General features: G+C 69.2%; 55 protein-coding genes and 4 tRNA genes (2 of these 59 only partly in view). 35 read left to right on the top strand and 24 right to left on the bottom strand.

Annotated elements, in window-relative coordinates:
- Positions 1 to 612: the 3' portion of an undecaprenyl-diphosphate phosphatase gene (locus tag HDC37_RS05025; protein ID WP_179559312.1), read on the top strand. 219 nt of this gene lie to the left of the window's left edge; only the last 612 of its 831 coding nucleotides appear in the window; its start codon lies off the left edge, out of view; the stop codon is at positions 610 to 612.
- A gap of 19 nt (positions 613 to 631) precedes the next feature.
- On the opposite strand, the gene HDC37_RS05020 is transcribed toward HDC37_RS05025, so the two are convergent.
- Positions 632 to 1,498: a PAC2 family protein gene (locus tag HDC37_RS05020; protein ID WP_179559311.1), complete on the bottom strand. Its 867-nt coding sequence runs from the start codon at positions 1,496 to 1,498 to the stop codon at positions 632 to 634.
- Between the two features lie 85 nt (positions 1,499 to 1,583).
- On the opposite strand from HDC37_RS05020, the gene HDC37_RS05015 reads away from it, so the two are divergent.
- The 9 genes from HDC37_RS05015 to lnt all read left to right on the top strand — a co-directional run bounded on the left by HDC37_RS05015 (position 1,584) and on the right by lnt (position 11,478).
- A complete protein-coding gene (locus HDC37_RS05015) occupies positions 1,584 to 2,270 on the top strand; it encodes an HAD family phosphatase (RefSeq protein ID WP_308472097.1) in 687 nt (228 codons plus the stop codon).
- Positions 2,267 to 3,256 carry a tRNA (adenine-N1)-methyltransferase gene (locus HDC37_RS05010; protein WP_179559310.1) on the top strand — a complete coding sequence of 330 codons (990 nt, stop codon included), beginning with the start codon at positions 2,267 to 2,269 and terminating at the stop codon, positions 3,254 to 3,256. The genes HDC37_RS05015 and HDC37_RS05010 overlap by 4 nt, the downstream gene beginning before the upstream one ends.
- A 9-nt stretch (positions 3,257 to 3,265) precedes the next feature.
- A complete protein-coding gene (locus tag HDC37_RS05005) occupies positions 3,266 to 4,222 on the top strand; it encodes an FKBP-type peptidyl-prolyl cis-trans isomerase (RefSeq protein WP_179559309.1) in 957 nt (318 codons plus the stop codon).
- A gap of 47 nt (positions 4,223 to 4,269) precedes the next feature.
- The gene (locus HDC37_RS05000; RefSeq protein WP_179559308.1) at positions 4,270 to 5,277 is read left to right on the top strand and encodes a YafY family protein; all 1,008 of its coding nucleotides are present in this window, start codon (positions 4,270 to 4,272) and stop codon (positions 5,275 to 5,277) included.
- Positions 5,274 to 6,272 (top strand): YafY family protein, encoded by a 999-nt coding sequence (locus tag HDC37_RS04995; protein ID WP_179559307.1) that lies wholly within the window; start codon positions 5,274 to 5,276, stop codon positions 6,270 to 6,272. Before HDC37_RS05000 ends, HDC37_RS04995 begins: the two co-directional genes overlap by 4 nt.
- Positions 6,273 to 6,313: 41 nt before the next feature.
- Positions 6,314 to 6,568 carry a twin-arginine translocase TatA/TatE family subunit gene (tatA, locus tag HDC37_RS04990; RefSeq protein ID WP_179559306.1) on the top strand — a complete coding sequence of 85 codons (255 nt, stop codon included), beginning with the start codon at positions 6,314 to 6,316 and terminating at the stop codon, positions 6,566 to 6,568.
- Between the two features lie 62 nt (positions 6,569 to 6,630).
- Positions 6,631 to 7,386: a twin-arginine translocase subunit TatC gene (gene tatC, locus HDC37_RS04985; protein ID WP_179559575.1), complete on the top strand. Its 756-nt coding sequence runs from the start codon at positions 6,631 to 6,633 to the stop codon at positions 7,384 to 7,386.
- Between the two features lie 22 nt (positions 7,387 to 7,408).
- Complete coding sequence (locus tag HDC37_RS04980; protein ID WP_179559305.1) at positions 7,409 to 9,883, top strand: RNA helicase; 2,475 nt, start codon at positions 7,409 to 7,411, stop codon at positions 9,881 to 9,883.
- Positions 9,880 to 11,478: an apolipoprotein N-acyltransferase gene (gene lnt, locus HDC37_RS04975; RefSeq protein ID WP_179559304.1), complete on the top strand. Its 1,599-nt coding sequence runs from the start codon at positions 9,880 to 9,882 to the stop codon at positions 11,476 to 11,478. The genes HDC37_RS04980 and lnt overlap by 4 nt, the downstream gene beginning before the upstream one ends.
- Here the strand turns inward: lnt and HDC37_RS04970 are convergent, their stop codons facing one another.
- From HDC37_RS04970 to HDC37_RS04955, 4 genes are all read right to left on the bottom strand, one after another.
- Positions 11,479 to 11,862 (bottom strand): RNA polymerase-binding protein RbpA, encoded by a 384-nt coding sequence (locus HDC37_RS04970; protein WP_124293134.1) that lies wholly within the window; start codon positions 11,860 to 11,862, stop codon positions 11,479 to 11,481.
- Between the two features lie 115 nt (positions 11,863 to 11,977).
- Entirely contained in the window at positions 11,978 to 12,781 is an 804-nt protein-coding gene (locus tag HDC37_RS04965) for a glycerophosphodiester phosphodiesterase family protein (protein WP_308472096.1), read from the bottom strand.
- On the bottom strand, positions 12,762 to 13,883 hold the full coding sequence (locus HDC37_RS04960; protein WP_179559303.1) for an SPFH domain-containing protein: 1,122 nt from the start codon (positions 13,881 to 13,883) through the stop codon (positions 12,762 to 12,764). Before HDC37_RS04960 ends, HDC37_RS04965 begins: the two co-directional genes overlap by 20 nt.
- A complete protein-coding gene (locus tag HDC37_RS04955) occupies positions 13,880 to 14,374 on the bottom strand; it encodes an NfeD family protein (RefSeq protein WP_179559302.1) in 495 nt (164 codons plus the stop codon). Before HDC37_RS04955 ends, HDC37_RS04960 begins: the two co-directional genes overlap by 4 nt.
- A 128-nt stretch (positions 14,375 to 14,502) precedes the next feature.
- Here HDC37_RS04955 and HDC37_RS04950 point away from each other — a divergent pair, with 128 nt between their 5' ends.
- Complete coding sequence (locus HDC37_RS04950; protein ID WP_179559301.1) at positions 14,503 to 15,267, top strand: SDR family oxidoreductase; 765 nt, start codon at positions 14,503 to 14,505, stop codon at positions 15,265 to 15,267.
- 3 nt (positions 15,268 to 15,270) lie between these two features.
- A complete protein-coding gene (locus HDC37_RS04945) occupies positions 15,271 to 17,355 on the top strand; it encodes a S9 family peptidase (RefSeq protein WP_179559300.1) in 2,085 nt (694 codons plus the stop codon).
- On the opposite strand, the gene HDC37_RS04940 is transcribed toward HDC37_RS04945, so the two are convergent.
- Both HDC37_RS04940 and HDC37_RS04935 read right to left on the bottom strand, forming a co-directional pair.
- On the bottom strand, positions 17,296 to 17,847 hold the full coding sequence (locus tag HDC37_RS04940; protein ID WP_179559299.1) for an HdeD family acid-resistance protein: 552 nt from the start codon (positions 17,845 to 17,847) through the stop codon (positions 17,296 to 17,298). The genes HDC37_RS04945 and HDC37_RS04940 overlap by 60 nt on opposite strands.
- Positions 17,848 to 17,956: 109 nt before the next feature.
- Complete coding sequence (locus tag HDC37_RS04935) at positions 17,957 to 18,982, bottom strand: sugar-transfer associated ATP-grasp domain-containing protein (protein ID WP_179559298.1); 1,026 nt, start codon at positions 18,980 to 18,982, stop codon at positions 17,957 to 17,959.
- 48 nt (positions 18,983 to 19,030) lie between these two features.
- On the opposite strand from HDC37_RS04935, the gene HDC37_RS04930 reads away from it, so the two are divergent.
- Both HDC37_RS04930 and HDC37_RS04925 read left to right on the top strand, forming a co-directional pair.
- Positions 19,031 to 19,732, top strand: a complete 702-nt coding sequence (locus tag HDC37_RS04930) for an alanine racemase C-terminal domain-containing protein (protein ID WP_179559297.1) — start codon at positions 19,031 to 19,033, stop codon at positions 19,730 to 19,732.
- Entirely contained in the window at positions 19,729 to 20,781 is a 1,053-nt protein-coding gene (locus tag HDC37_RS04925; RefSeq protein ID WP_179559296.1) for an alanine racemase, read from the top strand. Before HDC37_RS04930 ends, HDC37_RS04925 begins: the two co-directional genes overlap by 4 nt.
- A 3-nt stretch (positions 20,782 to 20,784) precedes the next feature.
- On the opposite strand, the gene HDC37_RS04920 is transcribed toward HDC37_RS04925, so the two are convergent.
- Complete coding sequence (locus HDC37_RS04920) at positions 20,785 to 21,003, bottom strand: hypothetical protein (RefSeq protein WP_179559295.1); 219 nt, start codon at positions 21,001 to 21,003, stop codon at positions 20,785 to 20,787.
- 168 nt (positions 21,004 to 21,171) lie between these two features.
- Here HDC37_RS04920 and HDC37_RS04915 point away from each other — a divergent pair, with 168 nt between their 5' ends.
- Positions 21,172 to 23,244: a type IIA DNA topoisomerase subunit B gene (locus HDC37_RS04915; protein WP_179559294.1), complete on the top strand. Its 2,073-nt coding sequence runs from the start codon at positions 21,172 to 21,174 to the stop codon at positions 23,242 to 23,244.
- A 10-nt stretch (positions 23,245 to 23,254) separates the two neighbouring features.
- Here the strand turns inward: HDC37_RS04915 and HDC37_RS04910 are convergent, their stop codons facing one another.
- Entirely contained in the window at positions 23,255 to 25,708 is a 2,454-nt protein-coding gene (locus HDC37_RS04910; protein WP_179559293.1) for a DNA topoisomerase (ATP-hydrolyzing) subunit A, read from the bottom strand.
- A gap of 61 nt (positions 25,709 to 25,769) precedes the next feature.
- Here HDC37_RS04910 and HDC37_RS04905 point away from each other — a divergent pair, with 61 nt between their 5' ends.
- A complete protein-coding gene (locus HDC37_RS04905) occupies positions 25,770 to 26,894 on the top strand; it encodes an alkaline phosphatase family protein (protein WP_308472095.1) in 1,125 nt (374 codons plus the stop codon).
- A gap of 8 nt (positions 26,895 to 26,902) precedes the next feature.
- Here the strand turns inward: HDC37_RS04905 and sepH are convergent, their stop codons facing one another.
- Positions 26,903 to 27,949, bottom strand: coding sequence for a septation protein SepH (gene sepH, locus HDC37_RS04900; protein WP_179559292.1), 1,047 nt, complete (start codon positions 27,947 to 27,949; stop codon positions 26,903 to 26,905).
- A gap of 276 nt (positions 27,950 to 28,225) precedes the next feature.
- Here sepH and HDC37_RS04895 point away from each other — a divergent pair, with 276 nt between their 5' ends.
- Positions 28,226 to 28,519 carry a DUF4193 domain-containing protein gene (locus HDC37_RS04895; protein ID WP_124293148.1) on the top strand — a complete coding sequence of 98 codons (294 nt, stop codon included), beginning with the start codon at positions 28,226 to 28,228 and terminating at the stop codon, positions 28,517 to 28,519.
- Here HDC37_RS04895 and HDC37_RS04890 read toward each other — a convergent pair.
- Positions 28,452 to 29,003 (bottom strand): DUF3093 domain-containing protein, encoded by a 552-nt coding sequence (locus HDC37_RS04890; RefSeq protein ID WP_306457545.1) that lies wholly within the window; start codon positions 29,001 to 29,003, stop codon positions 28,452 to 28,454. The genes HDC37_RS04895 and HDC37_RS04890 overlap by 68 nt on opposite strands.
- An 18-nt stretch (positions 29,004 to 29,021) precedes the next feature.
- Here HDC37_RS04890 and dut point away from each other — a divergent pair, with 18 nt between their 5' ends.
- The 5 genes from dut (at position 29,022) to dxs (ending at position 35,900) form a co-directional block, all read left to right on the top strand.
- Complete coding sequence (gene dut, locus HDC37_RS04885; RefSeq protein ID WP_179559290.1) at positions 29,022 to 29,474, top strand: dUTP diphosphatase; 453 nt, start codon at positions 29,022 to 29,024, stop codon at positions 29,472 to 29,474.
- Complete coding sequence (locus tag HDC37_RS04880) at positions 29,471 to 30,067, top strand: DUF3710 domain-containing protein (RefSeq protein WP_179559289.1); 597 nt, start codon at positions 29,471 to 29,473, stop codon at positions 30,065 to 30,067. Before dut ends, HDC37_RS04880 begins: the two co-directional genes overlap by 4 nt.
- Entirely contained in the window at positions 30,064 to 30,843 is a 780-nt protein-coding gene (locus tag HDC37_RS04875; protein WP_179559288.1) for a DUF3159 domain-containing protein, read from the top strand. The genes HDC37_RS04880 and HDC37_RS04875 overlap by 4 nt, the downstream gene beginning before the upstream one ends.
- 134 nt (positions 30,844 to 30,977) lie before the next feature.
- Positions 30,978 to 33,800 (top strand): aconitate hydratase, encoded by a 2,823-nt coding sequence (locus tag HDC37_RS04870; RefSeq protein ID WP_308472094.1) that lies wholly within the window; start codon positions 30,978 to 30,980, stop codon positions 33,798 to 33,800.
- 141 nt (positions 33,801 to 33,941) lie between these two features.
- Complete coding sequence (dxs, locus tag HDC37_RS04865) at positions 33,942 to 35,900, top strand: 1-deoxy-D-xylulose-5-phosphate synthase (RefSeq protein WP_179559286.1); 1,959 nt, start codon at positions 33,942 to 33,944, stop codon at positions 35,898 to 35,900.
- Positions 35,901 to 35,988: 88 nt separating this feature from the next.
- On the opposite strand, the gene HDC37_RS04860 is transcribed toward dxs, so the two are convergent.
- The 4 genes from HDC37_RS04860 to HDC37_RS04845 form a co-directional block, all read right to left on the bottom strand.
- Entirely contained in the window at positions 35,989 to 38,136 is a 2,148-nt protein-coding gene (locus HDC37_RS04860; RefSeq protein ID WP_179559285.1) for a 3-hydroxyacyl-CoA dehydrogenase NAD-binding domain-containing protein, read from the bottom strand.
- Between the two features lie 12 nt (positions 38,137 to 38,148).
- Positions 38,149 to 39,354 carry a thiolase family protein gene (locus HDC37_RS04855; RefSeq protein ID WP_179559284.1) on the bottom strand — a complete coding sequence of 402 codons (1,206 nt, stop codon included), beginning with the start codon at positions 39,352 to 39,354 and terminating at the stop codon, positions 38,149 to 38,151.
- Positions 39,355 to 39,430: 76 nt separating this feature from the next.
- The gene (locus tag HDC37_RS04850; RefSeq protein ID WP_308472093.1) at positions 39,431 to 40,630 is read right to left on the bottom strand and encodes an HRDC domain-containing protein; all 1,200 of its coding nucleotides are present in this window, start codon (positions 40,628 to 40,630) and stop codon (positions 39,431 to 39,433) included.
- On the bottom strand, positions 40,623 to 41,210 hold the full coding sequence (locus HDC37_RS04845; RefSeq protein WP_179559282.1) for a DUF3000 domain-containing protein: 588 nt from the start codon (positions 41,208 to 41,210) through the stop codon (positions 40,623 to 40,625). Before HDC37_RS04845 ends, HDC37_RS04850 begins: the two co-directional genes overlap by 8 nt.
- A gap of 25 nt (positions 41,211 to 41,235) precedes the next feature.
- Here HDC37_RS04845 and HDC37_RS04840 point away from each other — a divergent pair, with 25 nt between their 5' ends.
- On the top strand, positions 41,236 to 42,525 hold the full coding sequence (locus HDC37_RS04840) for a S9 family peptidase (RefSeq protein ID WP_179559281.1): 1,290 nt from the start codon (positions 41,236 to 41,238) through the stop codon (positions 42,523 to 42,525).
- Here HDC37_RS04840 and HDC37_RS04835 read toward each other — a convergent pair.
- Genes HDC37_RS04835 through HDC37_RS04825 form a run of 3 tightly spaced genes read right to left on the bottom strand, consistent with a single transcriptional unit; the run spans position 42,494 to position 44,679 of the window.
- Positions 42,494 to 43,273, bottom strand: coding sequence for a dihydrofolate reductase family protein (locus HDC37_RS04835; RefSeq protein WP_179559280.1), 780 nt, complete (start codon positions 43,271 to 43,273; stop codon positions 42,494 to 42,496). The two genes, HDC37_RS04840 and HDC37_RS04835, sit on opposite strands and share 32 nt — an antisense overlap.
- On the bottom strand, positions 43,270 to 43,731 hold the full coding sequence (locus HDC37_RS04830; RefSeq protein ID WP_179559279.1) for a SufE family protein: 462 nt from the start codon (positions 43,729 to 43,731) through the stop codon (positions 43,270 to 43,272). The genes HDC37_RS04835 and HDC37_RS04830 overlap by 4 nt, the downstream gene beginning before the upstream one ends.
- A 42-nt stretch (positions 43,732 to 43,773) precedes the next feature.
- Positions 43,774 to 44,679: a sulfurtransferase gene (locus HDC37_RS04825; RefSeq protein ID WP_179559278.1), complete on the bottom strand. Its 906-nt coding sequence runs from the start codon at positions 44,677 to 44,679 to the stop codon at positions 43,774 to 43,776.
- A 134-nt stretch (positions 44,680 to 44,813) separates the two neighbouring features.
- On the opposite strand from HDC37_RS04825, the gene zapE reads away from it, so the two are divergent.
- From zapE to HDC37_RS04810, 3 genes are all read left to right on the top strand, one after another.
- Positions 44,814 to 45,848 carry a cell division protein ZapE gene (zapE, locus tag HDC37_RS04820; RefSeq protein ID WP_179559277.1) on the top strand — a complete coding sequence of 345 codons (1,035 nt, stop codon included), beginning with the start codon at positions 44,814 to 44,816 and terminating at the stop codon, positions 45,846 to 45,848.
- A gap of 212 nt (positions 45,849 to 46,060) precedes the next feature.
- The gene (locus tag HDC37_RS04815) at positions 46,061 to 47,329 is read left to right on the top strand and encodes an ammonium transporter (RefSeq protein WP_179559276.1); all 1,269 of its coding nucleotides are present in this window, start codon (positions 46,061 to 46,063) and stop codon (positions 47,327 to 47,329) included.
- Between the two features lie 66 nt (positions 47,330 to 47,395).
- Positions 47,396 to 47,917 carry a type II toxin-antitoxin system PemK/MazF family toxin gene (locus HDC37_RS04810; protein ID WP_179559275.1) on the top strand — a complete coding sequence of 174 codons (522 nt, stop codon included), beginning with the start codon at positions 47,396 to 47,398 and terminating at the stop codon, positions 47,915 to 47,917.
- 10 nt (positions 47,918 to 47,927) lie between these two features.
- Here HDC37_RS04810 and HDC37_RS04805 read toward each other — a convergent pair.
- Positions 47,928 to 48,003, bottom strand: a tRNA-Val gene (locus HDC37_RS04805).
- 147 nt (positions 48,004 to 48,150) lie between these two features.
- Here HDC37_RS04805 and HDC37_RS04800 point away from each other — a divergent pair.
- The 3 genes from HDC37_RS04800 to HDC37_RS04790 all read left to right on the top strand — a co-directional run bounded on the left by HDC37_RS04800 (position 48,151) and on the right by HDC37_RS04790 (position 48,448).
- Positions 48,151 to 48,223: transfer RNA gene (locus HDC37_RS04800), tRNA-Gly, on the top strand.
- Between the two features lie 55 nt (positions 48,224 to 48,278).
- A tRNA-Cys gene (locus HDC37_RS04795) sits at positions 48,279 to 48,352 on the top strand.
- A gap of 24 nt (positions 48,353 to 48,376) precedes the next feature.
- A tRNA-Val gene (locus HDC37_RS04790) sits at positions 48,377 to 48,448 on the top strand.
- A 306-nt stretch (positions 48,449 to 48,754) separates the two neighbouring features.
- On the opposite strand, the gene HDC37_RS04785 is transcribed toward HDC37_RS04790, so the two are convergent.
- On the bottom strand, positions 48,755 to 49,276 hold the full coding sequence (locus HDC37_RS04785) for a GrpB family protein (protein WP_179559274.1): 522 nt from the start codon (positions 49,274 to 49,276) through the stop codon (positions 48,755 to 48,757).
- A 41-nt stretch (positions 49,277 to 49,317) separates the two neighbouring features.
- On the opposite strand from HDC37_RS04785, the gene HDC37_RS04780 reads away from it, so the two are divergent.
- The 3 genes from HDC37_RS04780 to HDC37_RS04770 all read left to right on the top strand — a co-directional run bounded on the left by HDC37_RS04780 (position 49,318) and on the right by HDC37_RS04770 (position 51,605).
- Positions 49,318 to 49,848: a hypothetical protein gene (locus HDC37_RS04780; RefSeq protein ID WP_179559273.1), complete on the top strand. Its 531-nt coding sequence runs from the start codon at positions 49,318 to 49,320 to the stop codon at positions 49,846 to 49,848.
- A 103-nt stretch (positions 49,849 to 49,951) separates the two neighbouring features.
- The gene (locus HDC37_RS04775; protein ID WP_179559272.1) at positions 49,952 to 50,293 is read left to right on the top strand and encodes a helix-turn-helix transcriptional regulator; all 342 of its coding nucleotides are present in this window, start codon (positions 49,952 to 49,954) and stop codon (positions 50,291 to 50,293) included.
- Positions 50,294 to 50,327: 34 nt separating this feature from the next.
- Positions 50,328 to 51,605 carry a HipA domain-containing protein gene (locus tag HDC37_RS04770; RefSeq protein WP_179559271.1) on the top strand — a complete coding sequence of 426 codons (1,278 nt, stop codon included), beginning with the start codon at positions 50,328 to 50,330 and terminating at the stop codon, positions 51,603 to 51,605.
- 271 nt (positions 51,606 to 51,876) lie between these two features.
- Here HDC37_RS04770 and HDC37_RS04765 read toward each other — a convergent pair whose 3' ends face one another.
- Positions 51,877 to 52,329, bottom strand: a complete 453-nt coding sequence (locus tag HDC37_RS04765) for a potassium channel family protein (protein ID WP_179559270.1) — start codon at positions 52,327 to 52,329, stop codon at positions 51,877 to 51,879.
- 3 nt (positions 52,330 to 52,332) lie between these two features.
- Here HDC37_RS04765 and HDC37_RS04760 point away from each other — a divergent pair, with 3 nt between their 5' ends.
- Both HDC37_RS04760 and HDC37_RS04755 read left to right on the top strand, forming a co-directional pair.
- Complete coding sequence (locus HDC37_RS04760; protein ID WP_179559269.1) at positions 52,333 to 53,040, top strand: hypothetical protein; 708 nt, start codon at positions 52,333 to 52,335, stop codon at positions 53,038 to 53,040.
- Positions 53,037 to 53,471 carry an ImmA/IrrE family metallo-endopeptidase gene (locus tag HDC37_RS04755; protein WP_179559268.1) on the top strand — a complete coding sequence of 145 codons (435 nt, stop codon included), beginning with the start codon at positions 53,037 to 53,039 and terminating at the stop codon, positions 53,469 to 53,471. The genes HDC37_RS04760 and HDC37_RS04755 overlap by 4 nt, the downstream gene beginning before the upstream one ends.
- A gap of 52 nt (positions 53,472 to 53,523) precedes the next feature.
- Here HDC37_RS04755 and HDC37_RS04750 read toward each other — a convergent pair whose 3' ends face one another.
- On the bottom strand, positions 53,524 to 53,676 hold the full coding sequence (locus HDC37_RS04750; RefSeq protein WP_179559267.1) for a hypothetical protein: 153 nt from the start codon (positions 53,674 to 53,676) through the stop codon (positions 53,524 to 53,526).
- A 78-nt stretch (positions 53,677 to 53,754) separates the two neighbouring features.
- Between HDC37_RS04750 and HDC37_RS04745 the strand changes: the two genes are divergently transcribed.
- Positions 53,755 to 54,225 (top strand): hypothetical protein, encoded by a 471-nt coding sequence (locus HDC37_RS04745; protein ID WP_179559266.1) that lies wholly within the window; start codon positions 53,755 to 53,757, stop codon positions 54,223 to 54,225.
- A 443-nt stretch (positions 54,226 to 54,668) separates the two neighbouring features.
- Here the strand turns inward: HDC37_RS04745 and HDC37_RS04740 are convergent, their stop codons facing one another.
- Both HDC37_RS04740 and HDC37_RS04735 read right to left on the bottom strand, forming a co-directional pair.
- Positions 54,669 to 55,406, bottom strand: a complete 738-nt coding sequence (locus tag HDC37_RS04740; RefSeq protein WP_179559265.1) for a hypothetical protein — start codon at positions 55,404 to 55,406, stop codon at positions 54,669 to 54,671.
- Positions 55,407 to 55,717: 311 nt separating this feature from the next.
- A protein-coding gene (locus HDC37_RS04735) for a hypothetical protein (protein WP_218869370.1) crosses the window boundary here: on the bottom strand, positions 55,718 to 55,973 show its 3' portion. Its footprint extends 11 nt past the window's final position; 256 of the gene's 267 nt are visible here — the last part of the coding sequence; the start codon falls outside the window, past its right edge — the gene reads right to left on this strand; its stop codon occupies positions 55,718 to 55,720.

Genomic DNA, 55,973 nt, shown 5'->3' with positions numbered 1-55,973 from the left:
TCACTGGCGGGGCGGGTGCCCAGGAACGATCCCGATGCCCGCATGGGATGGCTGATCATCATCGGCACCATCCCGATCGGCGTCCTCGGCTTCCTGCTGCAGGATGTCATCCGCGACACGTTCCGCAACCTCTGGCTCGTGGCGATCGTGCTCATCGTGTTCGGACTCCTCCTCGGCGCCGCAGACCGATGGGGCGCGCGCCGAAGGGAGCTGAGCGACCTGACCTATCCGCACGGCCTCGCCCTCGGCTTCGCGCAGGCGCTCGCCCTCGTCCCCGGTGTGTCGCGCTCGGGTGCGACCACCACCCTCGGCCTCGCCCTCGGGTACACCCGTCCCGCCGCTGCCGAGTACGCCTTCCTGCTCGCCGTGCCCGCGGTGTTCGGCAGCGGGTTCTACGAGCTGCTGCAGAGCTTCGAAGAGCCCGGCGGACCCTACAGCCAGCTGGACACCGCGGTGGCGACGGTGGTCGCCTTCGGTGTCGGCCTCGCGGTCATCGCGTTCCTGATGCGCTACCTCAAGCGCGGCAGCTTCCTGCCGTTCGTCATCTACCGACTGGCGCTGGGCACGCTGCTCATCGTGCTGCTGTCGGTGGGGGTGCTGCAGCCCTACTGATCGAGAACGGCGGTTCCGATCAGGACCGACGGGGGTCGTCCCGCCCGGGCTTGGTCGGACCGTCGCCGCGGCGACGCAGATAGCGCTCGAACTCCTGGGCGATGGCGTCGCCGGAGGCTTCCGGCGAGTCCCACGTGTCGCGGGTTCGCTCGAGCTGGCGGATGTACTCGGTCATCTCCTCGTCGTCCGCGGCGGCGGCGTCGATCGAGGCCTCCCAGGCCGCCGCCTCGGTGGACAGATCGCCGCGCGGAACCTGCGCGCCGGTGAGGTCCTCCAGGCGATCCAGGAGCGCGAGCGTCGCCTTCGGCGACGGGGTGTGGCCCGCGACGTAGTGGGGCACGCTCGCCCAGAGGCTCGCCGTGGGGATGCCGGCGGCCTCGGCCGCGTGGGCCAGCACGCTGAGGATGCCGACCGGCCCCTCGTAGGTGCTCTTCTCCAGATCGAGGGACTGACGCAGCTGCTCGTTGTCACTGCCTCCGAACACCGAGATCGGGCGGGTGTGCGGGACGTCCGACATCATCGATCCCAGGGCCACGAAGCCGGTGATGTCCTCGCTCAGGGCCGCGTCGATGATCTCGGAGGCGAACGCCTGCCAGGCGCGTGCCGGCTCGACGCCGGTGAGGAGCCAGAGCTGCGTCCCGCGGGTCTGCCGGGTCGGGCGGAGAAGACTCGTCTCGGGCCAGGACAGCTTCCGCCGCCCTTCGCCGTCGATCGAGACCTGGGGCCGGGTGTACTGGTAGTCGAAGTACAGCTCCGGGTCGACGGAGAAGACCGGTTCATAGCCGTCCGTCCCGCGGATCTGCGCCAGGGCCGACGACGCGGCTTCTCCCGCGTCGTTCCAGCCGTCGAACGCCGCGACGATCACCCTGCGTCCCAGACCCTCCACAGGACCTCCCTCGGCCCGCCGGCGCGGGCTGCTTCCCAGGATAGGCGTCGCACGGACCCGACGGGGGCCCCGGTAGCCTTGACCGGTGCATTCCCCCTCCCTCGCCGCCGTCCTCTGGGACATGGACGGCACACTGGTCGACACCGAGCCTTACTGGATGGCCGCGGAGACGCCGCTGGTCGAGCGTTTCGGCGGGACCTGGTCCCACGAGCAGGCGCTGAGCCTGGTGGGTCTGGGGCTGGAGGATTCGGCGCGCATCTTCCAGAACGCGGGGGTGCGGATGGGGATCCGGGAGATCATCGACCACCTCACCGACGACGTCATGCGACAGCTCGCCGTCACCGGCGTGCCGTTCCGTCCCGGCGCGAAAGAACTCCTCCGGGATCTGAAGGACCACGGCGTCAAGACGGCGCTCGTGACGATGTCCATGCGCCGGATGGCGACCACCGTCGTCGACCTGATCGACTTCGAGGCGTTCGACGTCGTCATCGCCGGTGACGACGCGACCCGCCCCAAGCCCTTCCCCGATCCGTACCTGCAGGCCTGCGAGCTCCTGAGCGTCGCGCCGGGGGACACCGTCGCGATCGAGGATTCTCCCAACGGACTTCGCTCCGCCGTCGCGTCGGGCGCCTCGGTGATCGGCGTGCCGCTGATGGTCTCCCTCGCCGGGGCGGGCGCGCACACGATCTGGCCGAGCCTGGAGGGGCGCACCACGGCAGACGTCCGAGCGTTCCACGCCGCCCGCATCGCCCGCGAGGGGGCCCACGCATGAGCGGCCGGTGGAGCGGACCCTTCCGCGCCGGCGAGCGGGTGCAGCTGACCGGGCCCAAGGGGCGCCTGCACACCGTCACCCTCCGCCAGGACGGAGAGCTGCACACCCACCACGGCGTCCTCGCCCACCGCGACATCATCGGCATCCCCGACGGATCCGTGGTCGTCGGCAGCGGCGGGCACGAATACCTCGCCCTGCGGCCGCTGCTGCGCGACTTCGTCATGTCCATGCCCCGGGGTGCGGCCATCGTCTACCCGAAGGACGCCGCGCAGATCGTCGCCGACGCCGACATCTTCCCCGGCGCGACCGTCGTCGAAGCCGGCGTCGGCTCGGGCGCGCTGGCGCTGTGGCTCCTGCGCGCGATCGGACCGGAGGGGCGGCTGGTCTCCTTCGAACGCCGGGAGGACTTCGCCGAGGTCGCGCGTGCGAACGTCGCAACCTTCCTCGGTGAGGAGCCGTCCGCGTGGCGCGTGATCGTCGGCGACCTCGTCGATGAGCTTCCGCAGAACCTGGCCGACGGCACCGTGGACCGCGTCGTCCTCGACATGCTCGCGCCCTGGGACTGCATCGACGCGGTGGCCGACGCGCTCGTCCCCGGCGGCGTCGTCATCTGCTACGTCGCCACCGCCACCCAGCTGAGCCGCGTCGCGGAGTACATCCGCGGCACGGGCCTGTTCACCGACCCCGAGGCCAACGAGACGATGGTGCGCGGCTGGCATGTCGAAGGGCTCGCCGTGCGCCCCGATCATCGGATGGTCGCCCACACCGGGTTCCTCCTCACCGCCCGCCGCCTCGCACCGGGCGCCGTCCTGCCCGAGCGCAAGCGTCGCGCGTCGAAGTCCAGCTACGGCGACGAAGACGTCGAGCTGTGGACGCCGGGCGCGGTCGGTGACCGGGAGATCACCGACAAGAATCTGCGCAAACGCGTCCGCGAGGCACAGCGTGCGGCCGATGCCCGCACAGGAGGCGCCCAGGGGTCCGCCTAAACTAGCCGGGTGCGAAAACTCCCCGCTCTGCTCGCCGTCGTCGGCCTGTCCGCACTGACCCTGGTCGGGTGCACCACCGCCCCGGCCGCGGGATGCGACCGACCCGCGTCATCCGGATCTTCTCTCGACGACCTCGTCACCGTCGACGGTAACCGGGGAACCGCCCCCGACGTGGAGCTGTACACGCCCTTCCAAGTACGCTCCACCTCCCACACCGACCTCGAGGCCGGGGACGGAACGGCGCTGACCACCACCGAGCAGGCCGCCCTGCTGGATGTCACGATCGTCAGCGGCGAGACCGGCGAGGTGCTCATCCAGACCCCGTACGACGACGACATCGCCCGCGTGGCGCCGATGTCGCAGTGGTACACCCCGATCCCGGCTCTGGAGGGGGCGCTGGAGTGTGCGACGGAGGGGTCGCGCGTGGTCGTCGGCCTCGCGCCCGGCGACATCCTGCCGGAGGCGGCAGCCAGCATCGGCCTGGCCGAGGACGAGTCGGCCGTCGCCGTCATCGACGTGCGCAAGGCGTATCTTCCCCGGGCCACGGGCGCGCTGCAGTTCAACGCCGGCTTCACCCTCCCCTCGGTCGTGCGCGCCGCCGACGGCACGCCCGGCGTGATCATCCCGGACGGCGCCGCACCGAGCGACCTCGTCGTGGAGACCCTCATCCGCGGCGACGGCCCCGAGGTGACCGGCGACGTCCCGGTGCGCGTGGCGTACACCGGCGTGCTGTGGGACGACAAGTCGGTGTTCGATTCGTCCTGGGGCCAGGCGCCGGTGTCGTTCGCGCTCGGGGACGTCGTCCCCGGCTTCGCCGCGGGCCTTCAGGGACAGACCGTCGGATCCCAGGTGATGATCGTCGTGCCGCCGGACCAGGGATACGGCGACGCGGGCCAGGGGAGCATTCCCGGTGGCGCGACCCTGGTGTTCGTCGTCGACATCCTGGGTCTCGACGAGATCTCCTGACCTCCGCGCCTGGCGGATCTTCGCCCACCCCGGCCTAGGATGAGGGAGTGCCGGCGAACACCCCTACGAAGAACCCGCCGGAGGAGCGCCTGGTCAACCTCGTGGTCGCGCTGATGGCGACGGAGCAGGGACTGACCAAGGACACGATCCTCCGCTCGGTCTCGGGCTATCGCGAGCACACCGAATCCGGTGCGTCGAAGGATGCACTGGAGAAGATGTTCGAACGCGACAAGGAGAATCTCCGCGGTCTCGGCGTTCCCATCGAGACGATCGGCGACTTCGCGGATCCCGATGATCTGCGCGATGCGCGCTATCGGGTGCCGAAGTCGGAGTACTCGCTTCCCGATGAGATCGTCTTCACCCCCGCGGAGCTGGCCCTGCTGAACCTCGCAGGCGAGGTGTGGAGCGAGGGGTCGCTGTCGGCCGAGGCCCGCAGCGGTCTGCGAAAGATCCGGGCCCTCGGCATCGACGTCGACGAACCGATCATCGGATACTCACCGCGCATCAGCGCTCGGGAGCCGTCGTTCCCGGTGCTGCAGCGCGCCATCGAGCAGAGCCGCGCGGTGACCTTCCCCTACCTCCGGCCCGGAGATGAGAGCGAGCGATCACGACGGGTCAGACCGCTGGCCCTCGTCGAGTACGAGGCCCGGTGGCATGTCTTCGGGCGCGATCTGAACCTCGACGCCGATCGCACGTTCCTCCTCAGTCGCATCGTCGGCGACGTCGCGGTGACACGAGACACCTTCGACCCGGCGCTGCGCGAAGGCGCGGGGGAGAGGGCGCTGGCAGAGCTGCAGGAGCTCGCCGAACGCCAGCTCGCCCACCTCGAGGTCGACCCCGGAACCGAGGCGGCCCTGCGCCTCGCCCGCCGTGGACGCCCAGCCGAGCAGGGGATCCTCGTGCCCTTCGTCGACGTCCACGTCTTCGCCGATGAGCTGGCCTCGTACGGCCCTGAGGTGCGGGTGGTCGCTCCCGACAACCTGCGCGCGCTCGTCATCGCCCGCCTGCGGGCGGCGCTCGACGGCCACGACCAAGTGCCAGGAGGCGTCTCATGAGCGCGCGACGACCGCTGGTCGCCACAGATCGGGCCGCGCTCATCCTGCAGCTGGTGCCGTACCTCATCAGCAAGGGGGAGGTGTCGATCGCAGAGGCGGCCGAGGAGTTCGACGTCACCCGCGACGAGATGCGCGACATGGTGCAGAAGCTCACCGTCATCGGTCTTCCCGGCGAACGGGGCTACTGGCAGATGGCGAACGATCTCTTCGACATCGACTGGGACCTCCTCGACACCCGGGACCTCATCGCCATCACCCACTCCGTGGGCCTCGAGCGTGCTCCTCGACTGACCGCTCGGGAGGCGGCGGCGCTCGTCGCGGGACTTCAGCTCGCGCGCGCCATTCCCGGAGTCGGCGACACGGAGGTGTATACCGGCCTCCTCGCCAAGCTCTCCCGGGGCGCGTCGGCCAAACCGGCCGATGTGATCGTCGCGCCGACCCCCGTCGACGACGTGCGGGAGGCGGTGGCGATCGCCCTGCGCGAGCGTGTCGCGGTCACCTTCACCTACAAGGCGCCCGAGTCGGAGCCGACCGCACGCACGGTGGACCCGGTCAAGGTGCACATCGCCGATGGTCAGTGGTACCTGCAGGGATGGTGCCACCTGCGTCAGGCGATGCGCACGTTCCATCTGGACCGGGTCAGCGATCTGCGGATCACCGACATCCCGAGCACGCACAGCGAAGACGCCGCAACGGGATGGTTCGAACCGACCGAAGGCGGGGGAGAGGTCATCGCCCGCATCCGCTTCCGTGCGTCGCTGGCGCCGCTCCTCGGCGACTACCTCGATCGAGCGACCGTGGTGCGCGACGGCGACGACGCGATCGCCACCCTCCGCGTCGCCGACGAGACGACGCTGCGCCGTCTTGCGGCACGACGCGGCGGAGGCGTCGAGATCATCTCTCCCGAGGGGGCCCGTCGCGCGGCCGCCGAGTGGGCTCGCGCGGGACTCGCGCAGTACACCGAACGCGCCGATCCGTCACCGGCCGGTTCATAGACGCCGCGGGTTAGACTGAAAACCCGACCTAAGGAGTCCTGATGCTCGGCAACGCTTTCGGGTGGCCTCACCTTCTTGTCCTGCTCGCGGTCATCCTGTTGCTCTTCGGTGCTGCGAAGCTGCCTGCTCTCGCCAAGAGCGTCGGCCAGTCGGCCCGCGTCTTCAAGGGTGAGATGAAGGCGATGAAGGAGGAGGACGTCAAGCCCGCCGACACACCGGCGGCTGCACCGGCACCCTCCAACCCGCCCACCGCGTCGTCCGACGCGAGCCTGGGCAGGCCGTCTGAAAACACCTGATCGGCGTGGCCACGGCTGAGCGCGCCCGGACAGACGACAGCGAGCCGCGGCGCGAGAAGCGCATGTCGCTGGGCGCCCACCTGCTGGAGCTGCGCCGACGCTTGATGTTCGCGGTCATCGCGCTCGTGGTGGGGATGGTCGTCGCCTTCATCATCACCGATCCGATCATCTACTGGATCACCGGTCCGATCCGCGACATCGCAGCAACCCGCGGGGACGACTTCTCCGCGCTGAACTTCACCACGGTGACGTCTGCGTTCGACATGAGGATGCGGATCGCCTTCTCGATCGGTCTGTTCCTCTCGGCTCCGGTCTGGCTGTGGCAGGTCTGGGCGTTCGTGATGCCGGGGCTCACGCGCAAAGAGGTCCGCTACACGATCGGCTTCGTCGCCGCCGCGGTCCCCCTCTTCTTCCTCGGCTGCTGGGTGGGCGTGCTCATCGTCCCGCACGTGATCGACCTGATGTGGGGCTTCACCCCCGAGGGCGGCACCAACTTCTACAACGCGGCCGAGTACTACGACTTCGTGTTCAAGCTGATGATCGTCATCGGCATCTCCTTCGTCCTCCCGGTCTTCCTCGTCGCTCTGAACGTCGCGGGTGTCATGAGCGGCCGCGCGATCCTGAAAGGCTGGCGCGCCGCCGTTCTGATCGCCACCGTCTTCGCCGCTCTCGCCACCCCCGCGGCCGACGTGGTGAGCATGCTCATGCTCGCCGGCATCCTCGTCGTTCTCTTCTTCGCCGCTGCCGGGCTGTCCCTCCTCTTCGATCGCCGTCGCTCCCGCCGCGACGCTGCGCTCCTTCCGCCCGGGGCCGCCTGATGACACCGCCCGGGGTCGGCTGATGACGCAGCCGTCGCCGGCCGAGCGGTACGCCCGCGCGGCCGCGGCCTCACGCGATCAGCGGGGGCATCCGATCACGACGGCGTTCGCTGCCTCGCGTCCGTTCGAGCTCGATCCCTTCCAGATCGAGAGCTGCCGGGCGCTCGAAGAGGGTCGGAGCGTCCTCGTGGCCGCGCCGACGGGCGCGGGCAAAACCATCGTCGGAGAGTTCGCCATCCACCTCGCGATGCGCGAATCCGGCGACAAGGCGTTCTACACCACGCCGATGAAGGCCCTGTCGAACCAGAAGTACCGCGAGCTGGTCGACGAGTACGGTCCCGACGAGGTGGGTCTCCTCACCGGCGACACCAACATCAACGGCAACGCCCGTGTCGTCGTGATGACCACCGAGGTCCTCCGCAACATGCTGTACGCCGACTCTCCGGCACTGCGGAGCCTGCGCTACGTCATCATGGACGAGGTCCACTACCTCGCCGATCGCTTCCGCGGCGCGGTCTGGGAGGAGGTCATCATCCACCTCCCTCGGAGTGTGCGACTTGTCTCCTTGTCGGCGACGGTCTCCAACGCCGAGGAGTTCGGCGACTGGCTCGACACCGTGCGCGGCGACACCGAGGTCATCGTCTCCGAGACCCGTCCGGTGCCGCTGGAGCAGCACGTCCTGGTTCGCGGTGACCTCCTGCCGCTCTTCGACGACAGGGCCGGGGTGGCCACCGCGCAGGTCAATCAGGAGCTGATGCGGCTGCGCTCCTTCAAGGGCGCGAGCTTCGAGAACAACCGCCGCGCCCAGCAGATCCGCAGCGATCCGAGCCGGCGTCGGCCGCCGCGGGGCGGGGTGCGGCCGGTCCGGCCCTCGAACATCCGCAGCATCGAGCGGATCGATCGTCCCGATGTGGTGCGACTTCTCGAGCGCAGCAATCTGCTGCCGGCGATCTTCTTCATCTTCAGTCGGGCCGGCTGCGACGCGGCGGTGCAGCAGGTGCGTCGCGCCGGACTGCGACTGACCACCCGCGAGGAGCGCGACGTCATCCGCGAGGTGGTCGAGGAGCGCACCCGCACCCTCGGCGATGAGGATCTGGCGGTGCTGGGGTTCTGGGAATGGCGGGAGAACCTCGAGCGGGGCGTCGCGGCCCACCACGCCGGTCTCCTCCCCGCCTTCAAGGAGGTCGTGGAGGAACTGTTCCAGCGCAAGCTCGTCAAGGCCGTCTTCGCCACCGAGACGCTGGCGCTCGGGATCAACATGCCGGCCCGCACCGTCGTGCTCGAAAAGCTCGAGAAGTTCAACGGCGAGGCGCGTGTGGCGATCACCGCGGGCGAGTACACGCAGCTGACCGGGCGCGCGGGGCGCCGGGGCATCGACGTGGAGGGGCACGCGGTCATCCAGTGGACCGAGCAGATGGACCCGCAGCAGGTCGCCGCGCTGGCGTCTCGGCGCACGTATCCCCTGAACTCCAGTTTCCGTCCGACCTACAACATGGCGGTGAACCTCATCGATCAGTTCGGCCGGCCCCGGGCGCGTGAGGTGCTGGAATCCTCCTTCGCCCAGTTCCAGGCCGACCGCTCGGTAGTGGGGATCGCCCGGCAGGTGAAGGAGGCGGAGGAGTCGCTCGCGGGCTACGCGACGGCCATGGCGTGCGACCGGGGCGACTTCGTCGAGTACGCGGGGATCCGACGCGAGCTGAGCGACCTCGAGAAGATCAATCGGAGGGATGCCACGGCACCGCGTGCTCTGCGGGACAGCCGGCAGCGTCAGCTCGCGTCGCTGCGCAAGCGCATGCAGCGTCACCCGTGTCATTCGTGCCCGGATCGGGAGAGTCATGCCCGGTGGGGCGAGCGGTATCACCGCCTCAACCGCGACGTCCAGCGGATGCGGCGACAGATCGACAGCCGCACCGGGACCGTCGCGCGGGTGTTCGACCGCGTCGTCGACGTGCTCACCGCGCTTCGCTACGTGGAGGTGGACGAGGCCCGCGACACGCACCTCACTGCCGAAGGCCGCCGCATGCGGCGCATCTACGGCGAGCGCGATCTGCTGGTCGCGGAGTCGCTCCGCCTGCGCCTCTGGGATCGATTGGATGCCGCATCACTGGCGGCACTGGCCTGCTGCCTCGTCTTCGAGCCACGGCGTGAGGACGGCCGCGAGAACGCGCTTCCGCGGGGGGCCTTCCGTCCGGTCTTCGCCGAGACCCTGACGCTCTGGCAGCGGCTGGACGACCTCGAGCGGGAGCATCACCTGCCGGGGTCGGAACCCCCCGCGGGTGGACTGGCGCTGGCGATGCACACGTGGGCGCGCGGCGGCATGCTCGACCGCGTGCTGGACGAGGCCGACATGGCCGCGGGCGACTTCGTGCGCTGGGCGAAGCAGACCATCGACCTGCTGGACCAGCTTTCGATCGTCGCCGACACCGACGTGGGACGGACCGCGCGCTCGGCGCTGGATGCGGTCCGGCGCGGCATCGTCGCGCACTCGTCGGTATGAGCGCTTCGTCCCCGGCGCGATCAGCGCCGCGCCCCCTCCTTCCGCTCTGGGCGGCGGTCCTCACCGCCGCCGTCGCGGGGCCGACCCTCGATCTCGCCTTCCCCGACGTGGGGTGGTGGCCGTTCGCGTTCGTCGGAGTCGCCTTCGCCCTGGTATCGCTCATCGGCCGGAGCATCGGCGGTGCCGTCCTCGTGGGCTTCGTCTTCGGCGCCTCGTTCCACCTCATCCACATCCTCTGGATCACCCGCTACCTCGGGCCGATCCCCTGGCTGGCGCTGTCGGGCCTGCAGGCGATCCTCATGGGGGCAGGCGCTGTCCCGATCGCGCTCGCCTACCGATGGGTGCCGCGAGTGCTGCCCGCGCGCGCGGCACAGCTGACCGTTCTGCCGCTCCTCGTCGGCGGACTGTGGACCGCCCGGGAGCTGTTCATGGGGTCCTGGCCCTACACGGGATTCCCGTGGGGCAGGATCGGGATGAGCCAGTCCGAGAGCCCGCTGGCCGACATCGCCTCGTGGACGGGCGTTGCGGGACTGACCTTTTTGATGGTGACCGCCACCGCTGCGGTCATCGAGTGGCTGCGCGCCGGTCGTCTCCGCGACGTGCGCACCGCGCTGCCCGCTGCGGCCGCTGTCGTGCTCCTCGTGGCCGTCCCGGCGTTCCCGACCACCCCGGCGGGTGATCTGCGGGTGGGCGCGGTGCAGGGCAACGGGCCGTCGGGCTACTTCGACGAACGCACGCCGTATGCGATCCTGAACGCGCAGCTCGAAGCGACCGCTCCCCTCGCGGGGGAGGATCTTGATCTGCTCGTATGGCCCGAGGGCGGGATCGATGACGACCCGCTCCAGGACAGCACCACCGCGGCGACCCTCGACGCCCTCGCCGAGCAGTTCGGCGCACCGCTGCTCGTCAACGCCGCCACGGATCGCGGCGAGCTGACCTTCAACACCTCGATGCTCTGGGAGGCGGGTGCGGACAATCCCGTGGCGTTCCACGACAAGCGCAATCCGGTCCCGATGGGGGAGTACGTCCCGGACCGGTGGTTCTTCGAACGGATCGTCCCCGACCTCATCGGTCTCATCCAGCGCGAGTACACACCGGGCGACAACCCGCCGTACGTCGACGTCGACGGCGTGGGAGTGGGGCTGGCGATCTGCTTCGACGTCATCTACGACGCGGTGATCTGGGAGGGAGCGCGCGACGGCGCAGAGGTGTACGTCTTCCAGACGAACAACGCCGACTTCCGTGATACCGACGAGAACCTGCAGCAGCTCGCCTTCGCGCGGATGCGGGCGATCGAGACCGGCCGTTCCGTGGTGAATCTCTCCACGGTCGGGACGAGCCAGGTGATCGCACCCGACGGCACGACGCTCGACAGCCTGCCGGCGGGTACCGCGGGGCAGATGCTCGCCGAGGTGCCGCTGCGCACCGGTCTCACGCCCGCCGTGCTCATCGGCCCCGCCGTGCAGGTGTTCCTCGGCTGGGGGAGTCTGCTGGCCCTCGCCGCGTTGGGGGTCGCTCTGCGCGTACGCGAGCGCACGCAGACGAAGACGCCGGCCTCCGAAGAGACCGGCGTCGACAGGGACGTCAGAGCCTGATCAGGCGCTGAGCTTGCCCTTCGAGGTGTCGTCGGCTGCACCGCGGCGGGCGCGGACGAAAGCGAGACGCTCCTCGAGCAGCTCTTCGAGCTCGGGAATCGTGCGCCGCTCCAGCAGCATGTCCCAGTGCGTGCGGGGCGCCTTCTCGTCGCTGTGATCGACCGTCGCCGTGCCCTCGCCGATGCGCAGGAGAGCCTCGGAGCCGCACGTGCGGCATTCCCAGGCCTGGGGCACCTCGGCGTCAGCCGCGAAGGTCAGTGTGGTGTCACGTCCGCAGGACGTGCAGGAGTAGATGTGCTGTACGCGTTCATGGAACACGACGCCCTCTTCGCTCTGTAGGCTCTGGGCGCCGAGTCGGATGCCGCGAAGACTGCGGTCTGCCATTGTGTGGTCCTTCCGTCGCTGATCAGGTATAACGCCCTCGCCTGGGCGGATCATCCGAAGCACGGGTGCGAGAGCGGCTTTCACAGCCGATGCTCAGGCCCTTACGCCGACCGGATCAGGACCCGTGACGGGCGACGAGGGGGAGGGCGAGGTCGGCGCGATCGGTGACGAGTCCGTCCACGCCGGCATCGAGGAGTCGCTGCATGTCCGCGGGATCGTTCACCGTCCACACGTGGACCTCGACGCCGTGGCGATGGGCGTTGTCGATGAGGCGCGGAGTGACGATCGGCACGCGACCCTGTCGCTCGGGCACCTGCAGTGCGTCGACGTCGGCGAGGAGCCGGGCGATGGAGCGGCGGGCACGGATTCCTGAGGCGAGCAGGAGACGGGTGATGGTCCGGGTGCCCGCCGAGGTGGCCGGCCGGACGAGTGCACCCGCATCCGCTGCCGCTGCGAGGGCGGCGCGTCGACGTTCGTCGGAGAAGCTCGTCAGGAGCACACGATCGGCGTAGGGTGCGACGCCGCGACCGACCGGCTCCGCGGCGGCGGGCGCCTTGACGTCGAGGTTGAACCGCACCGTGGGGAAGGACTCCAGGGCCTGGGTGAGGGTGAGGAGACCCCCGAGCCCCGCCATGAGCTCGGTCAGTTCGGCGAGAGTCACGTCGGCGACCGCGCGCGGATCGCCCGCGACCCGCTGGAGATCGTCGTCGTGGAAGAGGACCACCTCGCCGTCGAGCGTCACATGGCAGTCGGACTCGACGTAGGTCGCTCCGGCGGCGTGCGCGGCCGCCACGGCGGCGAAGGAGTTCTCGACGAGACCCGCGGACCCCTCGGGCACCAGGCCGCGGTGGGCGAGCACGCGGGGCGCGTCCGACGCCTCGAACCACGGGTGGCGCGGGTCAGGCAGGGTCGCCCCCACCCTCGCTCGGGGTCGGCGTCGTCGGACCGTCGGCACGGACCGCCCCCGGTGTGGTGGACCGGGCCTCACTGGCGATCGCGTCCGCGTCCGACGCCGCCTCGCGGGCAGCCGCCACGGCAGCATCCGACGCGGCCGAGTACTCGGCGCGACGTGCGGCGGTCGCGGGGCGCCGCGCACTGCTGGGCGTCGTCGCCCCGCCGCCTTCGTCGCGTCCGCCGAGTGCGTTCCCGATGCCCTTGAGGGCCTCGGTCAGTTCACTCGGGATGATCCACAGCTTGTTCGACGGGCTCTCGCTGATCTTCGGCAACGTCTGCAGGTACTGGTAGGCCAGCAGCTTGTCGTCGGGCTCGCCCGCGTGGATGGCGCCGAAGACCATCTCGATGGCCTCGGCTTCACCCTGCGCACGCAGCACCGCTGCCTGCTTGTCGCCCTCGGCGCGGAGGATCTCAGCCTGGCGCCGGCCCTCGGCCTCGAGGATCTGGGACTGCTTCGTGCCCTCGGCGGTCAGGATCGCCGCGCGCCGGTCGCGCTCGGCGCGCATCTGCTTCTCCATCGAATCCTGGATCGAGGTCGGCGGGTCGATGGCCTTCAGCTCGACCCGCGAGACCCGCAGGCCCCATTTGCCCGTGGCCTCGTCGAGTACCACGCGGAGCTGGCCGTTGATGTTGTCGCGGCTCGTGAGCGCCTCTTCGAGGTTGAGGCCACCGACCACGTTGCGAAGCGTCGTGGTCGTCAGCTGCTCCACCGCGCTGAGGTAGTTGGCGATCTCGTAGGTCGCCGCGCGGGCGTCGTTGACCTGGAAGTACACGACCGTGTCGATCGACACCACCAGGTTGTCCTCGGTGATGACCGGCTGCGGGGGGAAGGACACCACCTGTTCGCGCATGTCGACCAGGGGGCGAAGCCGATCGACGAACGGTACGAGGAGGTTCAGCCCGGGTGAGAGCGTCCGCTGGTATCGCCCGAGTCGCTCGACGATCCCCGCGTAGGCCTGCGGGATGATCCGGATCGAACGGAACAGCACCACCACCACGAAGATCGCCAGGACGACGAGGAGGACGATGACGAAGATCTGGCCGATGAAGGCGCCGGGGTCGATCACGGGGTGCTTCCTTCCGTTGAGGCGGGAGTGGCGGGGGTGGCGGGGCTCACTTCGACGGTGGCGCCCAGCACGCGATCGACCGTGACGCGCACGCCCACTCCCGCGCCCACGGCGCCGGCGGCCAGGCGCGCAGTCCAGGTCTCGCCGTTGTCCAGGCGCACCGAGCCGCCCTCGCCGTCGACGAAAGCGGCGACGACGCGTCCGCCCATGCCGTAGAGGGCGTCGACGTTGGTCTTCGCCGGTTCGCCGCGATGCAGGAGCTTCAGCAGCAGCGGTCGGATGGTGAACAGCAGCAGCGCCGAGATCGCCGCAGCCGCGGCGATCTGCAACCACCAGGGGCCGCCGAGGAGATTCACCCCGAGTCCGCCGATGAGGCTCCCGGCGCCGATCATGAGGAAGGTGAACTCGAGCGTGAGCAGCTCGATGATGATGAAGACCCCCGCCAGCACCAACCACATGATCCAGAGGTATTGCGTCAGATCCGGCAGCATCGCGGCTCCTCCTCGGCCTTGACGGCCACCCTAACACCGCAGTCGGACGGGTCGGCGTTGATAAGGTTCAGGGGGCCGGACGGCCATGCCGCGGCATCCGCGGTGCGTCATCACAGGAGTCGCCACACATGTCTCAGACCCTTGCTCCCGGATCGCTGGCAGGAAAGACCGCCCTCGTGACCGGATCCTCCCGCGGCATCGGAGCCGATACCGTCCGCTATCTCGCCGAGGCGGGTGCCGATGTCGTGATCAACTACCGCAACAAGGCGCCGCGCGCCGAGAAGCTCGCCTCGCAGCTGCGCGACCTCGGTGTGCGGGTGCTCGTGGTCGGGGCCGATCTCACCGACCCCGCCTCGGTGCAGGCGATGTTCGCCGAGGTCGAGCGGGAGTTCGGTCGACTGGACGTCCTGGTGCTCAACGCCTCGGGCGGGATGGAGGCCGGAATGGCGGAGGACTACGCGCTCCGCCTCAACCGCGATGCCCAGGTGTCGGTCCTGGAGACCGCCCTGCCCCTTCTCGGGGCGGGCGCCCGCGTCGTCTTCGTCACCAGCCACCAGGCGCACTTCATCCGCACGACGCCGACGATGCCCGAGTACGAGCCCGTCGCGCTGTCCAAGCGTGCGGGCGAGGACGCGCTGCGCGAGCGCATCCCGATGCTCACCGAGCGCGGCGTGGAGTTCGTCGTCGTCTCCGGCGACATGATCGAGGGCACCATCACCGCCACGCTTCTCGAGCGGGCGAACCCGGGTGCGATCGCCTCGCGACGCGAGTCGGCGGGGCGGCTCTACAACGTCTCCGAGTTCGCGGCCGAGGTGGCCCGGGCCGCCGTCGATCCGATCCCCGAGGACAACACCCGGCTGGTGGGCGACACCGCATCGTTCGCAGGGGAGTGAGTCGTGGGCCCCACCGACATCCAGAAGCTCCTCGGGGTCGGGCGGCCCGCACTCTCGTCGCGCGGCGAGTTCGCGGTCTTCTCCGTCAGTCGTCCCGACCTTCCGGCCAACAGGACCGTCGGCCAGCTGTGGCGGATCGATCTGCCGGAGGGTGCTCCGCGCCGGCTCACACGCGGCATCCTCGACACGGCCCCGGTGCTCTCGCCCGATGACATGCGCCTGGCATTCCTGCGGCCCGATGCCCGGGGCCGCTCGCAGGTGTTCGTCGTCGCCGCGCTCGGCGGTGAACCGGTGCAGGCCACCGACGCCCCGCTGGGCGTCGGCGAGGTCGTCTGGACCGGCGACGGTCGCTCGTTGGTCTACACCGCCCGGGTCCCTGAGAACGGGCGGTACGGCACAGTCGAAGGACTGGATGCCGCGGCCGAGGCGCCTCGGCGGATCACCGGCATCCGCTGGAACGCCAACGGCCTGGGCTACCTCGCCGACCGTCCCGCGCAGATCTTCGTGATCGCGGCGCCCGAAATCGACAGCGAGCCGTTCTACGAGCCCGCACCCGTCGTGCGCGACGATGCGGAGGCCCCGAGCCGGACGGTGATCGGCGCCACTCCGCGTGCGCTCACCGAAGGCGACCTCAGCTGGTCGACCCTCGCCGTGTCAGGCGAGGAGGTGCTGGCCGTTCCCGACCGGATCGAAGACGACCGACGAGACCTGCGCACCCCGATCATCGCGCACCACCTCGACGGCTCCGGGCGCCGCGAGGTCCTGGCAACCGCTGCGAACCTGTGGGTGACCGGCCTCGCCGTCGCAGACGACGGCGCGGTGGCCGCCCTGGCCGCACACGTCGGGAGCGCGGGAACCGACTTCGTCGCCCCCGGTACGGCGCTGCACGTGATCGCCGAGGGGGAGACCCGGGCCCTCACCGATCCCGAGACCATCGACCTCGGCGAGGTCGGAAGCCACATCACCCCCATCGGCGACGACTTCCTCGTGCAGGATCGGCGCCGTGGACGCGTCCGGCTCCTGCGGGTCGCGCGCGACGGATCGGCCGAGACGGTCATCGGCGGCGACCGGGAGGTGCTCGGTCACGCGGCATCCGGTTCCGTCGTCGTCGCCGCGGTCGCCACGCCGGACTCGTTCGGCGAGCTGGTCCTCGCCGGACCCGGCGAGCCGCGGGTGCTGACCGCGTTCGGCGCCGCCGCGGCCGCAACGGGGATCGTGGAACCGCGCGAGCTGACCGTTCGCGGTCGGGACGACTACCCGGTGCACGGCTGGGTGGCGCGGCCCCGCGGGGACGGGCCTTTCCCGGTGATCCTCCAAATCCACGGCGGGCCCTATGCCAGCTACGGCATCCATCTCTTCGACGAGACCCAGGTCCTTATCGACGCCGGCTACGCCGTGGTCTACTGCAACCCGCGGGGGTCGGCCGGGTACGGCCGGGCGCACGGCCGCGCCATCCGGCAGGCGATGGGCACGCTCGACCATCACGACGTCATCGACTTCCTCGACGGCGCGCTGGAGTCCGAACCCGCCCTCGATCCGAGCCGGCTGGGCATCATGGGCGGCTCGTACGGCGGCTACCTCACCGCGTGGATCATCGCGCACGACCACCGATTCCGCGGGGCGATCGTCGAGCGCGGGTTCCTGGAGCCGACGTCATTCCAGGGGACGAGCGACATCGGCTCGTTCTTCGGCGACGAGTACGTCGGGGTCGACCCCGAGCTCATCGCCGCGCAGAGTCCGATGGCGGTCGTCGGGCAGGTTCGCACGCCCACCCTGGTGATGCACGCCGAGGCCGATCATCGATGCCCGCTGGAGCAGGCGACGCGCTACTACTCGGCTCTCACCCGGGCGGGGGTTCCGAGCGAGATGCTGATCTTCCCCGGCGAGAACCACGAGCTCACCCGGAGCGGTCAGCCCCGTCACCGGGTCGAACGCTTCGACGCGGTCACCCGGTGGTGGGCGCGCCACCTGCCGATCGACGCGACGGACCGGACGGGCCCTGAAACATCTGGCTCGGACGCGTCCCGCTCAGGCGCGACCGAAGCGGAAGGCGCGGACGATCTGGATGATCCCAAGGATCACCAGTGAGATGCCGAAGAACAGCCACACGATGAGGGCGCCCCAGATCGGGGCGAACATCACCACGACACCGGCGACGATGCTGATGATCGCGAAGAAGATCGTCCAGCCCTTCGACGAGGTGTCCGACAGCGTGGAGAGCGAGACGATCCCCTCGACCACCCAGGTGATGCCGATCATCAGCCCGACCAGAAGGAGCAGCCAGTCGGTGGCTGCGCCGAAGTTGAGGAAGGCCACGACGCCGGCGATGACGAACAGCACGCCGAGGACGATGTAGCCGATCCGCGACCAGCCGCCCCGCTCCCGCGAGAACGCACCGAGGCCGATGTAGACCAGTCCGGCGATGATGGCGTAGATGGCGAGGAGGAAGGTGACGACGCCGAACGCCTTCTGCGGCCAGATGAGGATGAGCAGACCGAAGATGAGCGCGATCGCGCCGACGACGCCGAGGGCGACCCGGACGGTGTTGGTGAGGGACTTCTCCCCGGTGCCGGTGGACATGACGGACCCCTTTCTGAGCGTTTCCTGAGAGACTGCGGTCCGAGTGTAGACCCGCGAGGGGCTCGAGGGAACGCCGACAGGCCGTCGGGATCGGGGGTCGTCTTCGGGCTCAGGCCAGTCCGGTCGCGGCCAGGTAGCGCGCCTTGTGTCCCGTGCGGATGCCGGTGACGCTCGGCTTGTTCTCGTACACGCCGGCTCCCCAGTTGCCCTCGACCAGCACCGGACCGGTGGGGGTCACCACGATGTCCCATCCGACGTACTGCACCTGCGGGACGACCCGGGCGACGCGGTCGACGAACGCCACGACCTCGGCCATCATCGGCAGCTGGAAGTCGGCGATCGTGAATCCGGAGTCCGGGTGGGTGACGTGCACGTGCCCGTGGGAGTCGTAGCCGGGGCCGACGGCGCGACCGTCGTCGTCGAGCATCGTGTAGAAGCCGCCGAACGACATCTGATCGCTGACGGCGCCACGGCCGAACTTCTGCGCGATCGCCAGGATGTGGGTGCGCTCCCCGTCGAAGAACGCCGTCACCCGCGTGGTGTTTACCGTTCCCGGGCAGACGGCGGCGAGGTCGGGATGCTGCACGATGACCTCTTCGATGAGAAGCTCGCCCCGATCGTGGAGTCCACGGTGGAACCTCGCCCAGTCGTCGATGTCGGCGGCGTGGTAGCGGTGCACGCCGGTCCCGGCCTGCCCGATCGGCTCCTTCGTGACGATGGTGCCGTGGCGCTCGGTGAAGGCGCGGACCGCGTCGGCGTTGTCGGGCTCGACGACCATCCACTCCCGGTGCAGGTGCTCCGAGAAGGCTCGGTCGAACTCGATCTTGTCCTGGAACAGGTGGCGGTAGTCGGGGTGGTCGAAGCGCTGCGACAGCTGATTGGAGAAGGGGTGCGTCATGAACGTCGCCCGCTCCCGGCGCGACAGGATCGCGAAGTCGTAGTCGATGTAGTCCTGGAAGCCCACCTGACGGAACCCCGCGGAGTAGAGCATGTCCACCACGACGGCGGGCGTCCACTTGCCGTGCTGCGCGGCAGCTTCCTTCGCCCGCTCCCACACCGAGCCCACGTTGATCCGCCGCGCACGGTAGGAGAGGTAGCGAAGGCGGGAGGAGAGGCCGAGACCGGTCGAGGGCATGGGGACTTTCGAGTCGGGGACGACGGACCCGGATAGTCTAAAGGGGTGATGTCGGTGGATCCTCTGCGTCCGTCCGCCGAGTCCTCATGGGGCGCCGCCGCCGCGGTCGCGGCGTCGCTGGATCCTCGACCCGTGGCCCTCATCCGCCTCGCCGCTCTCGCGCACAACCTCCGGACCGCCCGCGAAGCCGGGCTCGACGTCGTCGATCGCGGCGCCCTGGAGGCCGACGCCTGGGGGCATGGCGCCGACATCGTCGAACGCGCGGTGTCCTCGGCCGGCCTGGCGTGGGTCCGGAGCGGACGAGAGGGCGTGCTCGGGGGTGAGCGACTGTTCGGCCTCCCCGGCTCGTCCGGACGGCCCGTCATGGCGCTCACCGGCCGGGTGATCACGACCAAGCTCCTCCGGCGGGGCGAGGGGGTGTCCTACGGGTACACCTTCCGGGCGCCCTCCGACACCACCGTGGCCCTGATCACCGGCGGGTACGGGCAGGGTGTGGTGCGCCAGCTCGGCAATCAGGCGGCCGTCCGCGTCCACGGGCGCGCGGCGCCCATCGTCGGACGGGTGGCCATGGATGTCTGTGTGGTCGACCTCGGGCCGCAGGGAGCCGTCCCGCCGGGGGCTCCGGCGGTGTTCTTCGGCGATCCCGATGAAGGAGAGCCGTCGCTCGGATCGTGGACGGCGGCGACGGGACTCGGCGCCGATGAGATCGTCGCGATCGTCGGCGTCCGCGCTCGTCGGGAGACGGCGTGAGCGGGTCGGTGCTGGAGGTCGACCTCGACCTCCTTGCGAACAACCTCGCTCGCGTCGGCGCGGCCGTCGCGCCCGCCGAGCTCATGCTGGTGGTCAAGAACGATGCGTACGGCCACGGCGTGGAGGCCGTGGTCGCGCGTGCACAGCGAGAGGGCGTCCGCTGGTTCGGAGCGTTCGACCTGGCCACGGGCGCGCGGGTGCGGCGCGTCACCGGAGCGGACGCGCGCATCTTCGTCTGGATCGCCGACACGCCCGACCAGGTCGCCGCGGCGATCGACCTGGACCTCGACATCGGGGTGGGCGACCGCCGACTTCTCGCCGAGGTCGCCGCACGGGGTGGGAGCCCGCGCCCCGCGCGGGTGCATCTGAAGATCGACACGGGGCTGCGCCGCAACGGCGTCCGGCCCGAGGAGTGGCCGGAGTTCGTCGCGGCGGCCGCGACGGCCGAACGCGCGGGGAACCTCGTCGTCGAGGGCATCTGGAGCCACATCGCCGAAGCGTCCGATGAGGACGACGACATCGCCCGCGGTCGTTTCGAAGACGCGCTGCGGGCGGCTGAGGCAGCGGGCCTGCGGCCGCGCTGGCGTCATCTCGCCGCGAGCGCCGCGGCCTTCGCGCGCCCGGAGTTCCGGTACGACTTCGCCCGGGTCGGGGCGTTCTGCTACGGCATCCGTCCCGCGGGCGGGCCCGACGAGGCTGCGCTCGGAGTCCGGCCCATCGCCCGCTGGGTGGCGCCCGTCCTGGAGGTGGCCGATGACGTGGTGCGCATCGGGGTGGGCGCGCGCGACGGGCTGTTCCGCTCTCTGGCGACGCACGCGCGGGTTGCGACGCCCGGAGGCTTGCGCCGGCTCCTGGTGGTCTCGGGGGCGACGTCGGACGTCGTCTCCTGGCCGGGAGCCGTCGTGGGAGACCACGTCACCGTGTACGGCGACCCGGAGCGCGACGAAGAGACCGCGACCTCGCTCGCCGAAATGATCGGATCGATCGGCGAAGAGGTCGCGGTCCGGGTCTCGCCGCTGGTGCCCCGGCGCTACCGGGGCCTGCGGTGATGGTCAGTCGTCGCTGCTGAGGCGGGCGGTCTCGTCGTGCCACGAGGTGGCGACGGCACGCAGCTTCTCTTCGTACTTGCGGCCGTGGTGGGCGCAGAACAGCAGCTCGCTGCCGTTCACCTCGGCGGCGATGTAGGCCTGAGCTCCGCAGGAATCGCAGCGGTCCGCAGCGGTCAAGCGGTAGTCGAGGACGGCCGTCTCAGAGGGTGTCGAAAGTGTCATCGCGGTGCCTCCTCGGGGATGTGACTCTCGGCGTGGTCCACACATACAACCACGGCATCGTCACGGTCATGCCGCGATCCGGTGGCCGTTCGCTGAGCGCGTACGGCGGCGCCTTGGCGTCGTGTCTGTGCAGGGTGGGGTCGGTGCCCCCGGTTAGCCTTGGAGATTGTGACCGCCGCTGAGTATTCCGCCCACCACCTGCAGGTGCTCGAAGGGCTCGAGGCGGTCCGCAAACGTCCGGGCATGTACATCGGTTCGACTGACGCCCGCGGTCTCATGCACTGCCTCTGGGAGATCATCGACAACGCCGTCGACGAGGCGCTGGGCGGTCATGGCGATCACATCGACGTCGTGCTCCACGGCGACGGCAGCGTCGAGGTCCGCGACCGCGCCCGCGGCATCCCGGTGGATGTCGAGCCCCGCACCGGGCTCACCGGCGTGGAGGTCGTCTTCACGAAGCTGCACGCGGGCGGAAAATTCGGCGGCGGCTCGTACGCGGCATCCGGAGGTCTCCACGGCGTGGGCGCCTCCGTCGTCAACGCGCTGTCCGAGCGCCTCGACGTCGAGGTCGACCGCGGCGGCAAGACGTACGCGATGTCGTTCCACCGCGGTGAGCCGGGTGTCTTCGCGGGCCCGGGTCCGGACGCGCCCTTCGCCCCCTTCGAGGACAGCAGCGAGCTGCGCGTGGTCGGAAAGGCGCCGCGCGGCGCGACGGGAACGCGCATCCGCTACTGGGCCGACCGGCAGATCTTCACCCGCGACGCCGCGTTCTCCTTCGAGGAGCTGGAACAGCGGGTGCGTCAGACGGCGTTCCTCGTCCCGGGTCTGCAGATCGTCGTCCGTGACGAGCGCGCGGGCGAGCCGGTCGAGACGGCCTACCGCTTCGACGGCGGCATCTCGGAGTTCGTCGAGTACCTCGCCCCCGACGCCGGCGTCACCGACGTCTGGCGGCTGACGGGCACCGGCGTCTTCACCGAGACCGTCCCCGTGCTGCAGCCCACCGGCGCGATGATCCCCACCGAGGTCGAGCGCACCTGCGAGGTCGATATCGCACTGCGATGGGGGATCGGCTACGACACCGTCGCCCGCTCCTTCGTCAACATCATCGCCACTCCGAAGGGCGGGACCCACCAGCAGGGGTTCGAGCAGGGGCTGATGAAGGTGCTGCGCGCACAGGTCGAGCAGAACGCCCGTCGACTGAAGGTCGGCAACGACAAGATCGAGAAGGATGACATCCTCGCGGGCCTCACCACCGTGATGACCGTCCGGCTGCCCGAACCGCAGTTCGAGGGCCAGACCAAAGAGGTGCTGGGCACCCCGGCCGTCCGTCAGATCGTGGCCCAGGTCGTCACCAGGGAGCTGACCGCCCGCTTCTCCTCCACCAACCGCGACGACAAGGCGCAGACGTCCCTGCTGCTGGACAAGGTCGTCTCGGAGATGAAGGCGCGCATCTCGGCGCGGACGCACAAAGAGACGCAGCGTCGCAAGAACGCCCTGGAGTCGTCGTCTCTGCCGGCGAAGCTGGCCGACTGCCGCACGAACGACGTCGCCGAATCCGAGCTCTTCATCGTCGAGGGCGACTCGGCGCTCGGCACCGCGAAGCTCGCCCGCAACAGCGAATACCAGGCGCTGCTGCCGATCCGCGGGAAGATCCTGAACGTGCAGAAGGCGTCGGTCAGCGACATGCTGTCCAACGCCGAGTGCGCGTCGATCATCCAGGTGATCGGTGCGGGTTCGGGGCGGTCGTTCGACCTCGAGGCCGCGCGCTACGGCAAAATCATCCTGATGAGCGACGCCGACGTCGACGGCGCCCACATTCGCACGCTCCTGCTCACCCTGTTCTTCCGGTACATGCGTCCGCTCGTCGAGGCCGGGCGGGTGTTCGCCGCCGTCCCGCCGCTTCACCGGGTGATCGTGATGCACCCCGGGACCAAGCCCAACGAGACGATCTACACCTTCAGCGAGCAGGAGCTGCACGCGCTGCTCACCAAGCTCACCAAGGCGGGCAAGCGCTGGCAGGAGCCGGTCCAGCGATACAAAGGGCTGGGCGAGATGGACGCCGATCAGCTCGCGACGACCACGATGGACCGGGGCGGTCGGACGCTGCGGAGGGTGCGCGTGCAGGACGCCGAGGCGGCCTCGAGCGTCTTCGAACTGCTGATGGGCACCGACGTGGCCCCCCGTCGCGAATTCATCGTCGACTCCAGCGACCGGCTGTCGCGAGAGCGCATCGACGCCTGAGCGGCGTTCCTCAGCGCACCACGGTGCCGAGGGCGCCGACGACCGCGTCGAGCGGCGTTCCCGACGCGTCGCGTCGCGCCCCGGCCGCCGGCAGCTGACGGACCGCGCCGTCGGTGCCGACCGCCCGCGGATCGGAACCGACCCACGCCAGGCTCAGGGTGTCTTCACCCCGGAGGAAGCGGTGCGCGCGCACTCCGCCGGTGCCGCGCCCCTTGGCGGGGTACTCGGTGAACGCCGAGACCTTCGCGGATCCGGTGTCGGTCCCCGCCAGCGCGGCGGAGGCGCCGGCGACGGTGACCACGACGGCGTCGAAGGCCGAGCCGCCGACGACGAAGAACCCGATCGCCGCCACCCCGGGGGCGAGCCTCATCCCGGCCATCCCGCCGGCGGCACGTCCCTGGGGCCGGACGGATGAGGCGTCGAAGCGCAGGAGCTGCGCATCCGCGGCGACGAAGACCAGCTCCGCACCGTCGGGAGCGAGGGCGGCCCCGACGACGCGGTCGCCGTCCTTGAGCGAGATGATCGTGACGTCGTGCTTTCCCGCGAGTTCGGACGCCGCAACCCGCTTGACCACGCCCTGTGCGGTGCCGAGTGCGATCGGCGGATCGGATGCGAGGGGCACGAGGGCGACCACGTGCTCGTCGCCGGTGAGACCGAGGTACTGGTCGGCGCGGGTGCCGGCCGACAGCTGCACGGAGTTGCCCGGAACGGAGGGCAGGTCCACCGGCGAGAACCGGATGAGGCGACCGGCCGTGGTGACCGCTCCCACGTCCCCTCGCGTCGTGGTGTCGACGGCGGAACGCACGGCATCGTGCTTCGACCGCCTCGACGGGGTGACGATGCCGCCGCCCGGCGCCTCCGGCGTCCGCTCGGCGCGCACCATGCGCCCCGTCGCGGAGAGGAAGACCCGGCAGGGCGCGTCGGCGATCTGGAGGTCGACGGGCGCCGCCGACTTCGACGACCGCGCCGCGACCGGACCGCCGTTGAGCAGAACCGTCCGCCGCGGGGTGCCGAGGGCTTCGGCGGTGGCGTCGAGCTCCGCCGCCACCTGGGCCCGAAGCAGCGCGGGGTCGCCCAGCAGCTCGACGAGAGCATCGATCTCGGCCTTCAGTGCGTCACGCTCGGCCTCCAATTCGATGCGCGAGAACTTCGTCAGGCGCCGAAGGCGCAGCTCGAGGATGTACTCCGCCTGCACCTGGGTGAGGTCGAAGACATCCATCAGGCGGCCGCGGGCCTGCTCGCCGTCGTCGGACGTGCGGATCACCTGGATGACCTCGTCGATGTCGAGGATCGCGATGAGGAGGCCCTCGACGAGGTGGAGGCGCTCGCGGCGGCGCGCGAGGCGGTATTCGCTTCGCCGGGTGATGACTCTGATGCGGTGGTCGAGGTACACCCGGAGCATCTCCCGCAGCCCGAGGGTCTTGGGCTGGCCGTCGACGAGGGCGACGTTGTTGATGCCGAAGGAGTCCTCCAGCGGTGTCAGCCGGTACAGCTGCTCGAGCACGGCGTTCGGGTCGAACCCCGTCTTCACGCCGATGACCAGACGCAGACCCTTCGTACGATCGCTGAGATCCGTCACGTCGGCGATGCCGGTGAGCTTCTTGCTCGTGACGGCGTCCTTGATCTTCTCGATCACGCGCTCCGGACCCACGAGGTACGGCAACTCGGTGACCACGAGTCCCGTCCGCCGTGGACCCAGGCTCTCGATCGACACCTTCGCCCGGGTGCGGAATGAGCCGCGCCCCGCGGCATAGGCGTCGCGGATGCCGTCGAGCCCGACGATGATGCCGCCCGAAGGAAGGTCGGGGCCGGGGACGAACTCCATCAGCTCTTCGAGGCTCGCCTCGGGGTTGTGCAGCAGGTGCACGGCGGCGGCGACGACCTCGATGAGGTTGTGCGGGGCCATGTTGGTCGCCATTCCCACGGCGATGCCCGAGGCGCCGTTGACCAGCAGATTGGGGAACGCGGCCGGCAGCACCTCCGGCTGCTGGAATTGGCCGTCGTAGTTGGGGATGAAGTCCACGACGTCCTCATCGAGGTCGGCGGTCATCGCCAGCGCCGGGGGAGCGAGCCGCGCCTCGGTGTACCGCGGCGCCGCGGGACCGTCGTCGAGCGAGCCGAAGTTGCCGTGACCGTCGACCAGGGGCACCCGCAGGGAGAACGGCTGAGCCAGGCGCACGAGGGCGTCGTAGATCGGGGCATCGCCGTGCGGGTGGAGCTTGCCCATGACCTCGCCGACCACGCGCGCGCTCTTGACGTGTCCGCGGTCGGGCCGCAGACCCATGTCGGCCATCTGGAAGAGGATGCGACGCTGCACGGGCTTCAACCCGTCGCGGGCGTCGGGCAGGGCACGGGAGTAGATGACGGAGTAGGCGTACTCCAGGAACGACCCCTGCATCTCGACGGAGACGTCGACGTCCTCGATGCGTTCGGCGGGCGTGGTGTCAGCAGGTGATGCGGGCATGGCGATGGGGTTCCAAGACGGAGCGGGGGAGCCGCCGGCGGGGTGTGCCAGACTGGCCCGGGTGACCGTCAGCCTACCGTCGGACCCGCCCGGTGCCCGGCGCCTCACCGGCGTCGTGCCCGAGTTGATCGCCGCACTCGGCGGTTCCTCCGACCGGCTCGCCCCCGCGCGCAGCGCGATCGTCTGCGTGGTCGACGGCCTGGGTGCGCATAATCTGCGAGCCCGCAGCGGTCACGCCCGGTACCTCACGGCCGCGATGTCGAAGAAGGATGTCGCGCGCACCGTGTTCCCCTCCACCACCGCCGCTGCGCTCACGAGTCTGCTGACGGGGACGGAGCCGGGCACTCACGGCATCGTCGGCTATCGGGCGCTGGTCCCCGACGCCGGCCACGTGCTCAATCAGCTGCGCGGGTGGGACACGCACGGACTGCCGGTGAGCTGGCAGCGCGCTGCGCCTCTGTTCGGACGCGAGGCCGACGCCGGCCGGCCGGCGTTCTTCGTCTCCAAGCCCGAGTACACCGGCACGGGCTTCACCGAGGCGACGATGCGCGGTGCCGCGGCGGTGCCGGCAGAGGACTTCTCCGACCGGGTCGACCTCGCCGTCGACCTCGCGACCCGACATCCGGGCGCACTCGTCTACCTGTATACGCCGGAACTCGACGGCATCGGGCATCGTCATGGCTGGGAGTCCGACGAGTGGACGGTCGGGCTGGAGGACGTCGACGCCGCCCTCGCCCGGCTGGGTGAAGCGCTGCCGGCCGATGTGGGGGCGATCGTCACCGCCGACCACGGAATGGTCGACGTCCCCCGGCATCGGCATCGCCTGCTGGTGGAGGGGAGCCCCTTGATCGAGCGCGTGGCGCAGATCGGCGGTGAGCCGCGGATGCTCCATCTGTACACCGATCCGGGGGCAGCCGACGTCGTCGCCGAGGCGTGGCGGACGGCGGAATCCTCGCATGCGTGGGTCTTCACGAGAGATGACGCCGTCGCGAGCGGCCTGTTCGGCGACGTCGATCCCGCGGTGCGACCGCGGATCGGCGACGTCCTCATCGCCGCGCGCGGGGCCACGGCATATTACGACGACCGGGACGCCGAGCGGACCGGCCAGCAGATGGTCGGCCAGCACGGCTCTCTCACCGATGCGGAGCGCATCGTTCCGCTCATCCGCCTCGGCGCCTTCGCCTGAGGGGCGGATCAGTCGTCGCCGCGCGCGCCGAAGACGATCTCGTCCCAGGAGGGCATGGACGTCCGGCCCTTGCGGCGCCCCGCGGCCTCGGCGACCTGCGCCGCCGAGGGACCCCGGTCCGACGACGGGTGGTCGTCGTCCGGTCGTTCGGAGGCGTCGGCATACCCCGGCTCGAGGGCGTCGAAGAGGGCGACCGGCTGCGGTGACGCGGTGCGCTCGCGCGCTTCGTCCGCGCCGGGAAGCGGTTCACGCTGGCCGCGGCGGCGGCGCAGGGCTTCGAGCAGGTCAGCCGTCTCGGCGGAGGTCACGGCGGGTTCGGTCGCGCGCTTGATCGCGGCCTGCTGGACGGCGGGAGCGACCGGTGCCGCGATCTCCGGCTGCTCGAGGTCGGCCTCCGGCGGGCGACGAGGACCGAAGGCGCCGCTGTCGAAGCGCGAGTCGTCCTTGGCGGTAGCGGTGTCGAGGGCACGCAGGCGGGGGATCAGGCCCTCGGGGAGCGAACCCTGGCGCGAGAGCTGGATCGCGTCGGCATTCAGGGGCGAGAGCGTGCTGCGGCGGGGGTCGAAGCTCCACCGCGCATCATGGTCGACGCTGTTGGCGGTGAACTCGAGCTTGACGATCCAGCCCGAGGGCTCCTTCCAGCTCGTCCATCGTTCGCCGACCGCGCCGGCTTCGTGCAGCTTGCCGCGCACGGCCGCCCCGAACGTGGGGTGCGCGTCGTGCTCGAGCTGACCGCCCAGCAGCACCGGCACAGCCAGGGCCTGACCGACGACGTGCTCGCGCTCGGCGAGCACCGGCCCTTCGAAGCGGGCGACGTCTTCCACGCGGCATCCCAGCAGTGTCGCCACCTCGGTCGCGGACAGCCCGGCACGGATGTGCGACTGGATCTCGCGGGGACTGGGACGGGCGGCCTGGCCGTCGTGGTCGCGATCACGCCGCGTGCGGCGCAGCTCGTTGCGCAGCACCTCATCGACGGGCAGCGAGAACCGGTCGCCCGATTCGGTCGCAAGGACGAGTCTGTCGTCCTCGGTTCCGATCACCTTGAGCTGTTCCATGCGAACGCCTCTCCGACTCAGCAGTGCCGCCATGGTGTCACAGCGAGGCCTCGGCGCCGGGAATATCGTGCGCGTGGCGCATGTTCCGGTGGGTGATCGTCGCCCCTTCGCGCCTGGGGCGGCATCCGATCACCCGCAGGCGCGCCCGTGGGCGTCCGAACCGGCCGCTGCGGCACCGGAGGCGGCATTTGCGAAATGCCCACCGGTCATGCAAACTATGGCCGCCTGTTCAGGCCAGGTGCACCCGAGAATCACCGGAAGTAGAGATCCCCCCGCATGGCAACCGACTACGACGCCCCCCGCAAGACTGAAGACGACAGCGAGTCGATCGAGGCGCTCAAGGAGCGTGTCCCCGACAAGATGTCCGGTTCGGTGGACGTCGAGGACGCCGACAACCCCTCGGGCTTCGAGCTCCCCGGCGCCGACCTGTCCGATCTCGAGCTGGACGTCGTCGTGCTCCCTCCTCAGGAGGACGAGTTCACCTGCATGAACTGCTTCCTCGTCAAGCACCGCTCGCAGCTGGACCACGAGGGCGGCGACGGACCGATCTGCCGGGAGTGCGCGGCGTAACCGGCTCGGCGTCCCCGCGCCGTGCCCGCTCGATCGCGGCGATCAGGCGGTCGGGGGTCCGTGTCGAGACCACCCAGGCGGGCACCGGGTCATCCGGGTCTTCGAGCGGGATGACGACAACCGGGTCGATGCCCCCGCGGATGAGATGCCACGCCCGGGGGTGCAGCTCCACGCCCCGCTTGCGACGGGCCTCTTCGCCGGTGAACCCCTGGGCATCGCCCAGGTGACGCACCTCGATGCGGGCGCGCCCGGCCCGCAGCATCCCGTCGCCGACCTCCACCACGGGTGAAGCGGCGACCAGCACGACGACGATGAGCGCCGCCACCGCCGCGCCGACGACGAGAGCGACCGTGGAATCGACAGGGGTGAACACCAGCGCCGCCATCGGTCCGCACAGGGCGGCGGCCACCAGCAGCCACAGGCTCGGACCCAGTCTTTCGCGGTAGAGCACCGCCTGCTCGCCGCTGCGGCGTGGCTCGGACATGTGCATTACCCTCGTTGCGTGACTGAAACCGTGGACGTCCTCATTATCGCCCCCGACGTTCCGGCCTACTCCCACCCCGGCGATGCGGGAGCGGATCTGGTGTCCGCCGAGGCCGTGCGGCTCGAGCCCGGGCAGCGCGCCCTCGTCGGCACCGGCGTGCGGATCGCCCTTCCGGAGGGCTTCGCCGCCTTCGTCGTGCCCCGCAGCGGACTGGCCGCGAAGCACGGGATCACCATCGTCAACTCCCCGGGCACCGTCGACGCGGGGTACCGCGGCGAGATCAAGGTCGCCCTGCTGAACACCGACCGCGACACCGCGTTCGAGATCGCACCGGGCGACCGGATCGCCCAGCTCATCGTGATGCCCGTCGCCCGGGCCGCATTCGTGCCGGTCGACGACCTCCCCGACAGCGTTCGCGGTGCCGGAGGGTTCGGTTCGACCGGCTATCAGAAGGACGGAGCGACGGCATGACCGACGCCACACCGCAGAATTCCCCCAAGAGCGCACCCGCCGATCGGGCGACCGAGGGCCCGTTCGATGAGGCCGAGGCCAACCCGGTCCGGCCCTACATCGATCTCGGCGGCATCAAGGTCCTCCCGCGGGACGGCCTGAACCTGCGCCTGGAGGTCGAGGAGCAGACCAAGCGCATCGTCGCCGTGGGTCTCGACTACGCCGACTCGACGCTGCAGATCCAGCCGTTCGCCGCGCCCCGGTCGGGGGGCCTTTGGGAGGAGACACGCGAGCAGATCCGGCAGCAGATCAGGCAGCAGGGCGGACGGGTCGAGGAGCGCGAGGGTCCGCTCGGACCGGAGCTGCTCGCCGAGGTGCCCGTGGTGGCCGGACCGGACGGGGGAGCCGGCAAGCGCATCGCCCGCTTCGTCGGCGTCGACGGTCCGCGCTGGTTCCTGCGCGGGGTCATCGGTGGGGCTGCGGCAGCAGACGTCGACGCCGCGGCGAAGATCGAAGACCTCTTCCGCTCCATCGTGGTGGTCCGCGGCACATCGCCGATGCCGCCGCGCGATCTCATCCCCCTGCGCATGCCCGCCACGCCGGGTACGGCGTGAGCGACGGCCCGACGGGCGTCCACGCCCCCGAGCCCGAGCCCACGCCCGGAGCCGGGGACCAGCGCGCCTCCGACCTTCTCGGTGCCGCCCTCGGCGGTGCGGCCAAGCGCGCCGGGCTCGATCCGGCCCAGCAGTCGAGCACCGGCCGCGTCGTCTGGTCGGCGATGGGCGGCTGGCGCGGCGTGCTCGAATCGGTTCTGCCGAGCCTGACCTTCATCCTCACCTACACCCTCGTGCCCGGCGACACCCAGGACAAGCTGATCCCCGCCCTCGCCGTCTCGGTCGGAATCGCGGCGGTGTTCACCATCGTCCGGCTCGTGCAGAAATCGCCCCCCTCGGCGGCGATCGGGGGACTGGTCGCGGCGGGCGTGGCGGCGGGGCTGGCGCTGATCACCGGCAACCCGTCGGACAACTTCATCCCCGGCTTCATCACCAACGCCGTGTACGGCTCGGCGCTCCTGATCTCCGCACTCGTCGGGTGGCCGATCATCGGTCTCGCCGTGGGCTTCCTCGTCGGCGAGGGAACCCGGTGGCGGACGGATCGCCGCAAGCGGCGGGCGTTCTTCTGGCTGACCGTCGCGTGGGCGGCGCTGTTCGCCGCGCGTCTGGCCGTGCAGTTCCCCATCTACCTGACCTCTCTCGACGAGAGTCAGCGAGACAGCGCGGTGGCGCTGCTGGGAACACTCAAGCTCGTGATGGGCATTCCCCTCTTCGCTCCGCTGCTCGCCGTCACGTGGCTGGTCGTGCGCGCCCTCTACCCTCCCGCTCCCAGGTGATACATTTATCTCGACGTCGAGATAAATTGCGCGTCGCGGGCTAAGGCTCGCCTTGCTAGCCGCCACACCGACGGCCAGCGAAGATGGGGATGCGGGAACTGCTCGCGTCCTCGCGGCCGACGAAGGAGACAGACGTGTCCACAGTTGACAGCTTCGGTGCCAAGAGCACCCTGACGGTCGGCAGCACCGACTACGAGATCTTCCGCATCGACGCGGTCCCGGGACACGAGAAGCTGCCGTTCAGCCTCAAGGTCCTGCTGGAGAACCTGCTGCGCACCGAAGACGGAGCGAACGTCACCAAGCAGCAGATCGAGGCGCTCGGCTCGTGGGACCCCACCGCCGAACCCGACACGGAGATCCAGTTCACCCCGGCCCGCGTGGTCATGCAGGACTTCACCGGCGTCCCCTGCATCGTCGACCTCGCCACCATGCGCGAGGCCGTCGCCGACCTCGGCGGGGACCCCACCCGCATCAACCCGCTTGCGCCCGCCGAGCTCGTGATCGACCACTCGGTGATCGCCGACCTCTTCGGCCGTCCTGACGCCTTCGAGCGCAACGTCGAGATCGAGTACGAGCGCAACGGCGAGCGCTACCAGTTCCTCCGCTGGGGCCAGACGGCGTTCGACGACTTCAAGGTCGTTCCTCCCGGCACCGGCATCGTGCACCAGGTGAACATCGAGCACCTCGCGAAAGTCACCTACACACGGACCGTCGGGGGGAGCCTCCGCGCCTACCCCGACACGTGCGTCGGGACCGACTCGCACACCACCATGGTCAACGGACTGGGCGTACTCGGCTGGGGCGTGGGCGGCATCGAGGCGGAGGCGGCCATGCTCGGCCAGCCCGTCTCGATGCTCATCCCCAAGGTGGTGGGATTCAAGCTCACCGGCACCATTCCCGCCGGCGTCACGGCGACCGACGTCGTGCTGACCATCACCGACATGCTGCGCAAGCACGGCGTGGTGGGGAAGTTCGTCGAGTTCTACGGCGACGGAGTGGCATCCGTGCCGCTGGCGAACCGCGCCACGATCGGCAACATGAGCCCCGAGTTCGGCTCCACCGCCGCCATCTTCCCGATCGATGACGTCACGATCGACTACCTGCGTCTCACCGGCCGCTCCGACGAGCAGCTCGCGCTGGTCGAGCAGTACTCCAAACTCCAGACGCTCTGGCACGACCCGTCGCGGGAGCCCGTTTTCAGCGAGTACCTCGAACTGGATCTCGGCACGGTCGTCCCCTCGATCGCCGGACCCAAGCGTCCGCAGGACCGCATCGAGCTGACCGCCGCGAAGACCCAGTTCGAGAAAGACCTCCTCGACTACGCCGTCGCCTCACCCGAGACCCGGGTCGACGAAGCGGTGGAGGGCACGTTCCCGGCATCCGATCCGGTCGGCTTCACCCCTGACGACGAGAACATCTCCGACCGGGTCGCGACCACCGAGCACCGCAGCCACGCCCCGGCGGCGGTGTCCAAGCCGACGTCCGTCACCACCGCCGACGGCACCTCCTACACGCTCGACCACGGTGCGGTCACGATCGCGGCCATCACCTCGTGCACGAACACCTCCAATCCGTCGGTGATGCTCGCCGCCGGCCTTCTGGCGCGCAACGCCGCGCAGAAGGGCCTCAAGGCCAAGCCGTGGGTGAAGACGACGATGGCCCCGGGCTCGAAGGTCGTCACCGACTACTACGAGAAGGCGGGGCTGACCGACGACCTCGAGGCGCTGGGCTTCTACACCGTCGGCTACGGCTGCACCACGTGCATCGGCAACTCCGGACCTCTCATCGAAGAGGTGTCGGCCGCGATCAACGACAACGATCTCGCCGTGACGGCCGTGCTCTCGGGTAACCGCAACTTCGAGGGGCGTATCAACCCCGATGTGAAAATGAACTATCTCGCGAGCCCGCCGCTCGTGATCGCCTACGCGCTGGCCGGTTCGATGAACTTCGACTTCGAGACCGATCCGCTCGGCAAGGACGACCAGGGCAACGACGTTTTCCTCAAGGACATCTGGCCGAGCCCGGCCGAGGTGCAGCAGACGATCGACTCGTCGATCTCGACCGACATGTTCGAGAAGCAGTACGGCGCGGTCTTCGAGGGTGACGAGCGGTGGCGATCGCTTCCCACGCCGACCGGCGCGACCTTCGAGTGGGACGATGCATCGACCTACGTGCGCAAGCCCCCGTACTTCGAGGGCATGGAGCTGCAGCCCGAGCCGGTCGGCGACATCGCCGGAGCCCGTGTGCTCGCCAAGCTCGGCGACTCGGTCACCACCGACCACATCTCGCCGGCGGGATCGATCAAGGCCGACAGCCCGGCGGGGCAGTACCTGCAGTCGCACGGCGTCGACAAGAAGGACTTCAACTCCTACGGCTCGCGCCGAGGAAACCACGAAGTCATGATCCGCGGCACGTTCGCCAACATCCGGCTCCGCAACCAGCTCCTAGACGGCGTCGAGGGCGGCTTCACCCGCGACTTCACCCAGGACGGGGGACCGCAGTCCTTCATCTTCGACGCCTCGGAGAACTACCAGCAGGCCGGAGTGCCGCTGGTGATCCTCGCCGGCAAGGAGTACGGGTCGGGCTCGTCGCGCGACTGGGCAGCCAAGGGCACCCGCCTGCTGGGTGTCCGCGCCGTCATCGCGGAGAGCTACGAGCGGATCCACCGCTCGAACCTCATCGGCATGGGTGTCATCCCGCTCCAGTTCCCCGCGGGGGAGTCGGCGTCCTCGCTGGGCCTGGACGGCACCGAAGCGTTCACGATCACCGGCATCGAGGAGCTCAACAGCGGATCGACCCCGAAGACGGTGCGCGTCACCGCGGAGCCGACCGACGCCTCCGGGGCGGGGAAGGCGCGGGTGGAGTTCGACGCCGTCGTGCGCATCGAGACCCCCGGCGAAGCGGACTACTACCGCAACGGCGGCATCCTGCAGTACGTGCTGCGTTCCCTGGTCTGAGCATCGGCGACCACGCGCCCGGCCGGCGTCGAAACCGGCCGGGCGCTTCCGCGTCACCCCGACCCGGGCGGCGTTAGACTCGCACCACGCGCATCCGTCTCCTCGCCCGGGGACGACGGATTTCCCGGCGAAAGGAGACCTGTGGCGATCCTCGACACGATCTCGAACCCTCGTGACCTCGACGGGCTCAGCATCGAACAGCTCAACGAACTGGCCGCGGAGATCCGCGCCTTCCTGGTCGAGAATGTCTCCCGCACGGGCGGACATCTCGGACCCAACCTCGGGGCGGTGGAACTCACGATCGCGCTTCACCGGGTCTTCGATTCCCCGCAGGATCCGGTGATCTTCGACACCGGTCATCAGTCGTACGTGCACAAGCTCCTCACCGGACGTCAGGACTTCTCCCAGCTGCGCTCACGCGGCGGCCTGGCGGGGTACCCGCAGCGCTCCGAGAGCGTCCACGACGTCGTGGAGTCCTCTCACGCGTCCAGTTCGCTGAGCTGGGCCGACGGCGTCTCACGGGCGCTCAGTCGGACCGGCCGTCGGGATCGCCACGTGGTGGCTGTCGTCGGGGACGGCTCGCTCACGGGCGGCATGACGTGGGAGGCCCTGAACAACATCACGGACGACAACGACCGGAACCTGGTCATCATCGTCAACGACAACGGACGGTCGTACGCCCCGACGATCGGTGGCATGGCGCGGTTTCTGAACCGTGTCCGCACGACGGAGGGCTACGAGACGCTGGCACGGGGGTCGGCCGACCTCTTCCGTCGCCTCGGTCCCGCCGCCCGCGCTCTGTATCGCGGCGTCCGCGGGGGCACCCACGGCTTCCTCGCGCGGTTCATCAACAACGAGGCGCTGTATTCCAATCTCGACATAAAGTACCTCGGTCCTGTCGACGGGCACGACCTCGAGGCGATGATCGAGACGCTGGAGCTGGCCAAGGCGCACGGCGCTCCCGTGATCGTCCATGCCATCACCGAGAAGGGCCGCGGCTACGAGCCGGCCCGCAACGACGTGGCCGACCAGTTCCATGCCGTGGGCCGCATCGACCCCGTCACCGGTGAGCCTCTGGGCGGCGGCTCCGGAACGCTCTGGACCGACGTCTTCGCCGAGGAGCTCGTCGCAGTGGGCGAGGAGCGTCCCGAGATCATCGGGATGACCGCGGCCATGCTCCGTCCGACCGGCATGCTGCCGTTCGCGCAGCGGTTCCCCGACCGCGTCTACGACGTCGGCATCGCCGAGCAGCACGCCGCGGCGTCCGCCGCGGGTCTGGCGTTCGGCGGTCTGCATCCGGTGGTGGCCATCTACGCGACGTTCATGAATCGCGCATTCGACCAGGTGATGATGGATGTCGCGCTGCACCGCGCAGGCGTCACCTTCGTCCTCGACCGCGCGGGCGTCACCGGGCCCGACGGGCCGAGCCACCACGGGATGTGGGATCTGGCGATGCTGCAGATCGTGCCGCACATCCGCATCGCCGCGCCTCGCGACGCCGAGCGTCTGCGTGAAGAGTTCCGTGAGGCCGTCGCGGTGGAGGACGCCCCGACGGTGGTGCGGTTCCCGAAGGGGAACGTCAGCCCCGACCTGCCGGCGATCGAGCGTCTGGCGGACGGCGTGGACGTCCTGTCGCGTTCGGACGCTCAGGACGTCCTCATCATCGGTATCGGACCCATGGCGCATCTGGCGATGGATGTCGCGGATCGCCTGCGCGCCCAGGGGATCGGCGCGACCGTCATCGACCCCCGCTGGGTCGTGCCCGTGCAGCCCTCCATCGTCGACCTCGCAGCGTCCCACCGCCTGGTCATCACGATCGAAGACGGCATCCGGGTCGGTGGCATCGGCACGCGCGTGCGGCAGGTGCTCCGGGAATCGGGGATCGACACCGCGGTGGACGAGCTGGGCCTGCCCGATGAGTTCATCGACCACGCCAGCCGGGAGCAGATCCTGGAGGACGCCGGGCTCACCGCGACCAAGATCGCGCAGGACGTCGTCTCGCAGGTGCTGGGCACGCGCATCCCGGTCGCGCGTCCGAGCGGCGACGACGGGTCGCTCTGGCTCGCCGAGCCCGCGCGGCTCAGCGACGCGGAGAAGTGACGACTGCCGGGAGCTGAGAGGCCCCGCCGACGGACCATGAGGATGGCCCCCAGCGTGAGCTGGGGGCCATCCTCATGACACCGGGCGGTCAACCCCGCGACGCGACACCGCGGATCGGCGGGTGATGGAAGGTGTCGCCGAACACGCGCTGGGACGCCCCTTCGCGATCGAGGTAGGGAGATGCGCCCCCGTCGATGAACGGCCAGCCGGCCCCCAGGATGAGGCACAGGTCGATGTCCTCGACGGCCGGCACGACGTTCTCATCGAGCATGATGCGGATCTCCTGTGCGAGTCCGTCCTGGACGCGGGTGAGGATGGTGTCGGCCGAGGCCGGGCTGTCACCCACATGGCCTCTGAGGACCTTCTCCGCGGCCTTGGTGAAGCCGGTGACCCGGCCCGACTTGTCCTTCTCGACCACCTCGGACAGCTCCGCCAGGGCGTGAAAGTTCTCGTTGGCGTAGAACCGATCGGGGAACGCGCGCACCATGGTGTCCTGCACGTGCGCGGCGACCTTCCATCCCACGAGGTCGATCAGCTGGAACGGGCCCATCGGAAGCCCCAGCGGCGCGAAGGCCTTCTCGACGTCGACGACGGGGGTGCCCTCGTACACCGCGCGTGCGGCTTCGCCCATGACCTTGGCCAGCAGACGGTTGACGACGAAGCCGGGCGCATCGGCGGTCAGTACCGCGTTCTTGCCGAGCCCCTTCGCGACGACGAACGCGGTGGACAGCGCCGCGTCGGAGGTCTTCGGTGTCGTGACGATCTCGATGAGAGGCATGACCGCGACCGGGTTGAAGAAGTGGAACCCGACGAGGCGATCGGGGTGCGCGAGCTTCGCGCCGATCTCCTCGACCGAGAGGGACGAGGTGTTGGTCGCGAGGATCGCGTCCTCGGCGACGACCGCTTCGATCTCGGCGAACACGGCCTGCTTGACCCCGACCTCCTCGAAAACCGCCTCGATGACGAAGTCGCAGTCGGCGTACAGGCTCTTGTCGGTCGTCCCCGTCACGAGCGCGCGCAGGCGGTTGGCGGAGTCGGCGTCCAGACGCCCCTTGGCCTCCAGCTTGCCGATCTCGTCGTGGATGTAGGCGACGCCCTTGTCGACGCGCGCCTGATCCAGGTCGGTGATGAGGACGGGAACCTGGAGCTTCCGCACGAACAGGAGCGCGAACTGGCTGGCCATCAGTCCCGCGCCGATGATCCCGACCTTGGTCACCGGCTTCGCCAGGGCCTTGTCGGGGGCGCCGACGGGGCGCTTCGCGCGCTTCTGCACGAGATCGAACGCATACATCGACGCCGCGAACTGGTCGCCCACCACGAGGTCCGCAAGGGCTTCGTCCTCCCGGGCGAATCCCTCGGCCCTCGTTCCGGACTTGGCCTTGTCCAGCAGATCGAGCGCGACGTAGGGCGAGCGCGGCACGGTGCCGATCTTCGATTCGAGCATGCCGCGGGCCATCTTGATCGCGATCGGCCATTTGGTCAGGCGCTCGATCTTGCCCGGCTCGTTCTTACGCTCGACCTTGCGGCCGCCGAGCACCCCGTCGGCCCAGCGCAGCGAATCCTCGAGGAAGTTCGCCGCGGGGAAGATGGCGTCGACGATGCCGTAGTCGTACGCCTGCTGGGGCTTCAGCATCCGGTTCTGCTTCAGCGGGTTCGAGATCACGACCTCGAGAGCGTTCTCGATGCCGATGAGGTTCGGCAGCAGGTACGCGCCGCCCCATCCGGGGATGATGCCGAGGAAGACCTCGGGGAGGGCGATCGCCGCGGCGGACGCATCGACGGTGCGGTAGGTCGAGTTCAGTGCGATCTCCAGGCCGCCGCCGAGGGCGAGCCCGTTGACGAAGGCGAAGGAGGGCACACCGAGCTCGGAGAGCATGCCGAGGACGTGGTGACCCAGCTGCGCCACCAGCTTCGCGGTGTCGCGCGATTCGACCTTCGTGATGTCGCTCAGGTCGGCGCCGGCGGCCAGGATGTACTGCTTGCCGGTGATCGCGACGGCGTCGATCTCACCGGCATCCGCTCGCTTCTTCAGCGCCGTCAGCGTCTCACCGAGCTCGGTGAGGGTGGCCGGGCCGAGGGTGTTCGGGCGGGTGTGGTCCCGCCCGTTGTCCAGAGTGATCAGGGCGAGCACCTTGCCCGAGGGCAGACGGATGTCGCGGACGGGGGAGTGGGTCACCACCTCATCGTCGGTGAGGGCGGACAGGGGGGAGAAGTCGATATCGCTGTAGTTCGTCATCTTCGCGTGCCCTTACTTGCGCTTCTTGCCGTCGTAGTGGGGGTTCTCCCAGATGACCGAGCCGCCCTGACCGAGGCCCACGCACATCGCCGTCAGTCCGTACCGGACGTCGGGCCGCTCGGCGAACTGGGCGGCGAGCTGGATCATCAGGCGCACACCGGATGCAGCGAGCGGGTGTCCGAAGGCGATCGCTCCGCCCCAGGGGTTCACACGGGGGTCATCGTCGGCGATGCCGAAGTGGTCGAGGAAGGAGATGACCTGGATCGCGAAGGCTTCGTTCAGTTCGAACAGACCGATGTCATCGATCTTCAGTCCGGCCCGCTTCAGCGCCTTCTCCGTGGACGGGATCGGGCCGATGCCCATGATCTCCGGCTGGACGCCGGCGAAGCCGAACGAGACCATTCGCATCTTCGGGCGAAGACCGAGCTCCTTGACGGCGGCGCCGCCGGCCAGGAGCGACATCGTGGCGCCGTCGGTGAGCGGCGAGGAGGTTCCGGCCGTCACGCGGCCGTGCGCGCGGAACGGCGTCTTCAGCCCCGCGAGGTCTTCCATCGTGGTCTGAGGGCGGCGCCCCTCGTCCTCGGTGGCCAGGCCCCACGCGCCGTCCGCGCCCTTGATCGCCACCGGGACGAGGTCGGACTGGATCTTGCCGGCGTCGTAGGCGGCCTGCACCTTGCGCTGGCTCAGCATGCCGTACCGGTCGGAGCGCTCCTTGGTGAGGTGGGGGAAGCGGTCGAAGATCCGCTCCGCCGTGACACCCATGTTGAGGGCGCCCGGGTCGACCATCTTCTCCGCGACGAAGCGGGGGTTCGGGTCGGCGTTGCCGCCGATGGGGTGGTGCCCCATGTGCTCGACGCCACCTGCGAGCGCGAGGTCGTACATCCCGACGCCGATGGAGGCGCCCATCGTCGTGACGCTCGTCATCGCGCCGGCGCACATCCGGTCGATCGCGAGACCGGGGACGGTCTGCGGCAGCCCCGCGAGGAGGGCGACGCTGCGACCGAGGGTGAGACCCTGGTCGCCGGTCTGGGAGGTCGCCGCGATGGCGACATCGTCGATGCGGTCCTTCGGCACCGAAGGGTTGCGCTCCATGAGCCCGATGGTCGCCTTCACGGCGAGATCATCAGCCCGGGTGTTCCAGTACATGCCCTTCTCGCCGGCGCGCCCGAAGGGGGTACGCATACCGTCGACGAAGAAGACGTCCGAAAGCTCGGCCACTTAAGCCTCCAAAGATCAGGGATGTGAGCGAGCGTAGGTCGGCCGCCGAAACCGCGGGGAATCGGTTGGGCGCAACCTACGAAGTGCTCTCCGGGGCCGTCGAGCCGTTTTGCACGGATTCGACAAAGGCATTGGCGATGATCTGTGCAGTCTGGTCAATCTGCCATGGCCGGGCGCCGAGAGATCGCAGGAATTCCCCGAGTGTCGCCGCGGTGATCTCGGCGGGCGGCGCCCAGGCGACGCGGCGCAGGAGTTCGGGGGTCAGAAGGTTCTCGGTGGGCATCGAGAGCGCGGCGGCGCGCTCCTCCACCACGGGGCGGGCGGCCTTCAACCGCGCGTCCGCGGCGGGGTTGCGGTCGGGCCACACGCGCGGCGGGGGAACGGTGTCGGTGCCGGGAAGGCGGTCGGGCGGCAGGTCGGTGGCGGTGCGACCCTCCTGGATGGCGTTCCACCATCGGTCCAGCTGGCTGCGGCTGGCGCGACCGGTGAACTCCTTCACGCCGGCCAGTTCCTGCTTGGAGGTGGGATCGGCGCGGATCGCCGCGACGAGGGCACGGTCGGGGACGAGGCGGCCCGGTGCGACATCCTGCTCCCGCGCGTACTCCTCCCGCGCCGTCCAGAGGGCGCGGGCGACGGCGAGCGCCCGGCGGCCCCGCACGGTGTGCAGCCCGCTCAGGCGTCGCCAGGGGTCGTCGCGCACCGGCTTGGGCTCCCGGGCGAGCACGGCGGCGAACTCCTGGCGAGCGAACTCGGTCTTGCCCTGCTCCGCCAACTCCGCCACGAGGACGTCGCGGACGTCGATGAGATGCGCGACGTCCAGCGCGGCGTACTCCAGCCATGAGTCGGGCAGAGGCCGGGTCGACCAGTCCGCAGCCGAGTGCGCCTTGGCCAGGCTGATGCCGAGAGTGTCCTCCACGACGGCGCCGAGCCCGACCCGCTCGTGTCCCAGAAGACGCGCCGCCAGTTCGGTGTCGAACATCTCGGTGGGCTCGAGGCCCAATTCGCGAAGCGACGGCAGGTCTTGGCTGGCTGCGTGCAGCACCCACTCGGCGTCGCCGATGGCCTCCTGAAGGGCGGAGAAGTCCGCCAGGACGGGCGGATCGAACAGGTGCACCCCGGCGCCGCGGCGATGGACCTGGATGAGGTAGGCCCGCTGGGAGTAACGAAAACCCGAGGCGCGCTCGACATCGACGGCGACCGGGCCCTCGGCGTCCCGGAGAGCCGAGACGGCGCGCGCGAAGGAGCCCGCGTCCGCGATCACGGTGTAGTCAGTCACGCATCGTCCTCCGGGGACCGAAGACCGCAATGCCCTCCGACCCCGGCGGGAGCCCGGCGAGCATGCAGACCAGTTCGCTCCAGGCTTCCACATGCAGGGTCATGTCGCCGTCCGGAGACCAGGACGCCCGCAGCTCGATCTGGGCGCCGTCCCCCTCCTCCGCGAGCGAACCGAAACCCTTCGACAGGGTCTTGGTCGCGGTGCCCGATGCCGAATGGTACGCGGCGTGACGCGAGTCGAGGGCGTCGATCAGCCACGACCAGGCCACGTCGGCCAGCAGCGGATCCACACCGATGTCGGCTTCCAGAGGTGCCTGTGCGAAGCAGACGATGCGCCACGGCCCTCCCCACGCCGCCGGTTCGGACTCGTCGTGAAGAAGGATGAAGCGGCCCGTTCCGTAGGGTGAATCCACGCCGTCGTCGTCTGGCCGCACGTCTCCGGCGAGCGCGATCGCGTCGGGCGCGAGGCCCGCCGGCGCAGGGATCTCCCGCACCACGAAGTCCTCTCGGAACGTCGTCGCCCGCACGGCCTCCGCGGCGAGAGCGAACGCCGTCGTCGCCGGGGTTCCTTGGTCAGCCACGCGGACAGACTAGAGTGATCGCTCGATGGTCGACTCCAGGCGCGCCGCACCCTCCGGCGCCACACCCGGGTTCGCAGGTGGAGTCCGGGCTGCGGTCGCCATCCTCAGCGCTGCCCTCGCCGCCGCCGTCGGTGTGCTCGCCGTGGTGTCGGTGCGGGTCGCGCGGCGCGTGGTGACGCCTGCCGTCCGGGTGGCCGACACCCGCATCCTGGCGGTCGATCCCGCCGCTCAGACCATCACGCTCTCCCGCACCGAGGACACCGTCCTCCCCGGGCGTTACGGGTTGTTCACCGCCGGCGACACCGGCTACCTCAAGCTCGGGTCCGTGCTCGACGAAGACGCCCTCGCCGTCAAGCGCAAGCTCCTCACTCACGTTCCCCCCGGAGCGGGTGTGGCGCCGGACGCCGCCTTCAGCGGGTGGTACTACGAACGCCCCGAAGAGCTGCACCTACCCTTCTCCTCCGAACTCATCGGTTCCGGGGTCGGGCCGTGTCCAGCGTGGCTCTTCCCGGCGGAACCCTCCGACGAGGCGACCGAGACCTGGGTCATCCAGATCCACGGACGCGGCACCACTCGCTCGGAATGCCTCCGCGCCGTGCCGGTGTTCCACGCCCTCGGGATCACCTCCCTCGTCGTGTCCTACCGCAATGACGGCGAGGCTCCGCGCAGTCGGACCGGGACCTACGCACTCGGCGCCACCGAGTGGCGCGATGTCGACGCCGCCGTCGGCTTCGCCCGCCGCCGCGGCGCCCGGCGGATCATCCTGATGGGGTGGTCGATGGGCGGCGCGATCGCGCTCCAGGTCTCGTTGAACTCCCCACACCGTCAAGTGATCGCCGGTCTCATCCTCGAGTCGCCCGTCGTCGATTGGCGGATCGTCCTGAACTACCAGGCGAAGATGATGGGGCTCCCGGCGCCGGTGACGGGTCTCGCCCTCGGCGCCCTTGCCAGCGAGTGGACGACACCGCTGACCCGCACCGGCGGACCGATCCCGTTCGACCAGCTCGACGTGGTGGCGCGCGCCGGCGAGCTGCGCCACCCCATCCTCATCCTGCACAGCGACGACGACGGGTTCGTGCCCTCCGACGCCTCACACGATCTCGTGGTCGCCCGCCCCGACCTGGTCGAACTCATCGTCTTCGACGTGGCACGGCACACCAAGCTGTGGAACTACGACCAGGAGCGGTGGAGCAGCGCGATCCGCACGTGGCTCGGGCGCCATGGGCTGAGCGTCGACGTCGACGGCACCCGGCCCGACGACGCAGACGGCGGGCCCTCGCAACTCAACGGCGGATCGTCAGACGCCGGTAGCTGAAGCCGGCGTCGTCGACGAGCATCCCCGTGACCTCGGACGCCACCGGTGTAGCGAGGGACAGGAAGGGGTGGTGCACCGGTTCCAGGAACGGTGAGACGGTGACGCAGACCTCGTCGACCACCCCCGACTGCACGAACTGCGTCGCCAGGCCCGCGCCGCCCTCGCACACGATGCGGCTGAGACCGCGTTCGCGCAGCGCGCGCACGATGTCGGCCGGATGCAGCCGCGCGGCGTCTTCACCGGGCGAGTCCGAAGACGGCACGGCGACGACCTCGGCGGGTGCGTCGCCGATCGCGGCGGCCACCCGGGTGGCGTGCTCGGGACGGCAGAGGAGGAGGGCCGGCGGGGCTTCCCGGCCATCACGGCGCCGAAGCGAGCCGCCGCCGAGCGCGCCCGAGGCGGTCACGATCGCCAGGCGGGCGGTCTTCGGCAGCACGGAGCCTTCCGCACGGACGGTCTCCGCCCCGACGACGACCACGTCGGCCTCACGGCGGATCGCACCGAGGATCATCCGGTCCACGCGCGAGCTGATGGACGTACTGGATCCGTCCTCGCCCGCCGAGGAACCGGTCAGCGTGGTGACCATATTCAGACGGACGAACGCCGCGTGCGGGCTGCGGTAGCGCCGCGACATCCACTCGGCTGCGGTGTCGTCGGCGGTGTCCACGCGCTCGAGGGAGCTCGGGATGACCTCTGTCACCCAGCGCCCCGCCGACGCGGAGTCGCGTCCCGAACCCGGCGCGGTCATCCCGCGGTATCGCCCCGTTTGGCGCGCACCTGACGCTTCGCGCGCCCGAGCATGCCCGTCATTCCCGCAATCCGCAGAGGCGACACCGCACGGGTCAGGCCGATGCTCTGGGGATAGTCGTCGGGGACGGCGAGGACCTCGTCGGCCGTGAGGCCGCTCAGCCCCTGGACCAGGATGCTGGCGAAGCCCCGCGTGGTCGGCGCCTCAGCCGGCGCGGTCGCGTGCATCGCCACGATCTGGTCGGGGCCGACGTCCACGATGATGAACACCGGCGACTGGCATTCGGCCACGCGCTCGAGCAGCTCAGGGTGATCGGCGAGCTCATCGGGGATGGCCGGGAGGTCATGCGAGAACTCCAGCAGGAGCTGCAGGCGCTCCTGCTCGGGGAGTTCGAGGAAGTCGTCGCGGATCGCCGCCAGGGCGGCGGGAACATCCGAGGAAACGTCGGGGGAAGTCATCCCCGCCATCCTCCCACGCCCTCGGCGCGCCCGCCCGGCGACTCAGGCGCGGCCGGGGAGCTCTCCCGGCTCGTCGCCGGCCACGATCGGCACTCGCACCGCCGACCCCCACTCGGTCCACGACCCGTCGTAGTTGCGCACGTCGGAGAAGCCGAGGAGGTGCCGCAGGACGAACCAGGTGTGACTGGAGCGTTCGCCGATCCGGCAGTAGGCCACGATCGGCTGAGTCCCGGTGAGTCCGACCTCGTCGCGGTAGATCTGCTCGAGCTCCGCGCGGGGCTTGAACCCGCCGTCCTCGGCGACGGCCCGCGCCCACGGCACGTTCTTCGCACTCGGGATGTGGCCGGCGCGCAGCGCGCCCTCCTCGGGGTAGGCGGGGGCGGTCGTGCGGGTGCCGTTGTACTCCTCGGGCGAGCGGACGTCGATCAGCGGGTTGCCGAGGTGGGCGAGCACGTCCTCCTTGTAGGCGCGGAGGGCGGTGTCGTCCCGCGGGACGACGGGGTAGTCGGTGGCGGCCGGGGTGCTCGCCTCCGTCGTCAGGGGCCGCCCCTCGGCGATCCACCGATCGCGGCCGCCGTCGAGCAGCCGGACGTCTTCGTGGCCGAAGAGCGAGAACACCCACAGGGCGTAGGCGGCCCACCAGTTGTTTTTGTCGCCGTAGATCACGACCGTGTCGTCACGCGCGATCCCCTTGCGGCTGAGCAGCTCGGCGAAGCCCTCGCCGTCGACGTAGTCGCGCACCACGGGGTCGTTCAACTCGGTGTGCCAGTCGACCTTCACGGCGCCCGGGATGTGGCCCGTCTCGTAGAGCAGCACGTCCTCGTCGGACTCGACCACCACCAGCCCGGGAGTCCCCAATCGTTCCTCCAGCCACGCGCCGGTCACCAGGCGCCCCGGGTCGGCGTACTCGGCGAACTTGGGCGATGACGTATCGAACTCCACGGGCACGGGGCACACTCCTCGAGATGTCGGGGGAGACGGATGGACGGCGTAGGGTGTAACCGTCCCCTCGAGCCTAGGATCCGCTGCGCCGTGTCGCACCCTCGGCTTCGACATCCGTAAGACGGCGACACAGGACGTTCATGACTGCAACCCGCACCGGAACCGGTGTCATCCACCTCACGAGTCGCGACTCGCAGATCTCCGGTGCCGACATGGTGGCCGCCCTGACCCCGCCGCCGCAGTTCGCCTCGGCGACCTTCGACTCCTACCGGGCCGACCCTGAGTATCCGTCGCAGCAGGGCGCGAAGGACTACCTGATGTCTTTCGTCGGAGGCGGCCCCGCCCCCGAGCGCGGCGGCTTGTTCCGGCGCGCGAAGAAGCAGCCCGAGACCAAGCCGGGCGTCTATCTCGACGGCGGATTCGGCGTCGGGAAGACCCACCTGCTCGCCGCGGTCTATCACGCGATGCCCGCACGGCGGAAGTACTTCGGCTCGTTCATTGAGTACACCGCGCTGGTCGGGGCGCTCGGCTACCAGAAGACGGTGGAGCTGTTTCGCGGCACCGACCTCATGTGCATCGACGAGTTCGAGCTGGACGACCCGGGCGACACGATGGTGATGACCCGGCTTCTCGGGGAACTGGTCGCCGGCGGCACGAAGCTCGCCGCGACGTCCAACACCCCGCCGAACGCCCTCGGTGAGGGCCGGTTCGCCGCGCAGGACTTCCTCCGTGAGATCCACGCGATGGCGGCGAACTTCGAGACCATCCGCATCGACGGCACCGACTACCGGCACCGCTCGCTCGACGGCCACGCCGTCACCCTCGACGACGCCGAGTACGCCCGCACGATCGCCGACGCCGCGACGCGGACGATCGTCTCGGACGACGCGTTCGACGAGCTCATCGCCCATCTCGCCCGTGTTCATCCCTCGCGCTACATCCGTCTCATCGACGGCGTCGGAATGATCGGGATGCGGGATGTGCGCGCCTTCCACGACCAGTCGGCGGCTCTCCGCTTCGTCGCCTTCATCGACCGCGTCTACGACGCCCAGCTCCCGATCCGCGCAACCGGACTCTCCCTCGATCAGGTCTTCCCGGCCGAGATGCTCAGCGGCGGGTATCGCAAGAAGTACTTGCGCGCGACGTCGCGTCTCATCGCGTCCACCCTTGCCTGAGCGCGGGTACCGTCGCTCCGCGCCGCGTGCGGAGCCGTTTCGTAGCGCCGTCGTGGCCGCTTCGCGGCATCCGGAAACCTGATGTTTACCTGCATGGCCCTCGCGTAACCGACTCGAAACACGGTGCGCACGGCGGGCGAAACCGCGGATCAGCACACTGGGTGCCACCCGACGCTACATCCTGCGTCCCCGCAGAGAGGTTCTCCTGAGAGATGGATCAAGGCAATACCGCATTCATGCTCATCGCGGCTGCACTCGTCCTGCTGATGACGCCAGGGCTGGCGTTCTTCTACGGCGGACTGGTGAAGGCCAAGAGCGTCATCAGCATGATGATGCTCAGCTTCGGCTCGCTCGGACTCATCGGAGTCCTGTGGGTGCTCTACGGATACGCGATCGCGTTCCCCGGGGCTGACGGTCTGGTCGCCCCGTGGGCGATCGACTGGTCCGCACTCGGACTGACGAGCCTCCTCGAAGTGCCCGAGGGTGCCGCCTACCCGCCGCTGGCCTTCGTCGCGTTCCAGGCGACGTTCGCGATCCTCACGGTCGCGCTGGTCTCGGGGGCGATCGCCGACCGGGCCAAGTTCGGCGCGTGGCTGGTCTTCGCGGGCCTGTGGGCGACGATCGTCTACTTCCCGGTCGCCAGCTGGGTGTTCAACTTCGGACTCGCCGAAGACGGCAGCTTCGCTTACGGAGGCTGGATCACCTACGGCCTCCAGGAGACGTTCGGAGTCGGAGCGATCGACTTCGCCGGTGGAACGGCGGTGCACATCAACGCCGGTGCCGCCGCTCTCGCGCTGGCCCTGGTGCTCGGCAAGCGTGTCGGCTTCCAGAAGGGCGTGCACGTGCCCCACAACCCGCCGTTCGTTCTGCTGGGTGCCGGTCTGCTGTGGTTCGGCTGGTTCGGTTTCAACGCCGGCTCCGAGCTGGCAGCAGACGGCGTGGCCGCCCTGGCGTTCGTCAACACCATCGCCGCCCCTGCCGCTGCCCTGCTGGCCTGGCTGGTGGTGGAGAAGATCAAGGACGGCAAGCCCACCTCGGTCGGTGCCGCTTCGGGCGCGGTCGCGGGTCTCGTGGCCATCACCCCCGCCTGCGCCTCGCTCGACCCGATCTGGGCGATCCTGCTCGGCATCGTCGCGGGTGTCGTCTGCGCCCTCGCGATCGAGCTCAAGTACGCCTGGGGCTTCGACGACTCGCTCGACGTGGTCGGCATCCACCTCGTCGGTGGCCTGGTCGGAACGCTGTACATCGGCTTCTTCGCCAACGGCACCGGCCTGTTCATGGGCGGTGACGGCACGCAGCTGCTCGTCCAGGCGATCGCCGCGGTGGCTGTTCTGGCCTACTCCTTCGTGCTGGCCTGGATCATCGGCTTCGCGATCCAGAAGACCATCGGTTTCCGCGTCAAGAACGAGGACGAGGTCGCCGGCATCGACACCGTGGTGCACGGCGAGGAGGGTTACGTCCTCACCGACACCCGGGGCTGAGCAACACAGGGCCGTATCCGGAGGGCGTCGCGCGAGAGCGCGGCGCCCTCCGCGTATGTTGGCGTCATGGTGCGAATGCGCGGTCTCCTCGGTTCCCTCGCGGCGCTCGTCGGAGCGGGCCGCCGCGGATCTCGCTCTGCTTCACTCGGTGCAGGGCCGACCTCAGGGCCGACGACCGCGACGCAGGCGGTCATCCGCCCGCCGCGAGACCTCGTCATCGAATACGACCCCGACTCCGACGGCACCGCCGACGCGGGGGAGATCGTCTGGACGTGGGTGCCCTACGTCGAGAACGACGGGCGCGGGAAGGATCGTCCAGTCCTCGTCATCGGGCGGGCATCGGCTGATCGGGTCTACGCGGTGCGCCTGACCAGCCAGGCCCACGACGGCGATCACGACTACCTGCCGCTCGGCACGGGAAAGTGGGACAGCCGCGGCCGCCCCTCGTGGGTCGACATCGACCAGCTCTACACGGTTCACGATCGCGGGATGCGACGTGAAGCGGCTGCTCTGGACCTCAGGCGCTTCACGACAGTGGCCGAGGCGCTGCGCAAGAGGTACGGGTGGCGGTTCTCCGCACCGAAGTGAGGGCCGGATGTGGTGGGCGATACCAGACTCGAACTGATGACCTCTTCCGTGTGAAGGAAGCGCGCTACCAACTGCGCCAATCGCCCGTCGGCCCGGGGGCCGGGTTCCGATGTTACCGGATGCCGAGGCCCGGTCCGAACCGGGTGCCGTGGCGACACGCGGCGACGGCGCTGGTTTGGAACCGGGCGCGGGATCGGCTAAAGTCGGTGAAGCGCCCGGGAAGCCGGGAGCATGCGGATGTAGCGCAGTTGGTAGCGCATCACCTTGCCAAGGTGAGGGTCGCGAGTTCGAGTCTCGTCATCCGCTCGAGTGCTGGGTCCACCCTTCGGGATGGACACGACGCGTGGGTCGAACCACACACGGTGGCGTGGCCGAGCGGCTAGGCACCGGCCTGCAAAGCCGTTTACACGGGTTCGAATCCCGTCGCCACCTCCACTCCACAACGAAACAGCCCCTTGGGCGCGATTGGCGCAGCGGTAGCGCGCTTCCCTGACACGGAAGAGGTCACTGGTTCGATCCCAGTATCGCGCACAACGAAAACCCCCGGGATTCCGGGGGTTTTCTGGTTTTCTGGACGCTTCGGAAGCGTTTTGCACCGCTCATGCACCGCTAAGTCTGAGAGGGTACGCCGAGACGGGGGCCCGCGGACGGCTTTCGCAACCCCGTGTGGTCCACGCGTCGCCGGAGCCGGCTGGCGGTACGAGCATCAATGCACCGCTCGAGCGGTGCAAGTCGGAGTGAACCCATGTGAACGAGTGGCTCGCTCACGCGGAGTTCGACGAAGAACAAGCAAGAACCATGCGCACGTGGCGCGGCCAAATCTGTTGAGCTGCCGCGCTACTTGTCCCAGGCGGTCACGGGCGGGAGGCCGCGTGAGGCCCGTTCTTCGTTGAGGAGCTCCTGGACGAGCGGGCTCTTGCCGGCGGTGTAGTTCGAGGCGTCCGACGCTGCGAGCCTCATCTTGAGGCTTTCGTAGCGGCGGCGTGCGTCGGCATCGCGAAGGAGCTTGTCGCGGAACAGTCGCTGGTTGCAGTGCGCCCATTGGTCGGGAGTGAAGACATGGAGGATGTGCGTCCGCCGGTCGCCGTCGGCGCGGACGTACACGGCGTGCGTCTTCGGCCCCGCAGTGTGCTGTCGGTACCCGAGCGATGCGAGCGGCTCTGACAGCTCGAACGGGTCAACGTCGGCGGCCGTCTTCGCGGCAAGGTCGATGATCGGCTTAGCGACGAGCGTCGGCACCGCCGTGCTGCCGATGTGCTCGATGGCCTCCACTGCCTCGCCCACGGCGTCGGCGACGCGCTGCGCCTCCCGCCGGAACTCAGCCGGCCAGGCAGCGTTGTACGGCTCCAGCTCGACCATTGAGCCCGACGGTACACCGAGCCGCCGCGCACATCACCGGCATGCACACCACTGTCGATGCCTACCTCGGCGAGCGAACGGGAACCTTCGAGCGCCGCGCGGTCCGGTATCGCGCGGCGCTCGAAGCTCTTCGGGCGAACGGTCTGAGCGATGAGAGCACCCTCTACGACATCGGCGCCGGGTGGACCGAGCTGGACGTCACCTTGCGCGTGGAGGGCGGGTGGAAGGGCCGGTACATCCCCATCGACCTCGGGCACGACCTTGCGCACGATCTCGAATCGTGGGTGCCGCCCCGGCCAGCGGAGTTCGCCGTCGCCCTCGAAGTGCTCGAGCACCTCGACGACCCGTGGCGGCTCGTCGCCGAGCTGCAGGCAGCGGTCGGGTGCTTGGTGGTGTCCGTCCCGAACCCGCGGACGGTAGACGTGCTCGGCATCGACCGCACCCACCGGACCGTCATCACCGCCGGTGACCTCCAAGCGCGGGGGTTCATGGTGCGGGAGGAGCTGTTCTACGGCGGTGTGTACTCGGCGGGGGAGCGGGACGCGCTGTTCGCCGTCTGGGTGAGTGCCTGACGGCCCTCACGGCGCCTCGCCGGCTGACGCCGACGATTCACCAGTCTCGGTCGCTACTGTCGATAGATTGACTCTGAAGCGCGATCCATGACAAACTAATCACATGCCTCGCAAGAAGATCGTGATGACGGCCGAAGCTGCCGACGCTGCCAGAATTCTCGGGCAGCAGATTCGGCTTGCCCGACACGCGAACCGGATGACAGCGGCCCGACTGGCCGAGCTTGCCGACGTCACCCCGCGCGCCATCACCCTCATCGAACGAGGAGACCCGGCCGTGTCTTTCGGCAACGTGCTGAACGCCGCCGTTTACGCCGGCGTGCCCCTGTTCGATATCACCGACCCGAAGACCCTCTCTCGAATGCGGCAGCAGGGTGAGCAGGCACTCACCCTCATCCCATCCAACGTCCGCAACCGCAGGGAGCGGGAGATAGATGCAGAGTTCTGACACACCCTTCGTCTGGGCCTACCTTCCCGACGAAGTGGCCCCCGTCGTCGCGGGCGTACTCGCTCCCTCGAACGTGAGGAGCGGTCTGGCGTTCCGCTACGCCAACAGCTACCTTGCGCGGCCGAACCGCATTGCATTGGGCCCTGAGCTTCCGCTTGACAGCCGACCTTTCCCGCCCGACATCGGACATGGCATGCCGTCGACGATTCGTGACGCGATGCCGGACTCCTGGGGGCGCCAGGTCATCAACCGTGAGCTCGGACGCGGCATGGAGGACAAACTGTCCGACGTCGTGTACATGCTCATGTCCGGAAGCGACCGCGTCGGTGCGCTGGACTTCCAAGAAAGCAGCGCCGAATACCGCCCTCGGGCGGGCGGTGGGTCTTTGAGAATCGTCGCCGAAGCGGCCGCCGCAATCGACAACGCTGAGCCGCTGGGCGCAGACCGTGAGCGCGCCGTGAGGAACACGCTCACGGCAGCGGGAGGTTCACAGCCCAAGGCGTACGTGACGCTGGATGGCCGGGAGTGGCTCGCGAAGTTCGAGACGCCGTACGACCGTGTCTCCCCGCTCATCAAGGCTGAACGCGCCGCGATCTACGTCGCTGAGCAGGCCGGCATCGACGTGCCCACCGCACGGCTTCTGCGCGTTGCTCGACAGGGAGTCGACCCGAGGTCCGACCTCGTGCTCCTGACAGAGCGCTTCGACCGTGACGCTGGTCGCCGGCGAATGGTGCTGTCTGGCATGACCGTCGCCCAGCACCACCTGCCATCGGGAGGGTCGTACCCCCAACTCCTGGAACAGCTCCGCCCGCTCTCGACGTCGCCTCCGAAGCAAGGGCGAGAGCTTTTCAGCCGCCTGGCGTTCCGATTGGCCATGCGCATCGACGACGACCACTTACGCAACGTCGCATTCTTCTGGGACGGTGAGCACGCCGAGTTCACGCCAGCTTTCGACCTGTCACCGGACCTCGTCGGCACGCCCACGGGTCTCACGGACATCGGAGATGGCAGCCGCGAGTTCAGTCTGGAAGCGCTCGTGTCGAAGTACGCCTACTACCACCTTGGTCGTGATGAGGCGCGAGACATCGCCCTGGCGATGGTCGACGCTGTGGTGGACCACCGGGCGGACGCGGCCGATGTTGCCGAGATGACGGAGGCCGAGAAGGCACTCCTTGTGACGTCCACGGCCACTCGCGACATCATCGGCTCCCTCAACCGGACTGCTGCACGTGCATCTCGCGGCGAGCAGCCCCGAGACAGGCTGGGACGCTTCGACGAGAAGCCCCATACGCCACCCGACGTCACGTTGTAGCTAGGCGCGGTAGCGGCTCCATGACGGCGCGCTCAGCCTGGGCAACTGTGCGGTCACGGCCGGTAGTCCCGCACACCACGGCCGGGCGGCGGCGCGGGCGGCATAGGGGACGTTCCTCCCGGTGAGGCCGACGTCCGCAAGGCGGCCAACGCGACACCGACGAACTTCGCTGCCGTCAACCCGACGACCTTCATGACCGCCGTGAGCCTGTTGCGCGCCATCGGTCCTCCTGCGGTCACCCTAAGCACCACAAGTTCTCGACACAACGCCGCTATCTAGACGGCGTGAGGACGCGGATCATCTCCTTGAGCTCGGCGACCTCCGCGTGCAGGGCGTCCACCTGCTCCTCGGTTGCGGCTGCGGCGGTCTTCGTCTCGATGGAGACGCGTTCGACGATCCAGGAGGCGAGGGTGGCGGTCACAACGCCGATGAGGGCGATACCGCCGATCATGAGGGCGATGGCGACGAAGCGGCCGAGGATGGTGACGGCGTAGTAGTCGCCGTAACCGACGGTGGTGATCGCGACGGTAGCCCTTGCCAGCGATAGCGCATCAGTGTCCTCATCCGTTGCTCCAGCGTGCGGCGGGGATCGTTCGTTAGCTCGGGTGGTGTCGAAGTGTCGGAGCGGGCGTGTCTGACGATTCGTCAGATTGCGTGCGTCATATTGGTCTTGCGATCCATCTTTGGGGGAAGCGTGCAGATTGATGTACTCATAGATGGGCATTCGGTGCCGGTCGAGCGGTCGGTGTTTGTCGCGCTTCTCGAGAACTTTGTTGCGAACGCCCGGGCAGCATTCCAACACGCCCTCGAGGACGGATCCATCAAGTTCACCAAACTAGTTGAGCTCGCCCGGACAGCGGATATCCCCTTCTCGCTCTTCTTCGCGCCGCGGGAGGTCGTAGAGGCGCAAGTGGCGCTCAAGACGGAGAAGCTCCTGCAGGGGCTGACTAAGAAGGAGTTTTCGCTGAGCTTGCGCAACTCGGTCGAGCTTCGAGACATCGAGCTCATTGTGAAGGACCTGCTGCGTAAGCAAGAGCTTCTGAAGACGCACGACAAGACGCTCAAGAAGAACACTATCGTGGGGTCGCTCAGTAGGCCGGGGCGGACCGTTGCAGCGGACGCTGCGAAGCTGATGGATCATCTCGATATTTCCGCTTCCACGCTGCGGGGTGTGAAGACGAAGTCGGTCGTGACGCAGAGACTTATCGCCGCCCTCGAATCGAAACAGATTCTTGTCGCTCAGAGTCAGAACAACTACATACCCCAGTTACTGCGGGGTATACGGTTCCTCGGGCTTACAGTCAAGGACGACAAGGTTCCGTACATATTTCTCGCTGGCGGCGATGAGGGGGAGCACGTCGAACCCGCGGGACGTCGAACGTTCACGCTTGTCCTCCTCGCGGTCCTCATCGCCGGGGTGTGTTCGCCCCTGTGACCTATGACAGCAAGTCGCCCGCATCTGCAAAAAACCGCGAGTTCGCGATTGCGGCTGAGATTCTGATGCCCGCAGGGGAGTTCAAGAGCGTCGACGTTTCGAACTCCGCTGCGATCCGGACTGCCGCGGACCATTACAAGGTGACGCCGAGTGCAGTAGTTGTCCGGGCGATGCGGCTAGAGATGATGACTGCCGATGTTGGGAAGGCCCACCTCCAGCGACTGGAAGTCGAGTTCGACAGTCGCTCACGCAACGAGCCGCGACCGCCGAAGCCGGTAAACGCGATCCGCCGCTACAACGGCCGAGAGTTTTCGGTGCGCATGCTGCGCGCCCACGATGCCGGTCAGATCTCTGCCCGCGAGTTCTGCCGTGCGGTCTGTCTCAACAAGCTCAAAGCCGCCCAAATCCCAGACTTTCGGGCAGCGTTGTGATCACCGAATATCGTTACCTTCTCGACAACAACGCGCTCGGCAAGATCCCGCGTCACACCTCACCCGCATTGGACAGCACCGTGCACGCCCGAGAAGGAGATTGGACCTTGTACTTCCCCTCCGCTTCTCCGTCCGGAGTGTCCTCGGCGGGCCCAGCGCCGTCGATGCCGATGACCACCACGCCCATCGCCAACCACAACCTCATCGCTACCGCGGCTCAGGAGAATCGCCGGGTGTTGGATGCCATCGAAGATCGGATTGGGGCGTCGCGATGATGCGGCGGGTGTTGGCGGGTGCGGTGCTGGTCGTCGCTTTGGCGGCGCTGACGGCATGCCAGGGAAGCGAGGGTGACGTGGACAGCGACCTGACGGTAGAACAGGCGAAGGCGGACACTCAGCGGTTCGAGCTGGAGGTCGCGGAGGCAGTGCCCGCCGACATCGTCGACCGGATCGAACAGCTTGAGACCGGCAGCCTCCTCCGGTGCGGCCCGGATCAGCAGTTCAGCTGGTCAGGGAGCACGCGGGTATACCTCACCGTTCAGCCGACGGATGAGCGGCAGTTTATGGAGGACATCGCCGCCGCGCTGGATGACTCCGAGTTCCTCCTCGACGGGGACCGGCCCATTACTGAGGCGCGAGGCCCGGAGGGGCAGTCCGTCATCATGAGCCTGCGAGACGACGGCTACGTCAACATCAATTCCGGCAGCGCCTGCTTCATCCTGCCCGAGGACGCCGATCCGCTCGGTGACTACTAACGCCTCCGCAGTATCCGCCACCCTCTTGGCGGTGCCGGAGGGTATGAGGCAGCGCATCGAGGGGCACCGATGAGGACCGCGACGCGCTGCCTGCGGGGAGCTGGGCTGCTGCTGTCCGTCGCGGTGCTCGGCGGGTGTCAAGGAGAAAACGTGAGTAGTGACCTGACCGTGGAGCTTCTTCATTTAGAGTCTCGGAGTGTCCACTCCTGGAACTGGGAGAATCGCGGTAGAACGGCTCAAAGCGCGATCTACCGGGGACTTTCCTGCACCGCATGGATTTCAGTGGACACAGCTGGAAGCTCAATCTTCTGGTTCGATCCCAGTATCGCGCACAGACGAAAACCCCGGGATTCCGGGGGTTTTCTGCTTCCCAGAGGGGGTCGTGGGACACGCGAAGGATCAATCACCCTTCCAGGATCACCTCCTGCTACTCACGGGGGCGATTACTCACGGGGGCGATTGAAGACGGCCGTGGCGATCGCAGCACCCGCCGCCACTGCCGATCGGGCCACCACTGGCGTGCGGCTGCGCTCCTTCATGGCGACTCCGAACAGACCCCACACGAGCGTGAGCGGATAGGCCACACCTCGCGTCCGCCGTGTGACGACCGCGCCTGCCGCGCCGGCGGCGAGCAGGAGGCTTGCCGACCATCTCGGCCGGAGGAGGGCGGAAAGGCCCTTCTCCACCAGCGCTTGACTCGTTGCCACGACAGTCGCCAGCGTGATCCACCCCGCGAAGAGGCCCACCGGGACTTCGAAGAACCACGTGCGGGCACTCTCTCGGCGGCGGTTGCGTTCACGCGGGGAGGACGGCGTTGTGCGCGCGCCGCGGAACTGGGCGATCAGGGCGGTCGTCGCGGTTGCTCCGACCACGGCAACCTCGAGGGCGGGGCGACGGGCGGTTCGCACCCACAACCCGGACAGGAGAACGGACGCCGCGAACGAGACACGTATGCGAGCAACGGCGGGGTCGCCCCGCCACGGGCGAAGGGCCTGCGCGGCCGCGAACACGAACGCTCCCAGGTAGATCGGCACCCAGACGAGAAACGACCAGTTGGGCGGCGAGATCGGGATGTTCGTGTCGTCCTCGGCGTCACCGTAGTCTCCCGTGGCGCCACTGATGACGCCCGCCGCCACTAGACCGATCACACCAGCCCGCATTGCTGCGCCTCGCACCGACATGGTGGCTCCTCACCGTCCGCGAAGACAGGCTACGCACCGGCCCGCCCGATAGCCACCCCTCCACCGAGCGCAGGCGGCGTCCCCGCCGAGCCGGGGACAAGGTCTTCGTCACCGCCACCGAACCTGAGCCGGTGCTCACGCTTGCGCAGGAGTGGGCGGTCGGCTCAGCTCTGACTTCACGTCGTTCTCGCGGCAGGGCCTGCACGGCCAGCCGGCCTACGAGGGTTTCACCGACGAGCGTACGCGCGTCCGGGATGCGACGCGTCTGGCGGTCCACACGGTTCCACAACGTCATCGCTGACGAGGTTGCGTCACGGGGGCGATTCGACGGCGCTCGCCCACACCCAGCACCGGTACTCGCGTGCGCCGATCTCGAAGCGGATGGCGACGGCGCGCGGGGTCCACATGCACGCCTCGGCGTCGACCTGAACCGGCGTCGCGCCGAAGCGAACCCACGCGCGCACGGCTCTCGGTCGGGGGTCGGTCGTGCATGGCAGCACGTCCAATTGCAGCTCCGCCCGGGTCAAGGTCTGCAACGGCCCCTGCGACGCCGTGCGTTGCAGGACA

The organism is Microbacterium sp. AK009, from assembly GCF_013410955.1.
Lineage (GTDB): Bacteria > Actinomycetota > Actinomycetes > Actinomycetales > Microbacteriaceae > Microbacterium.
This window is presented reverse-complemented; position numbering and strand designations above follow the sequence as displayed.

Bases quoted from the DNA above. Each gene is read 5' to 3' on its own strand.
- HDC37_RS04980 (WP_179559305.1), top strand. From the start codon at position 7,409: ATGACGCAGCCGTCGCCGGCCGAGCGGTACGCCCGCGCGGCCGCGGCC.
- HDC37_RS05010 (WP_179559310.1), top strand. From the start codon at position 2,267: ATGAGCGGCCGGTGGAGCGGACCCTTCCGCGCCGGCGAGCGGGTGCAG.
- HDC37_RS04775 (WP_179559272.1), top strand. From the start codon at position 49,952: ATGCCTCGCAAGAAGATCGTGATGACGGCCGAAGCTGCCGACGCTGCC.
- HDC37_RS04930 (WP_179559297.1), top strand. From the start codon at position 19,031: ATGTCGGTGGATCCTCTGCGTCCGTCCGCCGAGTCCTCATGGGGCGCC.
- HDC37_RS04830 (WP_179559279.1), bottom strand. From the start codon at position 43,731: ATGACTTCCCCCGACGTTTCCTCGGATGTTCCCGCCGCCCTGGCGGCG.
- HDC37_RS04750 (WP_179559267.1), bottom strand. From the start codon at position 53,676: ATGAGGTTGTGGTTGGCGATGGGCGTGGTGGTCATCGGCATCGACGGC.
- HDC37_RS04995 (WP_179559307.1), top strand. From the start codon at position 5,274: ATGAGCGCGCGACGACCGCTGGTCGCCACAGATCGGGCCGCGCTCATC.
- HDC37_RS04780 (WP_179559273.1), top strand. From the start codon at position 49,318: ATGCACACCACTGTCGATGCCTACCTCGGCGAGCGAACGGGAACCTTC.
- HDC37_RS04950 (WP_179559301.1), top strand. From the start codon at position 14,503: ATGTCTCAGACCCTTGCTCCCGGATCGCTGGCAGGAAAGACCGCCCTC.
- HDC37_RS04955 (WP_179559302.1), bottom strand. From the start codon at position 14,374: ATGCTGCCGGATCTGACGCAATACCTCTGGATCATGTGGTTGGTGCTG.
- HDC37_RS04940 (WP_179559299.1), bottom strand. From the start codon at position 17,847: ATGTCCACCGGCACCGGGGAGAAGTCCCTCACCAACACCGTCCGGGTC.
- HDC37_RS04740 (WP_179559265.1), bottom strand. From the start codon at position 55,406: ATGTCGGTGCGAGGCGCAGCAATGCGGGCTGGTGTGATCGGTCTAGTG.
- HDC37_RS04835 (WP_179559280.1), bottom strand. From the start codon at position 43,273: ATGACCGCGCCGGGTTCGGGACGCGACTCCGCGTCGGCGGGGCGCTGG.
- HDC37_RS04860 (WP_179559285.1), bottom strand. From the start codon at position 38,136: ATGACGAACTACAGCGATATCGACTTCTCCCCCCTGTCCGCCCTCACC.
- sepH (WP_179559292.1), bottom strand. From the start codon at position 27,949: ATGGAACAGCTCAAGGTGATCGGAACCGAGGACGACAGACTCGTCCTT.
- HDC37_RS04895 (WP_124293148.1), top strand. From the start codon at position 28,226: ATGGCAACCGACTACGACGCCCCCCGCAAGACTGAAGACGACAGCGAG.
- lnt (WP_179559304.1), top strand. From the start codon at position 9,880: ATGAGCGCTTCGTCCCCGGCGCGATCAGCGCCGCGCCCCCTCCTTCCG.
- HDC37_RS04785 (WP_179559274.1), bottom strand. From the start codon at position 49,276: ATGGTCGAGCTGGAGCCGTACAACGCTGCCTGGCCGGCTGAGTTCCGG.
- HDC37_RS04935 (WP_179559298.1), bottom strand. From the start codon at position 18,982: ATGCCCTCGACCGGTCTCGGCCTCTCCTCCCGCCTTCGCTACCTCTCC.
- HDC37_RS04880 (WP_179559289.1), top strand. From the start codon at position 29,471: ATGACCGACGCCACACCGCAGAATTCCCCCAAGAGCGCACCCGCCGAT.
- HDC37_RS04840 (WP_179559281.1), top strand. From the start codon at position 41,236: ATGGTCGACTCCAGGCGCGCCGCACCCTCCGGCGCCACACCCGGGTTC.
- HDC37_RS04890 (WP_306457545.1), bottom strand. From the start codon at position 29,003: ATGTCCGAGCCACGCCGCAGCGGCGAGCAGGCGGTGCTCTACCGCGAA.
- zapE (WP_179559277.1), top strand. From the start codon at position 44,814: ATGACTGCAACCCGCACCGGAACCGGTGTCATCCACCTCACGAGTCGC.
- HDC37_RS04810 (WP_179559275.1), top strand. From the start codon at position 47,396: ATGGTGCGAATGCGCGGTCTCCTCGGTTCCCTCGCGGCGCTCGTCGGA.
- HDC37_RS04815 (WP_179559276.1), top strand. From the start codon at position 46,061: ATGGATCAAGGCAATACCGCATTCATGCTCATCGCGGCTGCACTCGTC.
- HDC37_RS04920 (WP_179559295.1), bottom strand. From the start codon at position 21,003: ATGACACTTTCGACACCCTCTGAGACGGCCGTCCTCGACTACCGCTTG.
- HDC37_RS04970 (WP_124293134.1), bottom strand. From the start codon at position 11,862: ATGGCAGACCGCAGTCTTCGCGGCATCCGACTCGGCGCCCAGAGCCTA.
- tatC (WP_179559575.1), top strand. From the start codon at position 6,631: ATGTCGCTGGGCGCCCACCTGCTGGAGCTGCGCCGACGCTTGATGTTC.
- HDC37_RS04765 (WP_179559270.1), bottom strand. From the start codon at position 52,329: ATGCCCATCTATGAGTACATCAATCTGCACGCTTCCCCCAAAGATGGA.
- HDC37_RS04910 (WP_179559293.1), bottom strand. From the start codon at position 25,708: ATGCCCGCATCACCTGCTGACACCACGCCCGCCGAACGCATCGAGGAC.
- tatA (WP_179559306.1), top strand. From the start codon at position 6,314: ATGCTCGGCAACGCTTTCGGGTGGCCTCACCTTCTTGTCCTGCTCGCG.